The sequence below is a fragment of the Bacillus sp. FSL R5-0654 genome, assembly GCF_038008745.1.
Taxonomy (GTDB): domain Bacteria; phylum Bacillota; class Bacilli; order Bacillales; family Bacillaceae; genus Bacillus; species Bacillus safensis.
This window is the reverse complement of record NZ_JBBOZV010000001.1, coordinates 2,297,840-2,355,510: the sequence shown is the minus strand read 5'-3', so window position 1 is coordinate 2,355,510 and position 57,671 is coordinate 2,297,840. Positions and strand designations below refer to the sequence as shown.

General features: G+C 41.6%; 60 protein-coding genes (2 of these 60 running past the window's edge). 52 read left to right on the top strand and 8 right to left on the bottom strand.

Annotated elements, in window-relative coordinates; all coding sequences use genetic code 11:
* From gpr to mtaB, 12 genes are all read left to right on the top strand, one after another.
* Positions 1-248, top strand: partial view of a GPR endopeptidase gene (gpr, locus tag NSS76_RS11905; RefSeq protein WP_024423041.1) — the final stretch only. It extends 868 nt beyond the left edge of the window; only the last 248 of its 1,116 coding nucleotides appear in the window; the start codon falls outside the window, past its left edge; it ends in the stop codon at positions 246-248.
* A 66-nt stretch (positions 249-314) separates the two neighbouring features.
* Positions 315-1,523, top strand: a complete 1,209-nt coding sequence (locus NSS76_RS11900; RefSeq protein WP_206534443.1) for a stage II sporulation protein P — start codon at positions 315-317, stop codon at positions 1,521-1,523.
* A gap of 13 nt (positions 1,524-1,536) precedes the next feature.
* Positions 1,537-1,869, top strand: a complete 333-nt coding sequence (locus tag NSS76_RS11895; RefSeq protein ID WP_024423039.1) for a YqxA family protein — start codon at positions 1,537-1,539, stop codon at positions 1,867-1,869.
* A gap of 140 nt (positions 1,870-2,009) precedes the next feature.
* Complete coding sequence (lepA, locus tag NSS76_RS11890; RefSeq protein ID WP_151040085.1) at positions 2,010-3,848, top strand: translation elongation factor 4; 1,839 nt, start codon at positions 2,010-2,012, stop codon at positions 3,846-3,848.
* 114 nt (positions 3,849-3,962) lie between these two features.
* On the top strand, positions 3,963-5,102 hold the full coding sequence (gene hemW, locus NSS76_RS11885) for a radical SAM family heme chaperone HemW (RefSeq protein WP_024423037.1): 1,140 nt from the start codon (positions 3,963-3,965) through the stop codon (positions 5,100-5,102).
* A gap of 81 nt (positions 5,103-5,183) precedes the next feature.
* The gene (gene hrcA / locus NSS76_RS11880) at positions 5,184-6,215 is read left to right on the top strand and encodes a heat-inducible transcriptional repressor HrcA (RefSeq protein WP_003217350.1); all 1,032 of its coding nucleotides are present in this window, start codon (positions 5,184-5,186) and stop codon (positions 6,213-6,215) included.
* A gap of 63 nt (positions 6,216-6,278) precedes the next feature.
* Positions 6,279-6,836, top strand: coding sequence for a nucleotide exchange factor GrpE (gene grpE, locus NSS76_RS11875; RefSeq protein WP_024423035.1), 558 nt, complete (start codon positions 6,279-6,281; stop codon positions 6,834-6,836).
* 24 nt (positions 6,837-6,860) lie between these two features.
* Complete coding sequence (dnaK, locus tag NSS76_RS11870) at positions 6,861-8,699, top strand: molecular chaperone DnaK (RefSeq protein ID WP_024423034.1); 1,839 nt, start codon at positions 6,861-6,863, stop codon at positions 8,697-8,699.
* Positions 8,700-8,864: 165 nt separating this feature from the next.
* The gene (gene dnaJ / locus NSS76_RS11865) at positions 8,865-9,998 is read left to right on the top strand and encodes a molecular chaperone DnaJ (RefSeq protein ID WP_024423033.1); all 1,134 of its coding nucleotides are present in this window, start codon (positions 8,865-8,867) and stop codon (positions 9,996-9,998) included.
* A gap of 22 nt (positions 9,999-10,020) precedes the next feature.
* Positions 10,021-10,956 (top strand): 50S ribosomal protein L11 methyltransferase, encoded by a 936-nt coding sequence (prmA, locus tag NSS76_RS11860; RefSeq protein ID WP_247721558.1) that lies wholly within the window; start codon positions 10,021-10,023, stop codon positions 10,954-10,956.
* Between the two features lie 23 nt (positions 10,957-10,979).
* Positions 10,980-11,750 carry a 16S rRNA (uracil(1498)-N(3))-methyltransferase gene (locus NSS76_RS11855; protein ID WP_024427953.1) on the top strand — a complete coding sequence of 257 codons (771 nt, stop codon included), beginning with the start codon at positions 10,980-10,982 and terminating at the stop codon, positions 11,748-11,750.
* Complete coding sequence (gene mtaB / locus NSS76_RS11850) at positions 11,750-13,108, top strand: tRNA (N(6)-L-threonylcarbamoyladenosine(37)-C(2))-methylthiotransferase MtaB (RefSeq protein WP_024423030.1); 1,359 nt, start codon at positions 11,750-11,752, stop codon at positions 13,106-13,108. Before NSS76_RS11855 ends, mtaB begins: the two co-directional genes overlap by 1 nt.
* A 41-nt stretch (positions 13,109-13,149) precedes the next feature.
* Here mtaB and NSS76_RS11845 read toward each other — a convergent pair whose 3' ends face one another.
* Complete coding sequence (locus NSS76_RS11845) at positions 13,150-14,079, bottom strand: Na/Pi symporter (RefSeq protein ID WP_024423029.1); 930 nt, start codon at positions 14,077-14,079, stop codon at positions 13,150-13,152.
* 182 nt (positions 14,080-14,261) lie between these two features.
* On the opposite strand from NSS76_RS11845, the gene rpsU reads away from it, so the two are divergent.
* The 25 genes from rpsU (at position 14,262) to NSS76_RS11720 (ending at position 37,603) form a co-directional block, all read left to right on the top strand.
* A complete protein-coding gene (gene rpsU / locus NSS76_RS11840; RefSeq protein ID WP_003152957.1) occupies positions 14,262-14,435 on the top strand; it encodes a 30S ribosomal protein S21 in 174 nt (57 codons plus the stop codon).
* A 14-nt stretch (positions 14,436-14,449) separates the two neighbouring features.
* Complete coding sequence (locus NSS76_RS11835) at positions 14,450-14,899, top strand: GatB/YqeY domain-containing protein (RefSeq protein WP_024423028.1); 450 nt, start codon at positions 14,450-14,452, stop codon at positions 14,897-14,899.
* Positions 14,900-15,039: 140 nt separating this feature from the next.
* Positions 15,040-16,353 (top strand): NfeD family protein, encoded by a 1,314-nt coding sequence (locus tag NSS76_RS11830; protein WP_039180060.1) that lies wholly within the window; start codon positions 15,040-15,042, stop codon positions 16,351-16,353.
* A 27-nt stretch (positions 16,354-16,380) separates the two neighbouring features.
* Positions 16,381-17,373 (top strand): flotillin-like protein FloA, encoded by a 993-nt coding sequence (gene floA / locus NSS76_RS11825; protein ID WP_024423026.1) that lies wholly within the window; start codon positions 16,381-16,383, stop codon positions 17,371-17,373.
* Positions 17,374-17,404: 31 nt separating this feature from the next.
* The gene (locus NSS76_RS11820) at positions 17,405-17,893 is read left to right on the top strand and encodes a hypothetical protein (RefSeq protein ID WP_122631104.1); all 489 of its coding nucleotides are present in this window, start codon (positions 17,405-17,407) and stop codon (positions 17,891-17,893) included.
* A gap of 205 nt (positions 17,894-18,098) precedes the next feature.
* On the top strand, positions 18,099-18,380 hold the full coding sequence (gene yqfC / locus NSS76_RS11815) for a sporulation protein YqfC (RefSeq protein WP_012010618.1): 282 nt from the start codon (positions 18,099-18,101) through the stop codon (positions 18,378-18,380).
* 18 nt (positions 18,381-18,398) lie between these two features.
* A complete protein-coding gene (gene yqfD / locus NSS76_RS11810; protein ID WP_024427959.1) occupies positions 18,399-19,589 on the top strand; it encodes a sporulation protein YqfD in 1,191 nt (396 codons plus the stop codon).
* 3 nt (positions 19,590-19,592) lie between these two features.
* A complete protein-coding gene (locus NSS76_RS11805) occupies positions 19,593-20,552 on the top strand; it encodes a PhoH family protein (protein WP_024423023.1) in 960 nt (319 codons plus the stop codon).
* Positions 20,553-20,666: 114 nt separating this feature from the next.
* Positions 20,667-22,778 carry an HD family phosphohydrolase gene (locus tag NSS76_RS11800; protein WP_445662192.1) on the top strand — a complete coding sequence of 704 codons (2,112 nt, stop codon included), beginning with the start codon at positions 20,667-20,669 and terminating at the stop codon, positions 22,776-22,778.
* Positions 22,779-23,258 (top strand): rRNA maturation RNase YbeY, encoded by a 480-nt coding sequence (gene ybeY / locus NSS76_RS11795; protein ID WP_024423021.1) that lies wholly within the window; start codon positions 22,779-22,781, stop codon positions 23,256-23,258. It begins immediately after the preceding gene.
* Positions 23,236-23,622, top strand: a complete 387-nt coding sequence (locus NSS76_RS11790; protein WP_073206342.1) for a diacylglycerol kinase family protein — start codon at positions 23,236-23,238, stop codon at positions 23,620-23,622. Before ybeY ends, NSS76_RS11790 begins: the two co-directional genes overlap by 23 nt.
* A 113-nt stretch (positions 23,623-23,735) precedes the next feature.
* Positions 23,736-24,134 (top strand): cytidine deaminase, encoded by a 399-nt coding sequence (locus NSS76_RS11785; RefSeq protein WP_008356263.1) that lies wholly within the window; start codon positions 23,736-23,738, stop codon positions 24,132-24,134.
* On the top strand, positions 24,127-25,032 hold the full coding sequence (gene era / locus NSS76_RS11780; protein ID WP_007501305.1) for a GTPase Era: 906 nt from the start codon (positions 24,127-24,129) through the stop codon (positions 25,030-25,032). The genes NSS76_RS11785 and era overlap by 8 nt, the downstream gene beginning before the upstream one ends.
* A 148-nt stretch (positions 25,033-25,180) precedes the next feature.
* Positions 25,181-25,324: a YqzL family protein gene (locus NSS76_RS11775; protein ID WP_003217288.1), complete on the top strand. Its 144-nt coding sequence runs from the start codon at positions 25,181-25,183 to the stop codon at positions 25,322-25,324.
* 35 nt (positions 25,325-25,359) lie between these two features.
* A complete protein-coding gene (recO, locus tag NSS76_RS11770) occupies positions 25,360-26,130 on the top strand; it encodes a DNA repair protein RecO (protein ID WP_044332056.1) in 771 nt (256 codons plus the stop codon).
* 329 nt (positions 26,131-26,459) lie between these two features.
* A complete protein-coding gene (glyQ, locus tag NSS76_RS11765; protein ID WP_012010611.1) occupies positions 26,460-27,347 on the top strand; it encodes a glycine--tRNA ligase subunit alpha in 888 nt (295 codons plus the stop codon).
* Entirely contained in the window at positions 27,340-29,385 is a 2,046-nt protein-coding gene (gene glyS / locus NSS76_RS11760; RefSeq protein ID WP_073206336.1) for a glycine--tRNA ligase subunit beta, read from the top strand. Before glyQ ends, glyS begins: the two co-directional genes overlap by 8 nt.
* A 167-nt stretch (positions 29,386-29,552) precedes the next feature.
* The gene (locus tag NSS76_RS11755; protein ID WP_024423017.1) at positions 29,553-30,191 is read left to right on the top strand and encodes a helix-turn-helix transcriptional regulator; all 639 of its coding nucleotides are present in this window, start codon (positions 29,553-29,555) and stop codon (positions 30,189-30,191) included.
* Positions 30,192-30,216: 25 nt separating this feature from the next.
* Positions 30,217-31,038: a pyruvate, water dikinase regulatory protein gene (locus tag NSS76_RS11750; RefSeq protein ID WP_008342399.1), complete on the top strand. Its 822-nt coding sequence runs from the start codon at positions 30,217-30,219 to the stop codon at positions 31,036-31,038.
* A gap of 261 nt (positions 31,039-31,299) precedes the next feature.
* Complete coding sequence (locus NSS76_RS11745) at positions 31,300-31,800, top strand: YaiI/YqxD family protein (protein ID WP_024423016.1); 501 nt, start codon at positions 31,300-31,302, stop codon at positions 31,798-31,800.
* 33 nt (positions 31,801-31,833) lie between these two features.
* Positions 31,834-33,663 carry a DNA primase gene (gene dnaG, locus NSS76_RS11740; RefSeq protein ID WP_024423015.1) on the top strand — a complete coding sequence of 610 codons (1,830 nt, stop codon included), beginning with the start codon at positions 31,834-31,836 and terminating at the stop codon, positions 33,661-33,663.
* Positions 33,664-33,869: 206 nt separating this feature from the next.
* The gene (gene rpoD, locus NSS76_RS11735; protein WP_008342392.1) at positions 33,870-34,991 is read left to right on the top strand and encodes an RNA polymerase sigma factor RpoD; all 1,122 of its coding nucleotides are present in this window, start codon (positions 33,870-33,872) and stop codon (positions 34,989-34,991) included.
* 301 nt (positions 34,992-35,292) lie between these two features.
* A complete protein-coding gene (gene cccA, locus NSS76_RS11730; protein ID WP_024423014.1) occupies positions 35,293-35,652 on the top strand; it encodes a cytochrome c550 in 360 nt (119 codons plus the stop codon).
* Between the two features lie 120 nt (positions 35,653-35,772).
* On the top strand, positions 35,773-36,489 hold the full coding sequence (locus NSS76_RS11725) for a tRNA (adenine(22)-N(1))-methyltransferase (RefSeq protein WP_044332048.1): 717 nt from the start codon (positions 35,773-35,775) through the stop codon (positions 36,487-36,489).
* Positions 36,482-37,603 carry a Nif3-like dinuclear metal center hexameric protein gene (locus NSS76_RS11720; RefSeq protein WP_341082261.1) on the top strand — a complete coding sequence of 374 codons (1,122 nt, stop codon included), beginning with the start codon at positions 36,482-36,484 and terminating at the stop codon, positions 37,601-37,603. The genes NSS76_RS11725 and NSS76_RS11720 overlap by 8 nt, the downstream gene beginning before the upstream one ends.
* Before the next feature lie 37 nt (positions 37,604-37,640).
* Here NSS76_RS11720 and NSS76_RS11715 read toward each other — a convergent pair whose 3' ends face one another.
* Both NSS76_RS11715 and vrrA read right to left on the bottom strand, forming a co-directional pair.
* Positions 37,641-38,585, bottom strand: a complete 945-nt coding sequence (locus NSS76_RS11715) for a 4-hydroxy-3-methylbut-2-enyl diphosphate reductase (protein WP_073206330.1) — start codon at positions 38,583-38,585, stop codon at positions 37,641-37,643.
* Between the two features lie 157 nt (positions 38,586-38,742).
* Positions 38,743-39,447 (bottom strand): VrrA/YqfQ family protein, encoded by a 705-nt coding sequence (gene vrrA / locus NSS76_RS11710; RefSeq protein WP_073206327.1) that lies wholly within the window; start codon positions 39,445-39,447, stop codon positions 38,743-38,745.
* A 155-nt stretch (positions 39,448-39,602) separates the two neighbouring features.
* Here vrrA and NSS76_RS11705 point away from each other — a divergent pair, with 155 nt between their 5' ends.
* Both NSS76_RS11705 and NSS76_RS11700 read left to right on the top strand, forming a co-directional pair.
* Positions 39,603-40,922 (top strand): DEAD/DEAH box helicase, encoded by a 1,320-nt coding sequence (locus NSS76_RS11705; RefSeq protein WP_024423009.1) that lies wholly within the window; start codon positions 39,603-39,605, stop codon positions 40,920-40,922.
* Positions 40,923-40,931: 9 nt separating this feature from the next.
* Positions 40,932-41,825, top strand: coding sequence for a deoxyribonuclease IV (locus tag NSS76_RS11700; RefSeq protein WP_073206324.1), 894 nt, complete (start codon positions 40,932-40,934; stop codon positions 41,823-41,825).
* Between the two features lie 48 nt (positions 41,826-41,873).
* Here NSS76_RS11700 and NSS76_RS11695 read toward each other — a convergent pair whose 3' ends face one another.
* The gene (locus NSS76_RS11695) at positions 41,874-42,128 is read right to left on the bottom strand and encodes a DUF2624 domain-containing protein (protein WP_024423008.1); all 255 of its coding nucleotides are present in this window, start codon (positions 42,126-42,128) and stop codon (positions 41,874-41,876) included.
* Positions 42,129-42,268: 140 nt separating this feature from the next.
* Between NSS76_RS11695 and NSS76_RS11690 the strand changes: the two genes are divergently transcribed.
* The 5 genes from NSS76_RS11690 to NSS76_RS11670 all read left to right on the top strand — a co-directional run bounded on the left by NSS76_RS11690 (position 42,269) and on the right by NSS76_RS11670 (position 46,365).
* The gene (locus tag NSS76_RS11690) at positions 42,269-43,150 is read left to right on the top strand and encodes a YitT family protein (RefSeq protein WP_024427967.1); all 882 of its coding nucleotides are present in this window, start codon (positions 42,269-42,271) and stop codon (positions 43,148-43,150) included.
* A gap of 135 nt (positions 43,151-43,285) precedes the next feature.
* Positions 43,286-44,062, top strand: a complete 777-nt coding sequence (locus NSS76_RS11685) for a metal ABC transporter ATP-binding protein (protein ID WP_024423006.1) — start codon at positions 43,286-43,288, stop codon at positions 44,060-44,062.
* On the top strand, positions 44,062-44,922 hold the full coding sequence (locus NSS76_RS11680; protein WP_024423005.1) for a metal ABC transporter permease: 861 nt from the start codon (positions 44,062-44,064) through the stop codon (positions 44,920-44,922). Before NSS76_RS11685 ends, NSS76_RS11680 begins: the two co-directional genes overlap by 1 nt.
* Positions 44,900-45,328 (top strand): Fur family transcriptional regulator, encoded by a 429-nt coding sequence (locus NSS76_RS11675; RefSeq protein ID WP_003217433.1) that lies wholly within the window; start codon positions 44,900-44,902, stop codon positions 45,326-45,328. Before NSS76_RS11680 ends, NSS76_RS11675 begins: the two co-directional genes overlap by 23 nt.
* 119 nt (positions 45,329-45,447) lie before the next feature.
* Positions 45,448-46,365 carry an ROK family protein gene (locus NSS76_RS11670; protein ID WP_024423004.1) on the top strand — a complete coding sequence of 306 codons (918 nt, stop codon included), beginning with the start codon at positions 45,448-45,450 and terminating at the stop codon, positions 46,363-46,365.
* Between the two features lie 60 nt (positions 46,366-46,425).
* On the opposite strand, the gene NSS76_RS11665 is transcribed toward NSS76_RS11670, so the two are convergent.
* Positions 46,426-47,004, bottom strand: a complete 579-nt coding sequence (locus tag NSS76_RS11665) for a 5' nucleotidase, NT5C type (RefSeq protein WP_341082257.1) — start codon at positions 47,002-47,004, stop codon at positions 46,426-46,428.
* A 139-nt stretch (positions 47,005-47,143) separates the two neighbouring features.
* On the opposite strand from NSS76_RS11665, the gene NSS76_RS11660 reads away from it, so the two are divergent.
* Complete coding sequence (locus NSS76_RS11660) at positions 47,144-47,506, top strand: DUF308 domain-containing protein (RefSeq protein WP_024423002.1); 363 nt, start codon at positions 47,144-47,146, stop codon at positions 47,504-47,506.
* A gap of 43 nt (positions 47,507-47,549) precedes the next feature.
* Here NSS76_RS11660 and ispG read toward each other — a convergent pair whose 3' ends face one another.
* Positions 47,550-48,665 carry a flavodoxin-dependent (E)-4-hydroxy-3-methylbut-2-enyl-diphosphate synthase gene (ispG, locus tag NSS76_RS11655; RefSeq protein ID WP_024423001.1) on the bottom strand — a complete coding sequence of 372 codons (1,116 nt, stop codon included), beginning with the start codon at positions 48,663-48,665 and terminating at the stop codon, positions 47,550-47,552.
* 105 nt (positions 48,666-48,770) lie between these two features.
* The gene (locus tag NSS76_RS11650; RefSeq protein ID WP_341082256.1) at positions 48,771-49,073 is read right to left on the bottom strand and encodes a hypothetical protein; all 303 of its coding nucleotides are present in this window, start codon (positions 49,071-49,073) and stop codon (positions 48,771-48,773) included.
* Between the two features lie 198 nt (positions 49,074-49,271).
* Here NSS76_RS11650 and NSS76_RS11645 point away from each other — a divergent pair, with 198 nt between their 5' ends.
* Positions 49,272-49,817 carry a GNAT family N-acetyltransferase gene (locus NSS76_RS11645; protein WP_048238899.1) on the top strand — a complete coding sequence of 182 codons (546 nt, stop codon included), beginning with the start codon at positions 49,272-49,274 and terminating at the stop codon, positions 49,815-49,817.
* A 72-nt stretch (positions 49,818-49,889) separates the two neighbouring features.
* On the opposite strand, the gene NSS76_RS11640 is transcribed toward NSS76_RS11645, so the two are convergent.
* Positions 49,890-50,648: a DUF1189 domain-containing protein gene (locus NSS76_RS11640; protein WP_185853691.1), complete on the bottom strand. Its 759-nt coding sequence runs from the start codon at positions 50,646-50,648 to the stop codon at positions 49,890-49,892.
* A 144-nt stretch (positions 50,649-50,792) separates the two neighbouring features.
* Between NSS76_RS11640 and NSS76_RS11635 the strand changes: the two genes are divergently transcribed.
* From NSS76_RS11635 to pstC, 6 genes are all read left to right on the top strand, one after another.
* A complete protein-coding gene (locus NSS76_RS11635; protein ID WP_024427974.1) occupies positions 50,793-51,278 on the top strand; it encodes a DUF456 domain-containing protein in 486 nt (161 codons plus the stop codon).
* A gap of 181 nt (positions 51,279-51,459) precedes the next feature.
* On the top strand, positions 51,460-52,068 hold the full coding sequence (gene sodA / locus NSS76_RS11630) for a superoxide dismutase SodA (RefSeq protein ID WP_007501264.1): 609 nt from the start codon (positions 51,460-51,462) through the stop codon (positions 52,066-52,068).
* A 328-nt stretch (positions 52,069-52,396) separates the two neighbouring features.
* Positions 52,397-53,683: an MFS transporter gene (locus NSS76_RS11625; RefSeq protein ID WP_024422996.1), complete on the top strand. Its 1,287-nt coding sequence runs from the start codon at positions 52,397-52,399 to the stop codon at positions 53,681-53,683.
* Positions 53,684-53,805: 122 nt separating this feature from the next.
* Positions 53,806-55,941 carry a peptidoglycan D,D-transpeptidase FtsI family protein gene (locus NSS76_RS11620; RefSeq protein ID WP_041106887.1) on the top strand — a complete coding sequence of 712 codons (2,136 nt, stop codon included), beginning with the start codon at positions 53,806-53,808 and terminating at the stop codon, positions 55,939-55,941.
* A gap of 214 nt (positions 55,942-56,155) precedes the next feature.
* Positions 56,156-57,073, top strand: coding sequence for a phosphate ABC transporter substrate-binding protein (locus NSS76_RS11615; protein ID WP_024422995.1), 918 nt, complete (start codon positions 56,156-56,158; stop codon positions 57,071-57,073).
* A 79-nt stretch (positions 57,074-57,152) separates the two neighbouring features.
* A protein-coding gene (gene pstC, locus NSS76_RS11610) for a phosphate ABC transporter permease subunit PstC (protein ID WP_024422994.1) crosses the window boundary here: on the top strand, positions 57,153-57,671 show its 5' portion. 408 nt of this gene lie beyond the right edge of the window; 519 of the gene's 927 nt are visible here — the first part of the coding sequence; it begins with the start codon at positions 57,153-57,155; its stop codon lies off the right edge, out of view.

Below are 57,671 nucleotides of genomic sequence, written 5' to 3'. Positions count from 1 at the left end.
TTAACGAAGAAGACTTGCCAGATGAAGAAACGCGTCAGTCATTCTTAGGCATCGTAGGAACCCTTCCTGAAGAAGAAAAAAGGCAGTTGATCCACGAAGTGCTTGCGCCCCTGGGGCAAAATTTAATGGTCACGCCTAAGGAAGTCGATACATTCATTGATGATATGGCAAACGTACTTGCCAACGGATTGAACACAGCGCTTCATCAAAAAATCACGCAAGATAATATGGGTTCATATAATCATTAATCGGTTCTACTTTCTCTAGCTCGCTCATAGTGTAATTACTAGAAAGCGTGCTGGAGGGAGTAAATCATGAAAAAAAGACCCCGCCGTCCTCGACAGTTGGTCGTTGCGATTAATGGAACGAAAGTAGTAAAAAGCATCTTCTTATTTATTGCCTCTCTTGTTGTGGTATTTGTGATGTCAGGGGCTTTGACCTCTTTAAAACCCGAGCTGAGGCCGCAAGCCTCGTTATATGGTGTAGCAGATGAGCTCTCTGGCGCATTTTTTGCCACATTAATGGGCATGGAAAACCAATATTTCGCCTCAGCAGTTCCAGAAGCTCAAAAAGGATTTCATTTCTCTGGGCTGTCACTGAAGCTTGCAACCAGTATTAATTTAGAAGACCCGCGCAGTTTCCTAGGAAGAGAGCTCCCAGGCTTTGAACATTTTGATACAAAAATCATCTTAGCGGGTGAAGGAACAGACTATACCAATATGCCAATGGAATCGCCGCCGCCTAGTGAAGTGATCCAAGATGAAAAAGAAGCAAATTTGGCTGAGCTGGACAAGCTCGATGATGATGCGCCGAAAAAGCCTGCCAAAGAACCGGACCGGTCAACAGGAAAACGAAAAGCTGTGTACATTTATCACACACATAATACGGAATCATATTTACCATTTTTAAAAGGAGAAACGAATCCAAATAATGCACGGCACTCAAAAGTGAATGTCACCCTTGTTGGCGACATGTTTGGAAAGGCGCTTGATCAGCAAGGAATCGGCAATACAGTCGACAAAACGGAAATTGAAAAAAGACTGGTGAAAAAAGGATTAAAATATCCGCAGTCTTATAATGAATCAAGATTGGTCGTGAAAGAAGCCTTAGCGAAAAATGATGACCTCGATTATTTAATTGATATTCACCGGGACTCAAGAAGAAAGAAAGATACGACTGTCGAAATCAAAGGGAAGAAATATGCGAGAATTGCGTTTGTTGTTGGGAAGAAGAATCAAAGCTATGAGAAAAACTTAAAGCTTGCGACAGAGTTCCATCATTTGATGGAGAAAAAATATAAAGGTCTTAGTGTCGGTGTGTTTGCCAAAGGAGAAATTGGCGATAATGGAATCTATAATCAAGATTTATCCGACAAAGCCCTTCTTTTAGAATTTGGTGGAGTAGATAATAATATGGAAGAATTAAGAAATGCATCCAATGCTGCAGCTGATGTATTCAGCGACATTTTCTGGGACGCGGAAAAGGTGGACGGCAAAGCAAAGGATGAGAAAAAACGCTCTTAAGGTGGTGACGGGGATGGGCTCATTTATTGGAAAAACCATTATTTTAGGATTGGTCTTGCTGTTTGGTGTCTTTTTAGGAATGCAGCAAGCGAATAATGGCATGCTGCAAATGAAGGGCTACCATGATCCGCAATTAAAAGGAGCTTTCTCCATTCAAATGAACGACAATGAAGAGAAGGAAGCTTCTATCTTAGGAACGGCTGTTACAGAAAAGGATCTTGCCGAAAAACAAAAACAGCTGGAGGAAATAGAGGGCTTTAATGCCTTTTCCAAGGCAGGAAAAGCCCTGTCTGATGGCATGACACATGCAGCCCGTTCTCTTTATGATTGGGTGAATGGGAAATAAACGAATTCATGAGATATCACCCTTTTGATCAAAGCCGCTGACCGATAAGCGGCTTTTCTTGATTTCGATTGAATCTTTACAGCCCTATTGATATAATCTAACCTAGCGCAACCCGCGTTTTATAGTAGGAGTGATAGATTGTGACAGATAAAGAAAAACGATTAGAGCGGCAATCAAGAATTCGAAATTTCTCCATTATCGCCCATATTGACCATGGGAAATCCACATTGGCAGACCGTATTTTGGAAAAAACAGCGGCGATTACTCAACGGGAAATGAAAGAACAATTGCTTGATTCCATGGATTTAGAGCGTGAACGCGGCATAACGATTAAATTAAACTCTGTCCAGCTGAAGTATAAGGCGAAGGATGGGGAAGAATATATCATGCACCTGATTGATACACCAGGGCATGTCGACTTCACCTATGAGGTATCTCGAAGCCTAGCTGCCTGTGAGGGTGCGATTCTTGTAGTAGATGCAGCACAAGGAATTGAAGCACAGACACTTGCGAACGTTTATTTAGCTCTTGATAACAACTTAGAAGTTCTTCCGATTATCAACAAAATTGATCTGCCAAGTGCAGAGCCTGAGCGTGTAAGAGAAGAAATTGAAGATGTCATCGGGTTGGATGCGTCTGAAGCTGTTCTCACCTCTGCTAAGGCGGGTATTGGAATCGAGGATATTTTAGAACAAATCGTTGAAAAGGTGCCGGCTCCCGCTGGAGATCCAGAAGCACCACTTCAAGCCCTTATTTTTGATTCTCTTTACGATGCGTATCGCGGCGTTATTGCGTACATACGAATTGTCGAAGGAACCGTCAGACCTGGTCAGAAAATTAAAATGATGGCGACGGGGAAAGAATTTGAAGTACTTGAAGTTGGCGTTTTCACACCAAAAGCCATGCCAACAGACGAACTCACCGTTGGAGATGTTGGCTACTTAACCGCTGCGATTAAAAATGTCGGTGATACACGTGTAGGGGATACGATCACAAGCGCGGAAAACCCTGCGAAAGAAGCACTTCCAGGATACAGAAAGCTAAACCCAATGGTATACTGCGGACTTTATCCAATTGATACTGCGAAATACAACGACTTACGTGAAGCGTTAGAAAAGCTTGAATTAAATGATTCTTCACTTCAATATGAGGCAGAGACATCCCAAGCACTTGGCTTCGGTTTCCGCTGCGGCTTCCTTGGAATGCTTCATATGGAAATCATCCAAGAACGGATTGAACGTGAATTTAAAATTGATCTGATTACGACAGCGCCAAGTGTTATTTATGATGTATATATGACAGATGGAGAAAAAATCGTCGTAGATAACCCATCCAATCTGCCTGATCCGCAAAAGATTGAGCGAATTGAAGAACCGTATGTAAAAGCAACAATGATGGTGCCGAATGACTATGTAGGCTCTGTGATGGAGCTTTGCCAAGGAAAGCGCGGGAATTTCATTGATATGCAGTATCTTGATGCGAACCGCGTGAGCATTGTGTACGAAATTCCTTTGGCAGAGATCGTATACGAATTCTTTGATCAGCTAAAATCCAACACAAAAGGCTATGCGTCCTTTGATTATGAGCTGATTGGCTATCGTCCTTCGACGCTGGTGAAGATGGATATCATGCTGAATGGCGAAAAAATCGATGCTCTTTCCTTTATTGTTCACCGCGATTATGCATATGAACGAGGCAAGATCATCGTAGAAAAGCTAAAAGAATTGATTCCACGCCAGCACTTTGAAGTGCCGGTTCAAGCAGCGATCGGTCAAAAAATCGTTGCTCGTTCCACCATTAAAGCGATGCGTAAAAACGTACTTGCTAAATGTTATGGTGGAGACATTTCCCGGAAAAGAAAGCTTCTTGAGAAGCAAAAAGAAGGGAAAAAGCGAATGAAGCAAGTGGGCTCTGTTGAAGTCCCGCAAGAAGCATTTATGGCTGTGCTGAAGATGGACGACAGCACACCAAAAAAATAACATCCTCAAGGCTACCTGCTTTACAATGTCTGCCTTGACGTTTATAGTCGATAACAAACAAAGACGCCGCAGCGATAAACTGCGGCTCTTTACCTGTAAAGAAGGTGTCATCAAATGAAAGCAGCATACATTCACATTCCATTTTGTGAGCATATTTGCCACTATTGTGATTTCAATAAATTTTTCATCAAAACGCAGCCAGTCGACGAATACTTAGCGGCTCTTGAGAAAGAGATGCAGCACACGATCGAGCAAAAAGGCGAGCAGGAACTAAAGACAATTTTTATTGGCGGGGGAACCCCGACATCACTGACTGTCAGTCAGCTAGACAAGCTCATGAACAGCATTCACAGCGTATTAAAGCCGACAAAAAATCTGATTGAATTTGCAGTAGAAGCAAACCCAGATGAATTATCACTCGAGAAGTTGCATGTGCTTAAAGCAGCCGGCGTGAATCGGCTGAGCTTTGGCGTTCAAACCTTTGAAGACGATTTGCTCAAGAAAATTGGACGAGTTCATCAAAAGAAGGATGTCCTTACCTCCTTTGAGCGAGCTAGAGCGGTTGGATTTGACAATATTAGCCTCGATCTCATGTTTGGCTTGCCGCATCAAGAAAAGCATCATGTGATGAATTCACTTGAGACGGCTTTCTCGCTGGGGGCAGAGCATTATTCGGTTTACTCACTCATCGTCGAGCCGAAAACCGTTTTTTACAACTTAATGCAAAAAGGAAAACTTCATTTACCGCCGCAAGAACGTGAGGCTGAAATGTATGAGCTTGTGATGGATGAAATGGAGCGCCATGGGTTAAAGCAGTACGAAATTAGCAATTACGCCAAACCTGGCTTTGAAAGCCAGCATAACCTGACCTATTGGAGCAATGAAGATTACTTCGGTTTTGGTGCAGGCGCACACGGGTATGTAGATGGCATCCGAAATGTGAACGCAGGGCCGGTGAAACATTATTTGGAGCTGATTGACCAAACAGGTTTCCCGTATAAGGAAACACATCAGGTCACAAAAGCAGAGCAAATAGAAGAAGAAATGTTTTTAGGTCTTCGAAAAATCGAAGGGGTGAAAAGCGCTGATTTCCAAGCAAAATATGGTGCTGCACCAGAAGCACTTTTTTCCACTGTTCTTGAAGATTTAGAAGAAAAAGGCCTCATTGTAAAAGATGACAAGGGGATACGTTTAACAAGAAAAGGAAAATTGTTAGGCAATGAAGTATTTCAAGCGTTTCTCGGTGAGTTATAATTGACATTTTAATTTGAGTTTGGTAATTTTGTTTATACAATTAGCACTCGTTGAAAGAGAGTGCTAACAGGGGTGATGATGATGTTAACAAATCGTCAGCTTTTGATTCTGCAAGTCATCATTAATGACTTTATTCGTTCGGCGCAGCCAGTTGGATCAAGGACTCTTTCTAAAAAAGAAGACATTACATTCAGCTCTGCGACGATTAGAAACGAAATGGCTGATTTGGAGGAACTTGGTTTTATTGAAAAGACCCATTCTTCATCAGGAAGAATTCCTTCCGAAAAAGGATATCGTTATTATGTAGATCATTTGCTCTCTCCGCGAAAACTGTCGTCTAAAGAGCTTGTGCTCATCCAGTCGGCCTTTCAGGAGAAAATTTTTGAGCTGGAAAAGACAGTTCAAAAATCGGCGGAAATTTTATCAGATCTCACAAACTATACATCGATTGTGCTTGGTCCGAAGCTAAGTGAAAATCGATTAAAGCAAATTCAGCTTGTCCCTGTTCAGCCAAACAAAGCAGTGGCGATCATGATTACAGACAGCGGACATGTTGAAAACAAAACCATTACCTTCTCTGAGCATCTCGATGTCTCCGATATTGAGAAGCTGATGAATATTTTAAACAGCCGCCTAGCCGGAGTCCCGATGGATCAGCTGAAGGACAGAATGTATAAAGAAGTTGTGATGCTTCTTCGTACGCATTTAAAAGATTATGATCATATTTTAGATGCGCTCGGCAATACATTTACATCGACTCAAAATGAATCAAAACTTTTCTTTGGCGGGAAGATTAATATGTTGAATCAGCCGGAGTTTCATGACATTGACCGCATCCGTTCACTCATGATGCTTATTGAGCAAAAGAATGATGTCATGCAGCTGTTTCATCCAAATCAGCAAGGAATCACCATTAAAATCGGTTCAGAAAACAATTTGGAAGCGATGGAGAACTGCAGTTTAATCACAGCTACTTATTCGATTGATCAAAAATCACTCGGCTCCATTGCCGTCATTGGTCCAACCCGTATGGATTATGGCAGGGTTGTCAGTCTCTTGCATCATGTATCAAAAGACTTGTCAAACGCACTTTCCAATTTGTATGATGAGTAGGGTGATAAAAGATAGGGGCACAGCCCCTTCGTATTTTTGAATCTTTTGAGGGAGGTGAACACAATGTCAGAAGAAAAACAGACACCTGAGCAAGAAGCAGAGGTTGAAGCACAAGAAGAAGCAGTTCAAGCAGATACTGAGGAAGTAACAAATGATGAACAGTCTGCCTTCCAAGAAAAAATCGATGAATTGCAGCAGCTTCTAGATGAAAAAGAAAACAAAATTCTGCGTGTTCAAGCGGATTTTGAAAACTATAAACGCCGTGCTCGAACTGAAGTGGAGACCGTGCAAAAATATCGTTCTCAACATGTTGTCAGTGATCTTCTCCCAGCTCTTGATAACTTTGAAAGAGCGCTTGGAATTGATCCAGACAATGAGCAGACGAAAAGTTTGTTAGAAGGAATGCAAATGGTTTACCGCCAGCTGGTAGAAGCGTTGAAAAATGAAGGCGTTGAACCAATTGAAGCTGTCGGCAAAGAGTTCGATCCAAACCTTCATCAAGCCGTCATGCAAGTTGAAGATGAAAACTACGATTCAAATATCGTTGTAGAAGAATTGCAAAAGGGCTATAAACTCAAAGACCGAGTTATTCGTCCATCAATGGTAAAAGTAAATCAATAACTACATAATGGGAGGTCATCGAATATGAGTAAAATCATTGGGATTGACTTAGGAACAACAAACTCATGTGTTGCAGTACTTGAAGGCGGCGAGCCAAAAGTCATTGCTAACGCTGAAGGAGCACGTACAACACCATCTGTTGTCGCTTTTAAAAACGGAGAGCGCCAAGTGGGTGAAGTAGCAAAACGTCAATCAATTACAAACCCGAACACGATCATGTCTGTTAAAAGACATATGGGTACTGATTATAAAGTAGAAGTTGAAGGCAAGAACTATACACCGCAGGAAATCTCTGCGATTATTCTTCAGCACCTTAAATCTTACGCTGAAGGCTATCTTGGCGAAGAAGTAACAAAAGCTGTTATCACAGTTCCTGCTTACTTCAACGATGCAGAACGTCAAGCAACGAAAGATGCTGGTAAAATTGCTGGTCTTGAAGTAGAACGTATCATCAACGAACCAACAGCAGCTGCACTTGCGTATGGTTTAGATAAAACAGAAGAAGATCAAACGATTCTTGTATACGACCTTGGCGGCGGTACATTTGACGTATCGATCCTTGAGCTTGGAGACGGCGTCTTTGAAGTGCGCTCAACTGCTGGGGACAACCGTCTAGGTGGAGACGATTTTGACCAAGTCATCATTGATCACCTAGTGGCTGAATTCAAAAAAGAAAATGGCATTGATCTTTCTAAAGATAAAATGGCGCTTCAGCGTTTAAAAGATGCTGCTGAAAAAGCGAAAAAAGATCTTTCTGGTGTATCTTCTACACAAATCTCACTGCCATTTATCACAGCTGGAGAAGCAGGACCTCTTCACCTTGAATTAACGTTAACACGTGCTAAATTCGAAGAGCTTTCTGCAGATCTTGTAGAGCGTACAATGACACCTGTACGTCAAGCACTGAAAGATGCTGGTTTATCTGCTAGCGAGATTGATAAAGTCATCCTTGTAGGTGGCTCAACTCGTATTCCTGCAGTACAAGAAGCAATCAAAAAAGAAACAGGCAAAGAGCCTCATAAAGGTGTAAACCCTGATGAAGTAGTTGCACTTGGTGCAGCGATCCAAGGTGGAGTGATCACAGGGGATGTCAAAGACGTTGTTCTTCTTGACGTAACACCACTTTCTTTAGGAATTGAAACAATGGGCGGCGTATTCACGAAGCTGATTGAACGCAATACAACAATTCCAACAAGTAAATCTCAAGTATTCTCAACAGCTGCTGACAACCAAACAGCTGTAGATATCCATGTCCTGCAAGGTGAGCGCCCAATGGCTGCAGATAACAAAACATTAGGCCGCTTCCAATTGACTGATATCCCGCCAGCACCACGCGGCGTACCGCAAATCGAAGTATCTTTTGATATCGATAAAAACGGTATTGTCAACGTACGTGCGAAAGATATGGGTACAGGCAAAGAGCAAAACATCACAATCAAATCTTCTTCAGGTCTTTCTGATGATGAGATCGAAAAAATGGTCAAAGAAGCAGAAGAAAATGCTGAAGCAGATGCGAAGAAAAAAGAAGAAATCGAAGTGCGCAACGAAGCAGATCAATTAGTGTTTACAACTGAAAAAACATTAAAAGATCTAGAAGGCAAAATCGATGAAGAGCAAGTGAAAAAAGCAAATGACGCGAAAGATGCGCTAAAAGCTGCGATCGAAAAAGGCGAGTTTGAAGACATCAAAGCGAAAAAAGATGAGCTGCAAACAATCGTTCAAGAATTAACGACAAAGCTCTATGAAGAAGCTGCAAAACAAGCACAAGCTCAGCAAGAAGGCGCTGAAGGTGCTCAAAAAGCAGATGACAATGTAGTGGATGCAGAATACGAAGAAGTAAACGACGATCAAGAGAAAAAATAATCACCTTTACTTTTGAAAAAGACTGCTGAAACGTACTCGTCAGAAAGTCAAAGTCAGGATCTCTTGGCTTTGACTTTTTTTCTTTTCAACGATGAAAGGAATTGAAAAAGGTTAAATCAAAATGATACAATCGTATTTATGTGAGAAAATCGGGAGTGTGAAGAGATGAGTAAGCGTGATTACTATGAAGTGCTTGGCGTAAGTAAGAGCGCCTCAAAGGACGAAATCAAAAAGGCATACCGCAAGCTTTCAAAAAAGTATCACCCTGATATTAATAAAGAAGCTGGCTCAGATGAGAAATTCAAAGAAGTAAAAGAAGCCTATGAAACCCTTTCTGATGATCAAAAACGTTCGCATTATGACCAGTTCGGTCATACCGATCCAAACCAAGGCTTTGGCGGCGGCGGTTTTGGCGGAGGAGGAGACTTTGGCGGCTTCGGCGGCTTTGATGACATCTTCTCTAGTATTTTTGGCGGCGGAGCCAGAAGAAGAGATCCAAATGCACCGCGCCAAGGAGCGGACCTGCAATATACAATGACGCTTTCGTTTGAAGAAGCGGCATTTGGAAAAGAAGCAACCATTGAAATCCCTCGTGAAGAAACTTGTGAAACATGTCATGGATCAGGTGCAAAGCCTGGTACGCAGGCAAAAACCTGTTCACATTGCGGCGGTTCTGGTCAATTAAATGTTGAGCAATCCACTCCGTTTGGTAAAGTGGTCAACCGCAGAGTATGTAACTACTGCAGCGGAACAGGGAAACAAATCGACCATAAATGTTCAACATGCGGCGGCTCTGGCAAAGTGCGTAAGCGTAAGAAAATTAACGTGACGATTCCTGCAGGCGTTGATGATGGCCAGCAGCTTAGAGTGTCTGGCCAAGGTGAACCAGGTGTAAATGGCGGACCTCCAGGCGATCTATTTGTTGTGTTCCATGTGCGTGCGCATGAATTCTTCGAACGTGATGGAGATGACATTTACTGCGAGATGCCGCTCACCTTTGCCCAAGCTGCACTAGGTGACGAAATTGAAGTGCCGACATTACACGGAAAAGTAAAATTAAAAGTTCCTGCTGGCACTCAAACTGGCACGAAGTTTAGACTCAAAGGAAAAGGTGTGAAAAATGTACGCGGCTACGGCCAAGGCGATCAGCATATCGTTGTACGTGTTGTCACACCGACAAATTTAACAGACAATCAAAAAGATATCATTAGAAAATTTGCTGAAGTGAGCGGAAATAAACCAGACGAACAAGAAATGAGCTTCTTCGATAAGGTAAAACGCGCATTTAAAGGCGAGTAAGACGGATAAGGAGTTGGTAGTATTGAAGTGGTCAGAAATTAGCGTCCATACAACAAATGAAGCGGTGGAACCGATCACCAATATTTTGCATGAAGCAGGTGCAAGTGGTGTCGTGATTGAGGACCCGCTTGATTTAATCAAGGAACGTGAAAATGTATACGGTGAGATCTACCAGCTCGATCCGAATGACTATCCGGATGAAGGTGTCATTGTGAAAGCCTATCTTCCAATGAACAGCTTTTTGATGGAAACGGTAGATGAGATCAAAGAAGCCATCAACAATCTTCTTCTATACGATATTGACCTTGGACGCAATACACTGTCAATTTGTGAAGTAAATGAAGAAGAATGGGCCACCGCCTGGAAGAAATACTATCATCCTGTGAAAATCTCTGAAAAATTCACCATCGTTCCAACGTGGGAAGAATATACACCGGTTCATTCTGATGAACTGATTATTGAAATGGATCCTGGAATGGCATTTGGAACAGGTACGCATCCAACAACCGTCCTTTGCATTCAGGCGCTTGAGCGCTACGTGAAGGAAAACGATACGGTGATTGATGTTGGAACAGGCTCTGGAATTTTAAGTGTGGCAGCAGCGATGCTTGGTGCAAAGGACATTCAAGCCTTTGATCTCGACACCGTTGCGGTAGAAAGTGCGAAGCAAAACATCAAACTAAATGGTGTAAGTGACCAAGTGACGGTCAAACAAAACAATTTGCTTGATGGAATTTCAGGTGAGCGTGATGTGATTGTCGCCAACATTCTGGCAGAAGTGATTTTGCGCTTTACAGATCAAGCCTATGACCTATTGAAGAAAGATGGCTATTTCATTACATCAGGCATCATTGGACAAAAGAAATTACAGGTCAAAACAGCATTAGAAGAAGCAGGTTTTGACATTGTTGAAGTGCTGTCAATGGAAGATTGGGTCAGCATTATAGCGAAAAAATAAAGCGAGTAGGTGTCAGGACACGTATGCAACGATATTTTATCGACCTCACGAAAGAAGAAGTGACGTTAAAGGGAGCCATCGTTATAAAAGGTGAAGATGTACATCATCTTTCCAATGTCATGCGGATGAAAGCAGGGCAGGAAATCCTTTGTTTAACGACAGACGGCTTTGAAGCGCTCAGTAAAATTGATACAATAACAAAGGAAGAAGTGATTTGCCACCTTGAAAGCTGGACAAATCAGGACAGAGAACTTCCGATTAGGGTGACGATTGCAAGCGGTCTTCCAAAAGGAGATAAGCTTGAGCTCATTATCCAAAAAGGCACAGAGCTTGGCGCAAGTGCTTTTATTCCGTTTCAAGCGGCTCGTTCTATTACAAAGCTTGACCAAAAAAAGTCACATAAAAAACGAGAGCGCTGGGAGAAAATCGCGAAAGAAGCAGCCGAGCAGTCCTACCGGAATATCATTCCACGTGTTTATTCAGTATCAACGTTTAAAGAGCTGACGCAATTAGCTGGTGAATTCGATAAATGTGTCGTTGCATACGAAGAATCATCGAAAGAAGGAGAGCAAAGCCGTTTTCAAACTGTGCTTCAACAGATGAAAGGCGGACAAACCTTGCTAGTGGTTTTTGGCCCTGAAGGCGGTTTGGCAGAAAAGGAGATTGAAGAGCTTGAAACGCTTGGTGCAGTCATTTGCGGGCTTGGACCACGCATTTTAAGAACAGAAACTGCTCCTTTATATGCGCTTTCTGCTATATCTTATCAAACAGAGTTATTAAGAGGTGAATCATGATGGGAACAGTAGCGTTCCATACACTTGGCTGTAAGGTCAACCACTATGAAACAGAGGCGATCTGGCAGCTGTTTAAAGAAGCTGGCTATGAAAGAAAAGAGTATGAATCAAAAGCAGACGTATATGTCATTAATACATGTACGGTCACGAATACAGGCGATAAGAAAAGCCGCCAAGTCATTAGAAGAGCCATTCGTCATAACCCAGATGGTGTCATTTGTGTAACAGGCTGCTATGCGCAAACATCACCAGCAGAAATCATGGCGATTCCTGGTGTTGATATTGTGGTTGGAACACAGGACCGACATAAATTACTAGGCTATATTGAAGAATACCGCAGAGAAAGACAGCCGATCAACGGGGTTGGCAATATCATGAAAGCACGTGTGTTTGAAGAACTTGATGTTCCTGCCTTCACAGACAGAACGCGCGCTTCATTAAAAATCCAAGAAGGCTGTAACAATTTCTGTACATTCTGCATTATTCCTTGGGCGCGCGGCCTTCTTCGTTCTCGTGATCCAGAAGAGGTCATCAATCAAGCGCAGCAGCTTGTTGATGCGGGCTATAAAGAAATTGTGCTTACAGGTATTCACACAGGCGGATACGGAGAAGACTTAAAGGATTATAACTTTGCAAAGCTTCTGAGAGAATTAGATGAACGTGTTATTGGCTTGAAACGAATCCGTATTTCATCTATTGAAGCAAGTCAAATTACAGATGAAGTGATTGAAGTGCTTGATCAGTCAGATAAAATTGTCAGACACTTACACATCCCGCTTCAATCAGGCTCAAATACTGTGCTGAAAAGAATGCGCCGTAAATATACGATGGAATTCTTTGCAGAGCGTTTAACAAAGCTGAAAAAAGCATTGCCAGGACTTGCTGTCACCTCTGATGTAATCGTGGGATTCCCTGGGGAAACAGAAGAAGAGTTCTTGGAAACGTACAATTTTGTCAAAGACCATCAATTCTCTGAGCTGCACGTATTCCCTTACAGCAAACGTACAGGTACCCCGGCTGCAAGAATGGAAGATCAAGTGGATGAAAATGTGAAAAACGAACGTGTCCACCGTTTGATCGCTCTTTCTGACCAGCTTGCGAAAGAGTATGCATCAGCATACGAAGGCGATGTGCTAGAAATTATTCCGGAAGAATCCTTCAAAGAACAAGAAGGAAACCACAATCTTTATGTTGGTTATACCGATAACTACATGAAAGTTGTTTTTGAAGGGACAGAGGACATGATCGGCCGTCTGGTCAAAGTGAAAATTACGAAAGCGGGCTATCCTTATAACGAAGGACAATTCGTTCGCATCAGCGATGATGTGCAGCCAGACAAAGTGAGAATGACATCATAATAGATAAAAAACCGGCAGCCAAAAGGGCAAGCCGGTTTCTTTTATTTTGACTGATTCGGCATGAGACACAAGATCAATCCGTGAAAAGGGCGAATGAACGGAAAGAAGAGGAGAGAGCTTGCCACATTAAACAGCAGGCTGAAATGCGCAATCTGCTGGGCAGGAGAGCTTGCGAGAAGGGCGACAACCTCTGTGATCAGGGCGAGAAACGGCAGGCATAAAAGAACCCCAAGCACATTAAACACGACGTGTGCATAAGCCGTTTGACGTGCTGCGTAGCCGCCGGATATCGCAGCCATCACAGCCGTAATACATGTCCCAATATTGGACCCCAACACAAAGCTGATACCTTCCTGAAGTGCCACAGTTCCCTCATTCATAAATCCCATTAAAATACCGATACAGACTGAGCTCGAATGAACAATTGCTGTGAAAATGGTACCCGAAAGCAGCGCTGTCCAGTCTGAATGCTGCATCATTTCAAGAAAACGCAATGTCTCAGGCTGGCTTGTCATCATCCCTGCAATTTTCGAAAAGCCTTGTATGCAAAAAAAGATCATCCCGAGCCCAAATAAACTTTTACCTGCATGTCTAAAAGATGTCCTGCCAAAAAGAATAAATACAAGACCGGCTATGATCAAAACCCACATGAACACGTCCATTTTAATGGCGATAAATTCTGTCGTAAACGTGGAGCCGATATTGGTTCCAAGAATCATTGGGATCGATTTTTTAAAAGAGAGAATGCCAGTACTGACAAAGCCAATGACGATAACCATAAACGCCGAACTGCTTTGTAGAACCCCTGTAAACACAATGCTGACCAAGAATGCTTTGACCGGGTGATCTGTAAAGAGAAGAAGTGATTTCTCAATACGAGACGAAGCAAGCGCCATTAATCCTTTTCTCAGCAAGCCCATTGACCATAAAAAAATGAAAATAAGTGCACAAAAATAAATGATCGCCATCATAGAAAAGTCCTCCTCTTACCAATGAATATATGGACTTGTCTACCTGCTCATGACGAAAATATATTTCCAAATCACTTAGTTGACCTCACACTGGGCTTATATTATAATGTCTAGGTACATGTTTTGCATGTATATCTTTTTTTAATGCAGTCGATTGGTGTATTCGGAGGGAGGGAAAGAGAATGTCAAAAACGGTCGTTAGAAAAAACGAATCGCTTGAAGATGCTCTTCGTCGCTTTAAACGCAGTGTATCCAAAACTGGAACATTGCAAGAAGCAAGAAAGCGTGAATTTTATGAAAAGCCTAGCGTAAAGCGCAAGAAAAAGTCTGAAGCTGCTAGAAAACGTAAATTCTAAAGAGGGTGGATTTTATGAGTCTTCTTGAGCAATTAAATTCTGATATGAAGCTTATGATGAAAAACCGTGAGAAAGACAAGCTTGTTGTCATTCGTATGGTAAAGGCTTCGCTGCAAAATGAAGCAATTAAGCTTAAGAAAGACAGTTTGACCGGCGATGAGGAACTAACCGTCCTTTCCCGCGAGATTAAGCAACGTAAAGACTCCCTCCATGAATTTTCGAAAGCTAATCGCTTAGATTTAGTAGATAAAGTTCAAAAAGAGATTGACATATTAGACGTTTATTTACCTGAACAGCTTTCTGAAGAAGAACTGCAAACGATCGTGAAAGAAACGATTACTGAAACAGGTGCTTCCTCGAAGGCTGATATGGGTAAAGTCATGAGCGCTATTATGCCAAAAGTAAAAGGTAAAGCTGATGGAGCTGTCATTAACAGACTTGTCAGCGAGCAGCTGTCTCAATAAAAAAGTATCCTTCTATTGTTAGAAGGGTACTTTTTTATGCCCTCGTGATTCTGTCATATAAAAATGAAACCTATGATACATTTGTAACGTATGTAAAGGAACAGTAAAATGGAAGAAAGAGAGGAGGGATCACCAAATAGATGAAAAAAATAAAAATTTCTATTGCTCTCTTCAGTTGTTTTATAATATGCTTGTTATTAGGGGTTCAATTGACCGCGAAATCAGCAGATCAGAAAGTTCATGTTATCCCAATTGAAGATACAGTAGAAAAAGGACTTTCTAAATTCATTGAACGATCGTTTGAGCAGGCAAAGTCGGAGCGGGCGAAGCATATTATTCTCGACATCAATACACCAGGTGGTGCAGTCGATGCAGCGCTTGAGATCGCAGATACGATTCGTGCTTCCGATATCCCAGTGACAGCGTTTGTCAATCATAGAGCGCTTTCAGCCGGGGCCTTCATCGCGCTAAATGCCGATCAAATTTATATGACCCCGAATGGAAAGATGGGGGCTGCTGCGATCATCGATGGAGAAGGCAATGCTGCCGATCAAAAATCTGAATCTCTATGGCTTGCTGAAATGAGTGATGCTGCCGAAAAGCAGGGGCGTGATCCAAAGTATGCTCTTGCCATGGCGGATATAGATATAGACGCAAAAGAAGCCGGTGCACCAAAAGGAGAATTGCTCACCTTCAACACAGACCGGGCGCTTAAATTCGGTTATGCAGAAGGAGAAGCAAAAAATATGGATGACTTGCTTCAGAAGCTGAAATTAAAAGATGCTTCTGTTCAATACGATGAAGTGAGCTTTGCTGAAAAGGTTGCGCGTTTTCTTACGCACCCAATTGTCATTCCAATCCTTTTATCCATTGCAAGTTTAGGGTTAGTTGTTGAGCTCTATTCTCCTGGCTTTGGGGTCCCGGGCACCATGGGAGTGACAGCGCTTCTTCTATTCTTTTATGGTCATCTCGTGGCAGGTTTTGCAGGATATGAGACGTTGTTCCTGTTTTTAGCAGGGATTGCACTCATCATTCTGGAATTGTTTTTGCCAGGGGGAATCGTAGGTGTCATTGGACTGATCTGTGTCGTTGTCAGCTTATTTTTAGCAGCTGGAAGCTTTACAGAAATGGCGATTTCCATCTTGATTGCCACTGCTGTTTCAATCATAGCAGTTATTTTATTGACAAAGGTGTTGGGGAAACGTATGAAATTCTTTAAAAAGTTCATTTTAACCGATTCAACCAATAAGGAAAGCGGTTATGTCTCAAATGAAACAAGAGAGGATCTTGTTGGACAAATCGCAGTGACAGCTACTGCACTTCGTCCATCTGGTACGATCGTACTCGGAGATGAGCGCATTGATGTGGTGTCAGAAGGTGCCTTTATCGATAAAGATGAACAAGTAAAAATTGTGAAAGCGGAAGGCTCACGCATTGTCGTGAGGAAAGTATAGATATACTGATTTTAGAGGAGGAATAAAATGGATCCATCTACTTTACTATTATTTGTGATTATCGCAGCAGGTTTGATTGTTCTATCGATCTTTTTCACCTTTGTACCGGTGATGCTGTGGATTTCTGCCCTAGCGGCTGGCGTAAAAGTGAGCATTTTTACACTTGTCGGAATGAGACTGCGCCGAGTGATTCCAAACCGAGTGGTCAACCCGCTCATCAAAGCACATAAAGCAGGTCTTGATGTGACGATTAACCAGCTGGAGAGCCACTATCTTGCAGGTGGTAACGTGGACCGAGTTGTGAACGCATTAATTGCAGCTCAACGCGCGAATATCGAATTGAACTTTGCCCGCTGTGCAGCCATCGACCTAGCAGGCCGTGACGTACTAGAAGCAGTTCAAATGAGTGTAAATCCTAAAGTCATTGAAACACCATTTATCTCTGGTGTTGCGATGGACGGGATTGAAGTCAAAGCAAAAGCACGTATTACCGTTCGTGCAAACATCGACCGACTTGTCGGTGGTGCAGGGGAAGAAACAATTATTGCCCGTGTAGGTGAAGGGATTGTCTCTACAATCGGTTCATCAGATAATCATAAAAAGGTTCTTGAGAATCCTGATATGATTTCTCAAACGGTTCTTGGTAAAGGATTAGATTCAGGTACTGCATTTGAAATTCTCTCGATTGATATCGCAGATGTTGATATCGGTAAGAACATCGGGGCAATTCTGCAAACAGACCAAGCAGAAGCAGACAAAAACATTGCACAGGCGAAAGCAGAAGAACGCCGCGCAATGGCTGTTGCACAAGAACAAGAGATGCGTGCGAAAGTTGAAGAAATGCGCGCGAAAGTCGTAGAAGCAGAGGCTGAAGTACCACTTGCAATGGCTGAAGCATTACGTGAAGGCAATATTGGTGTCATGGACTACATGAACATTAAGAATATCGATGCTGATACGGATATGAGAGATTCATTTGGCAAAATGACAAAAGGTCCATCTGATAATGAAAACAAATAAGCATCCTCTCACGCTTTAAGGAGGGAGCCCATTGGACATTCTATTTGAAAATCCGCTACTAATTGCGATTATCATCGGTATCATCTCTGCCGTCTTTGGGAAGATCGGTAAACAAGAGGAGAACGAAGAGCAGAATCAGCAAAAGAAGCCCGCTCCTCAGCGTAAGCAGGTGCCCCAAAAGCAAACAAGTCCAGATCCAGTCGTGACTGATCAGCTGGACGATTTCGGCGATGTACATGATCATGGCGGGATGAAGAAAAAAATTTCTCAGTCCTTACAAGATCGCTATACGGCTACACTTGCCGAAATGGAAGAAAGAAAAAACGAGCTGAACAAAGAGTTCCAATCGCTTGAAAGAGAGCTGACAAGGCCAAAGGCTGCATCTGCTGAAATGAGGCCAAAATTCATTGAGAAGGTGAACCAAGATACAATTGTTCAAGGAATGATCCTTGGAGAAGTATTTGGAGAGCCGCGCGCGAAAAAGCCGCACAGAACGATGAAACGGCCATATAAAAGATAAAGAAGAAAGCCCCCTTTTTCATAAAGGGGGCTTTTTTTGCCTGAGGACGATTTTACTTAAGGAAAATCCTTAAAAGGCTATTTTACGGGATTCATTAGCATGATATGAACTCCTGAGGAATAGGATGATACAGAGGCTTTCTCATCAGTCTCACCATCTTTCAGTTTGATCTCATACACATGAGGTGGGAAGGGGTTCTTATTGAATGGGAAAAAGAAAAAATCGACTTAAAGCATGGCTGACAAGAACACTTGAAATCCCTCCAGACGTGATGATGGATCTTCCCCGTATTACGATGGTTGGCAGACTCCACATTTACATAGAGAACCATAAAGGGCTTTTGCTTTTCAGTGATCAAGAGGTAAGGCTGATGCTCAAACAGGGACAATGCATTATTTCAGGGAAAGATTTTGTGATTAAAACGATTTTGCCAGAAGAGATTTTATTGGAAGGGAAAATCGATGAGGTCCGTTATATTGATTCTTAACTGACGGAGGGGAGAAGCGTGAAGAATAAATGGTTCGCCTATTTTATTGGCAGAGTGGAAGTGGAGATCAAAGGAAATGGCATTGAGCGGCTTATTAATGAGTGCACGAGGCAGGGGATCACAATGTTTCAAGTGAGCCGCCGTCAAGACAGCGTGCGCTTATTTATTCGCTTATCAGATGTACATGCCTTCAGAAAGGTACGTAGACATCATGACGTGACATGTTCATTTCATCAAAAAAAGGGCTTTCCATTTCTACTTCTATGGTCAAGGAAGAATATCGGATTTACCCTTGGGATTGTATGCTTTCTAGTGACGATATTGGCGCTTTCAAACATGGTATGGAAAATTGATATTAAAGGAGCCAATCCAGAAACTGAACATCAAATGAGAAAGCATTTAGACGACATCGGGGTGCAAAAAGGACGTTTTCAGTTTCTAATGGGAACACCTGAAAAAATTCAAAAATCCCTGACAACCAATATTCCAAGCATCACATGGGTCGGTGTAGAACTAAACGGCACAACCTTTCAAATGAAAGTTGTGGAAAAAAATGAACCCGAAAAAGAAAAATACACGAGTCCTCAGCATATCGTTGCCAAGAAAAAGGCTGTCATCACGAGAATGTATGTAGAAAAAGGAGAGCCGCTCGCCGCGGTTGATGAACATGTAAAGAAAGGACAGATGCTTGTCTCTGGACTTATTGGCAGCGAAGATCAGCAAAAAACGGTAGGAGCCAAAGCGAAAATCTATGGTGAAACGTGGTATCGGTCTGAAGTTTCTGTCCCTCTTCGAACATCTTTTGACGTCTTTACGGGTAAAATGAAGACAAAGCACAAGCTCTCCGCATTTGGAGGCTCACTGCCATTTTGGGGCTTTTCTTTTAAAAAGGATGATTTTAAGCAGCCAAAAACAGAAACAGAAGTTCATCCGCTTCATTTCTTAAACATGCAGCTCCCGTTCTCTTATGAAAAGGAAATCACACGCGAAAGTGAGAAAATAAATCGAGAATACACAAATAAAGAAGCGGTTCAAGCAGGGATTAAAATGGGTAAAAAAGAATTAGAAGAGAAGCTAGGTCAAACAGGAGAGGTGAAAAGTGAAAAAGTTTTGCACGAGACAACAGGGAATGGTAAAGTTAAGTTAATCATCCTTTACCAAGTAATAGAAGATATTGTTCAACCAACACCTATTGTTCAGGGAGACTAGAGAATGACAGAACATTTACTTGAGATTCAACAAAAATTGGATAGCCCAAACGAAGCGATTGCTTTATTTGGCAATCAAGATGCTTATCTGAAACTAATGGAAAACGAGCTGAACGTCTCCATTATTACGCGTGGAGAAAAAGTGTATGTTTCTGGTGAGGAAGCATCAAGAGATACAGTAAGCCGTTTGATCACATCTCTTTTACATCTCATCCGTAAAGGAATCGAGATATCTGAACGGGATGTCGTTTATGCCATTAAAATGGCGCAAAAAAACAAGCTGAATTATTTTGAAAATATGTATGAAGATGAAATTACGAAAAATGCCAAAGGAAAATCGATCAGGGTGAAAACAATCGGCCAGCGGGAATATGCTGCGGCGATGAAAAAAGATGACCTGGTCTTTGGAATTGGACCCGCTGGTACAGGGAAGACGTATTTGGCAGTTGTCAATGCGGTCCATTCACTGAAAAATGGACATGTAAAACGGATTATCCTGACAAGACCAGCTGTTGAAGCAGGAGAGAGTCTTGGTTTTTTACCAGGTGATCTAAAGGAAAAAGTAGATCCTTATTTAAGACCACTATATGATGCCCTGCATGATGTGCTTGGCAGTGATCATACGGAACGTTTAATCGAGCGCGGCGTGATTGAAATAGCGCCCCTTGCCTATATGAGAGGCCGGACGCTTGATGATGCATTTGTGATTTTAGATGAAGCGCAGAATACAACACCTGCCCAAATGAAAATGTTTTTGACGAGACTTGGGTTTGGCTCTAAAATGGTCATTACAGGAGATATTACACAGATCGATCTGCCAAAGGGCATGCAGTCAGGTCTTGCGGCTGCAAAGGACATGCTTGCAGAGATCAAGGGCATCTCATTTATTGAATTAGACCAGACAGATGTGGTCAGACACCCGCTTGTGGCGAAGATCATTGGCGCATACGAAAAGCAAAAATGAACTGAGTGACCCGATCGTCTTCATCGGGTCATTTTGTTTCGATCGTGGTTTAAAGTAAAAAAGGAGGTACTTTCCTTGAGAAAGAATCAAAAAGGCAGTAAGCGCAAAAGACTGCTGTCTAAAAAAGAACCTCAGAAAATGGAGCGCTCACGTTATTTAAATGTTTTGCTGTACGCTGGTTTAGCAGCCATTTTATTCGTGGTGCTCTTCTTCCATGTAAAGCCTGAATCGCTCGACTTAGATTTATTTTCAGTGAGCGAACAGACCATCTATTCTCCGTCAACCGTTGATGATCAAGAAGCGACAGAAGAAAAGAAACAAGAAGCAACAGATCAGGTAGAAGATCAATATACGCTCAAAAAAGCGTATTCTGATAATCGCGTAGACCTCATCTCATCCCTCTTTGAAGCCATTAAAGAAGAGAAGAAAGCAGCTGATGATAAAGAGAACGCGCCATCAGATCAAGAAATGGTCAAGCGTGTCAAAGAAAAGCTCACAACAGATATGCAGGAGGCTGTTTCGGATCAATCCATCAAAGCACTGCTCCAGGCAAGTGATGAAAATCTCTCATTTACTAAGAATTCCATCATCACAGTGGTGAATTCACTGATGAGTAAAGAAATCACAGCAGCGAAATTACAAGATGAGAAAAAACAAGTCAAAACAGAGCTTAAAAACAATTCAATTCCATCAAAATACTTAAATGCAGCGACAGAAATCGGTGAATTTGCGATCATTCCAAACTATGTATTTGACCCAGTGGCAACAGAAAAGAAAAGACAGGAAGCGGCTGACAATATTCAGCCTGTGCAAATTAAGCAGGGGCAAATCTTAGTTGAAGAAGGAGAGCTCATCGACCGGGAAGTTTATCGCAAATTAGAACTGACGGGTCTGTTAAACAGCTCAAATTTATTTAAGCCTGTAAGTGGTCTTCTCATATTAATTGGACTTTTCTTAGCAGCGATTATTCATTCCCTTGAATCGAGGAAAAAATCGCTTGTCCATAAGAATAAGTCATTACTGCTTTACTCGCTTATTTTCACGATTATATTAATTATCATGGAAGTGTTCAGCCTCTTCCAAGAAACGAAGTATACGACGATAGGCTATGTCGTGCCAGTGGCTCTTGGCACGATGCTGATCAAGCTGCTCATTAATGAGCGGTTAGCGATCTTCTCCGGTCTTGTATTTGCTCTTTGCGGCAGTATGATGTTTAATCAAGGAGTAACCGGCGTCTTTAACTATGTGATCTGCGCTTATTATCTTGTGAGCGGGATGGCTGGTATTTTATTTTTAAGAAAACATAATGCAAGATCAAAAATATTGCAGGCCGGACTTTTGGTGGCTTTGGTGAATGTACTTGTGGTTTTATCCATTACACTGATCCAAAACTCTTCACCATCAGGGCTTGAAATCGGTGTGAACCTCATGATGGCAATTGTGTCAGGGTTTGCATCATCTATCTTGGTCATTGGGTTAATGCCTGTTTTTGAGAGCATGTTTGGTATTCTTTCCACAATGAAACTGATTGAATTATCCAATCCAAATCATCCGCTGCTCAAAAAGATTTTAACCGAGACACCAGGTACATATCATCATAGTGTCATGGTGGCGAATTTAGCGGATGCTGCATGTGAAGCAGTCGGCGCAAATGGTCTTTTAGCAAGGGTCGGCGCTTATTATCATGACATTGGGAAAACGAAAAGACCGCAATACTTTATCGAAAACCAAATGAACATTGATAATCCGCATGACAAGCTTTCTCCTCAGCTGAGTAAAAATATTATTATTGCCCATACGACAGATGGCGCTGATATGCTGAGAGAAAAGAAGTTTCCTGAAGAACTTGTCGACATTGCCGAACAGCATCACGGGAAGTCTCTTTTAAAGTTCTTTTACTATAAGGCGAAAGAGCGTGATGATCAGGTGACAGAAGAAGAATTCCGTTACCCTGGTCCAAAGCCGCAGTCAAAAGAAGCAGCGATTATTTCTGTGGCTGACAGCGTTGAAGCGGCGGTTCGTTCCATGCATAATCCAAATCCAGAGCGGATTGAAAAGCTTGTCAAAGGCATTATTTCAGATAAAATGCAGGACGGGCAATTTAGTGAGTGTGACCTCACATTTAAAGAATTAAATATTATCAGCCAAACGATTTGTACAACATTAAAGGGGATTTTCCATTCTCGGATTGAATATCCAGATGCCCCGAAGCAGAAGGTGAAGTAAATGACATTGTTAATCGATTTAATAGATGAAACAGGACAAGTATCAAAAGAGCAGCTTGAAGAAGTGGAAAAGCTTCTTCAGTTTGCTGCGGACGAACTTGAGGTCAAGGATCAAGCGGAAGTATCAGTGACGATCGTTTCGAATGAAGAGATTCATCAAATCAATAAAGAATACCGCGGAAAAGACGCACCAACGGATGTGATCTCCTTTGCACTTGAGGAAGAAGGAGAAGGGGAGATTGAAATCATAGGAGCGGATGATATCCCGCCTGTACTTGGTGACATTATCATTAGTGTGGATCGAACGAAAGAGCAGGCAGAGGAATATGGACATTCCTTTATGAGAGAGCTTGGATTCTTAACGATTCATGGCTTCCTCCATTTGCTCGGGTACGATCATATGACAGAGGAAGATGAAAAAGAAATGTTCGCCAAACAGACAAAAATCTTGGATGATTATGGCCTTTCGAGATCATCGTAAGAAAAGAAGGCCGCTCGCCCGTTTTTTTTGGAGTTTTTACTATGCATTTAGAGGAATATGGCGAACTTTCTTGAATGAACGGAATTTTCGATTTCACACAGTCGCAGCCATCATCGTGGTGATCTGCGGCTTTTGGTTCCGCATTGACCCATTTGAATGGCTGATCGTTCTTCTTCTTTGCGGGGGGATGTTTGCGCTTGAACTTGTCAATACAGCCATTGAACATACAGTGGATCTGATGACAGAAGAAAGGCACCCGCTTGCAGAGAGAGCGAAGGACGCTGCGGCAGGCGCTGTTTGCGTTTACGCCGCGATTTCGGTTATGATTGGGTTGATCATCTTCTTACCGAAGATCATGCAATAGAACAATATTACTATTTATTAACATTTTTAGAAATGGGCGTGAAAATGTCACGTGAATTATGTAAAATATAAATGTGACAGTGGTACCATTTCTTCTGAAAGTGGGAACTAGGAATGAACAAACAAGAGTTGATTTCAGAAGCAATCAAAGCAAGAGATTTTGCATATGTACCCTATTCTAAATTCAAAGTCGGTGCAGCATTACTGTCGAATGATGGAAAAGTGTATGGCGGCTGCAACATTGAAAATGCAGCATATGGTATGTGTAATTGTGCGGAAAGAACAGCACTTTTTAAAGCCTATTCAGAAGGCATTACATCTTTTCAAATGTTAGCAGTGGTGGCTGATACAGACCGGCCTGTTTCGCCGTGCGGCGCATGCAGACAGGTCATTTCAGAGCTATGTGCACCTGATATGCCAGTGATTCTAACGAACTTAAAAGGACATATATACGAAACAACAGTAAACGAACTATTGCCAGGCGCATTTTCACCGGAGGATTTAAATGACTAACGAAAGCTTCAAATCAGGATTTGTATCAATTATTGGAAGACCAAATGTAGGGAAATCAACTTTTCTTAATCGTGTCATTGGACAAAAGATCGCCATCATGAGCGATAAGCCCCAAACGACGAGAAACAAAGTGCAAGGTGTTCTGACAACAAACACATCACAAACGATATTTATCGATACACCGGGGATTCATAAACCTAAGCATAAGCTTGGTGATTTTATGATGAGGGTGGCTCAAAATACACTGAAGGAAGTCGACCTGATCTTGTTTATGATCAACGCACAGGAAGGCTATGGCAAAGGGGATGAATTCATCATTGAACGACTAAAGCAAACATCTACACCGGTGTTCCTAGTCGTCAATAAAATTGACCAAATTCATCCAGATGAACTGTTCCTTTTAATTGATGAATACCGCACACGTTATCCATTCAAGGAAATTGTGCCCATTTCAGCTCTTGAAGGAAACAATATCGACACGCTTCTTCAGCAGATTGAAGGTTATCTTCCAGAGGGCCCTCAATTTTATCCGGCAGATCAAGTAACAGATCATCCAGAACGGTTTATTATTTCTGAATTAATTCGTGAAAAAGTGCTGCATTTAACGAGAGAAGAGATTCCGCATAGTATTGCGGTTGCGATTGAATCGATTAAGCCAGATGAAAATGGCAAGATCCATGTCGCGGCGACCATTGTCGTAGAACGAGATTCGCAAAAAGGGATCGTCATTGGTAAACGAGGCAGCTTGTTAAAAGAAGTGGGACAAAAAGCGCGCAGAGACATTGAAGCACTTCTAGGCTCAAAAGTGTATTTAGAGCTTTGGGTCAAAGTTCAGAAGGACTGGCGTAATAAATCCACTCACCTGCGTGACTTCGGATTTAGAGAAGACGAATATTAAAAAATCGCTGCATTTGTCAGCAAATCTGACAATGGTGCGGTTCGATTAGTAAAAATTGTTTATCATGAAATGGAGGTAGCCTGGTCAAGATAAAATTAATATGTTGGATGTAGCGTTGCTGCTTCTAATAAAGAAAGGTGGGGTTTTTATGTTGAATTTTACATGGAACGTATTTTCACAAACAGGAAGCGTTGACACGTATCTGCTTTTCAAAGAGTTAGAAAAGGAGAACCTGGAAAGACCCGATGTACTTGAAGAAGAAATAGCACGATTTGATTTTCCAATCTTATAATTCTTGACCCCCTCCAGCGCTCGGAGTGTAGACAAATGCTCATTAAAAGTGAAGGAATCGTCCTTAGAACAACAGATTATGGCGAAACAAACAAAATTGTCACGCTGCTCACTAGAGAACATGGAAAAATTGGCGTGATGGCCAGAGGCGCTAAAAAATCAAACAGCCGCCTGTCAGCCATAAGCCAGCCGTTTTTATACGGCACCTTTCTCATCCAATCATCAACAGGACTTGGAACGCTCCAGCAAGGCGAAATGATTGAAAGTATGCGGACCATTCGGGAAGACTTATTTCTGACCGCATATGCCGCATATATGACGGAATTAATGGATAAAGGGACAGAAGAAAAAAAGCCAAACCCTTATTTGTTTGAGCTTCTGCTTCAATCTCTGCGTCATCTCAACGAAGGCACAGATGCTGATATTATTTTATTTATCGTAGAGGTCAAAATGTTATCAGTGATGGGGATGAAGCCTGAACTTGATCAATGTGTCCACTGTGGTCAAAAAGAAGGGCAGTTCCATTTCTCGATAAGAGATAACGGCTTCATTTGCCAAAATTGTTTTTCGAAAGATCCATATAAACTGCCCTTATCCCCCGCAGCTGCAAGGCTACTCCGTTTGTTTCATTATTTTGATTTATCAAGGCTTGGTCAGGTTGATGTGAAACAGCAGACGAAACAAGAAATTCGTCAAGTGCTTGATCACTACTATGACGAATATTCCGGCCTCTATTTAAAATCAAAAAAATTCATGAATCAGATGGAATCCATGAAAAAGCTAATGGGTGACGAAAACAAAAGTTGACATCTCCCATGACTTTTTGTAAGATCATCTAAGATAAAATATGTTGCATTGACAGAAAGAAGTACTTACGTAAAATCCATAAAAGCGACCTTAGGGCGGTGTGAGCTAAGGATGGAGGCGTAACGAAAGGCATTCTTGAGCAACGTAAAACAAAGCGGCTGGGTGCTACGACACCAGCAAATAGGGTGGAACCGCGGGAAAAAACTCTCGTCCCTATGTTTGCAAGAACCTTGCGAGCATAGAGACGGGAGTTTTTGTGTTCTCTTACAAGGTTCTAATCCCACCCGCCATACATAGCGGTTGGTCTAGAAAAGATGGAGGTGCGATCATTGAATATTCAAGACATGATTTTGACGCTGCAAAAGCATTGGTCAAACGAAGGCTGCGTATTAATGCAGGCGTATGACACAGAAAAAGGTGCCGGAACGATGAGTCCATACACGTTCCTCAGAAGCATTGGCCCAGAGCCGTGGAAGGTAGCATATGTAGAGCCTTCAAGACGCCCGGCTGATGGCAGATATGGAGAAAACCCAAATAGATTGTATCAGCATCACCAATTTCAAGTGATCATTAAGCCATCACCTGACAATATTCAAGAGCTATATCTTGAATCATTGAAGGCACTTGGCATTGACCCGCTGAAACATGATATTCGTTTTGTGGAAGACAACTGGGAAAATCCATCTCTTGGCTGTGCAGGACTTGGCTGGGAAGTATGGCTTGATGGGATGGAAATTACGCAGTTCACTTATTTCCAACAAGTCGGCGGCTTAGAATGTAAGCCCGTTTCTGTTGAAATCACATACGGTATTGAACGTCTTGCTTCTTACATCCAGGACAAAGAAAATGTCTTCGATCTTGAATGGACAGACGGATTTACGGTCAGAGATTTATTCTTAATGGCTGAATACGAGCACTCTGTTTATACATTTGAAACATCTAATACTGACATGCTGTTCGAGCTATTTACAACCTATGAGAAAGAAGCACATAGCCAAATGGACAAAGGGCTTGTTCACCCGGCATACGATTATGTCCTCAAATGCTCTCATACGTTTAACCTGCTCGATGCAAAGGGTGCTATTTCTGTGACTGAGCGAACTGGTTATATCGGAAGAGTGCGTCAGTTAGCAAGAAAAGTAGCCAAAACCTATTATGAAGAACGCGAAAAACTGGGATTCCCTATGCTAAAAGAGGAGGCGGCTTCTCATGAATAAACAAGATGTATTACTTGAAATCGGCTTAGAAGAGATGCCGGCTCGTTTCATGCCAGAGAGCACAAAACAGCTGGGTGAGAAAGTAAAAGCATGGTTTGAAACGCAAAATATTTCATTCGAAGAGACTGCTTTATTTAACTCACCTAGACGTCTTGCTGTACTTGTGAAAGGTGTCGCAGAAAAACAAGAAGACATCAAAGAAGAAGCAAAAGGCCCGGCTAAAAAGATTGCCCAAGATGCTGAAGGCAATTGGACAAAAGCAGCTGAAGGCTTTGCCAGAGGACAAGGTGCTTCAACAGATGATCTCTATTTCAAAGAGATTAAAGGAGTGGATTATGTCCATGTCCAAAAATTTCAAGAAGGAAAGAGGGTCAAAGACCTTCTGCCAGCGTTAGGTGAGATCGCCGCTTCATTAAGCTTTCCAAAGAACATGAGATGGGGAAGCGAGGATTTACGCTATATCCGTCCGATTAAATGGATTGTTTGTTTATTTGGAAAAGAGATTGTACCTGTTGAAATTGCTGGGGTGAAAAGCGGCCGTGAGACTAGAGGACACCGTTTCCTTGGAACGACAGCCAGCATTGACACACCTGCTTCCTATGAACAAACATTGCGCGATCAATTTGTGATTGCAGACTCAGAGAAAAGAAAACAATTCATTACTGAACAGCTAGATGCGCTATCTACAGAAAAAGGCTGGGTCATTCCTGTTGATCCTGAACTTTTAGAAGAAGTGAACGACCTTGTAGAATATCCAACTGTGCTGTCTGGTTCCTTTGAAGAAGAGTTTCTTGCATTGCCGGAAGAAGTATTGGTGACGACAATGAAAGAGCATCAGCGCTACTTCCCTGTGAAAAATGAGCAAGGGGATTTATTGCCGCACTTTATTACAGTCAGAAATGGAAACAGTGAGGCGCTGGCAAATGTCGCAAGAGGGAATGAAAAAGTACTTCGTGCGCGTTTATCAGATGCTGCATTCTTCTATAAAGAAGACGAAAAACTAGTGATTGAAGACAATATTAAAAAGCTTGATAAAGTGGTATTCCATGAGAAACTTGGAACAATCGGCGACAAGCTGAAGAGAGTGACAGACATTGCAACTCGTCTAGCGGCGCATGTCGGAGCAGATGACGAAACAACAAAACGTGTGGCGAGAGCAGCAAGTATTTCGAAGTTTGACCTTGTGACTCAAATGGTCTATGAATTCCCAGAATTACAAGGAATCATGGGTGAGAAATATGCAAGAGCTCTTGGTGAACATGAAGAAGTAGCAAGAAGCATCAACGAGCACTATATGCCGCGCTTTGCTGGTGACGAGGCGCCATCCACTTTGATTGGTGCGATTGTGGCAGTAGCAGATAAGCTTGATTCTATTTGTTCATTCTTCTCAATTGATGTGATCCCAACGGGTTCTCAAGACCCTTATGGACTTAGAAGACAAGCGAGCGGTATCGTTCAAATCCTGCTCGACCGTCATTGGAATATTTCATTTAAAGAGCTGTTAGCACTTGCTCAAGTAAAGGCAGAACATGAAGCTGCTCTGATTGAATTTTTAACGCATCGTTTAAAATATGTTCTTCAAGCAGAGCATATCCGCCATGATGTTGTTGATGCAGTGCTGGATGTTAAAAATATTGAGCCATATGCAGTCGTCAAAAAAGCAGCTGTTCTTGAAGAGAGTGTGAAACAAGAAAGCTTCAAAGAAACGGCTGAAGCATTGGGTCGCGTCATTTCAATCAGTAAAAAAGGGGAAGACGCAGAGATTCAGCCTGAACTGTTTGAAAATGAACATGAGCAAAAGCTGTTTGAGGCGTATCAGCAAGTAGAGAAAGCTGTAAAGGAACATGTAGCAGCAGGACAATACAGCTTGGCACTTGACGCGCTGGATACGTTAAAAACACCGATTGTTCATTATTTCGATCATACAATGGTTCATGCGGATGATGAAAAACTGAAGCGAAATCGTTTGGCACAAATGGTCAAACTAGCCAAAGTCATTCAATCATTTGCGAATATGAACAATTTAATTGTAAAATAAATACCTAAGAACGGTTGCCTTTTCCGAAGGGCAATCGTTTTTTACTCATTTAATTCACGGTTTTTGAGTGGATTTTTGTTTCATTCGGACAAAGATGCGCTATAATATGATGAGTTATGAAAATGATATACATAAAATAAAGATTTCGCTCTCTCTATTTAAAGGTGGTGAGTACAATCGAGTTAAATAAACGGCAAGAGCAGATTTTACAGATTGTCAAAGAGAATGGTCCGATCACTGGAGAGCATATCGCCGATCGGCTGAACTTAACAAGAGCGACCCTCAGACCGGATTTAGCCATTTTAACAATGTCAGGCTTTTTAGAAGCAAGACCAAGGGTCGGCTACTTTTTCACAGGAAAAACAGGCACGCAGCTTCTCGCAGATAAGCTGAAAAAACTTCAAGTGAAAGACTTTCAATCCATTCCAGTGGTGATACATGAGAATGTTTCGGTTTATGATGCGATTTGTACGATGTTTTTAGAGGATGTGGGCACATTATTCGTTGTGGACGATCACTCTATTTTAACAGGCGTGTTATCAAGAAAAGACCTCCTCCGTGCAAGTATAGGGAAACAGGAGCTTCCATCTATCCCTGTCCATATTATTATGACAAGAATGCCGAACATTACCGTTTGCCGCAAGGAAGATTTCATTATGGATGTGGCGAAGCACTTGATTGAAAAGCAAATAGATGCACTTCCTGTGATAAAAGATACGGATAAAGGTTTTGAAGTGGTCGGAAGAATTACGAAAACAAACATGACGAAAATACTTGTCAGCTTATCGGAGAACGAAATAATCTAATGACAGAAGACTGCGAGGGGATGTTATGAGTAATCGCGTAATTTTTGTGGTATCAGATTCAGTTGGAGAAACGGCAGAGCTCGTGGTCAAAGCGGCACTTAGCCAATTTGATGGCGGCTCATCAGACCATTCAAATATTAGAAGAATCCCGTATGTAGAGGATGTTGGTACGATTAAAGAAGTCATTTCACTGGCGAAAGCAGATAATGGGATCGTCTGCTTTACTCTTGTTGTGCCAGAAATGCGCCAATTCTTAATCGAGGAAGCAGAAGCAAACGGTGTCGTTTATTATGACATCATCGGTCCGCTCATTGATAAAATGGAGACGGCATATGGAAATGAAGCGAAACATGAGCCGGGTCGTGTACGTCAATTAGATGAGGACTATTTTAAAAAGGTAGAAGCCATTGAGTTCGCTGTGAAATACGATGACGGCAGAGACCCTAGAGGTATTCTAAAGGCTGATATTGTACTCATTGGTGTATCACGCACGTCTAAGACACCATTATCTCAATATTTGGCACATAAACGGCTGAAGGTAGCGAACGTTCCAATTGTACCTGAAGTTGATCCGCCAGAAGAGTTATTTTCAGTTGATCCGAAGAAATGTATCGGTTTGAAAATTAGTCCAGACAAACTAAATCATATTCGCAAAGAGCGTTTAAAATCTCTTGGTTTAAATGATCGCGCTATTTATGCGAACATTGAGCGGATTAAAGAGGAACTAGAGTATTTTGAAAAAGTGGTTGACCGCATTAACTGTCAAGTCGTTGATGTATCGAATAAAGCAGTTGAGGAAACGGCAAATGTCATTCATCAAATGCTGACCAAAAGAGGTTCCGAATAAACTCAGGATGCTCCTCCTGGGTTTTTCCTATGGTGGGAAACGGGTAAACAAAAACAATGGCATATTTGCTGCATTTGTATTATAATAAAAAATTGTGATAAAATGATTGATTTTAGGTTTAAGTTAAGTCAAGAACGAATAAACTAATATTGGCAGAAGTCAAGTGATTCTGAACATAACTTTTCGACAAAATGAGTTTTACTGTTGATTGCTTTATAGGGGAAAAGTATGGTCTTTTTGCTTCTCTAAAGCAGGAATAAGGTGGAGGGATGGAGAATTAGTCACCTGAATGAACGTAAAAAAGAGAGGACGATTTATGTCGATGCAGATGCTTGTCCTGTAAAAGACGAAATCCTTTCTGTCGCATCTCAATTTCAAGTACCAGTGACGTTCATTGCTTCATATGAGCATTTTCAAACCAAAAGATCTCCACTAGAAGATTGGCGGTTTGTAGATACACATAAGGAAGCAGCGGATTTAGTCATTGCAAACTCAGCTGCCGCACATGATATTGTCGTCACCCAAGATATTGGTCTTGCCTCCTTACTGCTTCCGAGACAGGTCATTGTTCTGTCTGAAAGAGGACGAATGTACACAAACGAAACAATTGATTTTGATTTGGAACGCAGGCATGTTTCCAGCAAACAGCGAAGAAAAGGTGTATACGGAAAAGGTCCCAAAAAGCTTTTAGAAGAGGATAAGAAGCGATTTATGGCGCAACTACAAAAAATCCTGTCGAATCATGAAGGATTTTTAAATTAAAAGGCGAATAATGTACGACGGAGTGTTATTAGGATGAGCAAACGTATACCAGATGAACTTTTGGAGCAGATCCAAAAAAACGCAGACATTGTCGAAGTGATTGGAGAATACGTACAGCTTAGAAAGCAAGGTCGAAATTACTTCGGTCTTTGTCCATTCCATGGTGAAAATACTCCTTCATTCTCTGTTTCAGCAGATAAGCAAATCTTCCATTGTTTTGGCTGTGGTGCAGGAGGCAACGTGTTTTCGTTCCTCAGACAAATGGAAGGCTACTCATTTATTGAAGCCGTTTCACATGTGGCTGATAAGTACCATATTGATCTGCCTGATCAGGTGGCGAATGCTCAGATGAGTTCCTCTCAGCAAGAGGACACTGCAGATCATAAAATGATTGAGGCACATGAGCTTCTTAAGAAATTTTACCACCATTTGCTGGTAAATACAAAGGAAGGTCAAAACGCACTCGATTATTTACGGTCCAGAGGCTTTACGGATGAAACAATTGCCAAGTTTGAGATCGGGTATGCTCTTGATTCTTGGGATTTCGTGACCAAGTTTTTAGAAAAACGAGGATTTGATCCTGTGATGATGGAGAAGGCTGGTCTTTTGATTCAACGTGAAAACGGCACAGGCTTTTTTGACCGCTTTAGAGATCGTGTCATGTTTCCCATTCATGATCATCATGGAACGGTCATCGCTTTTTCCGGAAGATCGCTTGGTGATCAGCAGCCTAAATATATGAATAGTCCTGAAACGCCGCTTTTTCATAAAAGTAAGCTGCTTTATCACTTTCATGACGCACGTATGCATATTCGTAAACGCGAACGGGCGGTTCTTTTTGAAGGATTTGCAGACGTCATCTCAGCTGTTACATCAGGTGTCGGTGAAAGTGTTGCAACAATGGGTACGTCTCTTACAGAAGAGCACGTAAAGCTTCTCAGGCGGAACGTAGAAGAGATCATCCTTTGCTATGACTCTGATACGGCCGGATACGAAGCGACCATGAAAGCATCAGATTTGCTTGGAAAAAGAGGATGTAAAGTTCGCGTTGCCATGATACCAGATGGACTTGATCCAGATGATTACATTCGTAAATATGGCGGCGAGAAATTTAGGAATGACATCATAGATGCAAGTGTGACATTAATGACGTTTAAGATGAATTTTTTCCGAAGAGGAAAAAACTTATCAGACGAAGGAGACCGTCTTACTTATATGAAGCAGGTTCTCCGAGAAATCAGCCGGTTAAACGGCTCTTTGGAGCAAGAGATTTACATGAAACAGCTTGCTGGGGAGTTTTCGATCTCACTTGATTCATTAAAAGAACAACTGGAGCTGTTTGAAAAACAGCAGCGGCAAGAAACCAAAAGCACGCAGGAAGAAAACGGGCTTGAAAAACGTCGTGCACATCTGTCAACACAAGTGAGAAGAAAGCGTCTGCGGCCGGCATATGAAAATGCAGAGCGAATGCTGCTTGCTCATATGTTAAAAAGCGATGACGTGATCCGCAAAGTACTTGACAGAATCGGGATTGAATTTAATATAGATTCGCACAGGGCGCTGGCAACGTACATTTATGCCTTGTATGAAGAAGGCAAAGAACCAACGCCGCAGCACCTGATGAACCGGATAGAAGATGATGTCATGAATCAGCTGTTGACGGATATATTGATGATTCAAGTCGGAGACGAACTAAGTGAAGCTGAATTAAGTGATTATGTAAAAAAAGTGTTGAATCATCGGAATTTGTCAATGATAAAGGAAAAAGAACTAGAACGTGCAGAAGCGGAGAGGCAAAAAGATTTCTTCAAAGCGGCAACACTTGCAAAAGAAATTATTCAGTTGAACCGTTCGCTGAAGTAATACGTCTATTATTAATGACAGGACTTACGGCTGGCAATGAATCCTTTACGGGAGGAGCATAAGACCGCAAGCATCTTGCCTTCATCATTATTTATTTTATTTCCTATTTGCTTCGTCAGCTGTTTGATAGAGAGAGAAAAGCAGGACGGAAGTAAATCGCAAGTTACTTTAGAATTCGTTGCAAGCTTTGGAAGGAGGGATCCATAATGGCTGATAAACAAGCCCACGAAACCGAAACTGAATTAACCTTTGAACAGGTGAGAGATAAGCTCACTGAAACGGGTAAAAAACGGGGCGTTTTAACATACGAAGAAATTGCAGAGCGTATGTCTAGCTTTGAAATTGAATCAGACCAAATGGATGAATACTATGAATACTTAGGCGAACAGGGTGTAGAGCTCATTAGTGAAAACGAAGAGACAGAGGACCCAAATGTTCAGCAGCTGGCTAAAGCAGAAGAAGAATTTGACCTGAATGATTTAAGCGTACCACCAGGTGTCAAAATCAATGATCCTGTTCGTATGTACTTAAAAGAAATCGGACGCGTCAATTTGTTATCTGCTAAAGAAGAAATTACGTATGCTCAAAAGATCGAAGAGGGCGATGAGGAATCAAAAAGAAGATTAGCGGAAGCGAACCTTCGTCTCGTTGTCAGCATTGCGAAACGCTATGTCGGTCGTGGTATGCTGTTCCTTGACTTGATTCAAGAAGGAAACATGGGTCTGATGAAGGCGGTTGAGAAGTTTGATTACCGCAAAGGATATAAATTCTCAACATATGCGACTTGGTGGATTAGACAGGCGATCACACGTGCGATTGCCGATCAGGCGAGAACAATCCGGATCCCGGTTCATATGGTGGAAACGATTAATAAATTGATCCGTGTTCAAAGACAGCTTCTGCAAGACCTAGGCAGAGAACCAACGCCTGAGGAAATTGCTGAAGACATGGATTTAACTCCAGAAAAGGTAAGAGAGATCCTTAAAATTGCGCAAGAGCCTGTATCTTTAGAAACACCTATTGGTGAAGAAGATGACTCGCATCTTGGTGATTTTATCGAAGACCAAGAGGCGACATCTCCATCTGACCACGCTGCGTACGAACTCTTAAAAGAGCAGCTTGAAGATGTATTAGACACGCTGACGGACCGTGAAGAAAATGTGCTAAGACTACGTTTCGGACTAGACGACGGAAGAACTCGCACGTTAGAAGAGGTTGGAAAGGTGTTCGGCGTAACAAGAGAGCGTATCAGACAAATTGAAGCGAAAGCTCTTCGTAAATTAAGACACCCAAGCAGAAGTAAACGATTAAAAGACTTCTTAGAGTAGAAACCGGACGGATCTTGAAAGAGATCCGTTCTTTCTTATCAAAAATGAAAACGCTTTTTTCAATCTGATTATATTTTACTGAATAACAAATGAATTTGCAACGTTCTTAGAGAAAAGATGTATAAAAAATACATCTAAATGTGCTGAAGACTTCATTTCTCATCTAGAATCATTTTTGTCTAATCTGTGAACTTGACCAAAGTTTTGTATCATAATTCGTTTACTTTTTGTAAAATTAAAGTAGAATTAGAATTGTTTGCATAGTCTCAAAGGGGTTTTCACAAAGGGGAGGATGAAAGAAATGAAACGGAATCCACTTATACCATTTTTATTGATTGCCATTTTAGGTATTGGACTCACTTTTTTCTTATCAATGAAGGGGCTGAAAGATGAAGAAAAAATTGCCTCTGGGGGCAAAGAGCAAAAGCAAGAAGAGACAGCAAATGCAACGCCGGAAGAATTGTATAAGCAGAACTGCATAAGCTGTCACGGGGAAAACTATGAAGGCGGCGCAGGTCCTGCATTAAAAGGTGTTGGAGACAAGCTTGAAGTAGCTGACATCAAGAAGAAAATTCAAGAAGGCGGCAACGGGATGCCAGGCGGGCTGATTCCAAATGAAAAGCTCGATGAAATGGCGGAATGGGTGTCTAAAATTAAATAATCTTACACAAAAAGCTCTTTTTCAAAAGAAGAGCTTTTTTCATTTGAAAACGACTTTTAAAAAGTCCATAATTTATATAAGATAGACAAGTATGAACATTAAAGAAAAGTAGTGATACGTATGAATGAAATGAATTTATCGAAACGATTAAAAAAAGTCGCGGACTTTTTACCAGATGAGGCAGTCTTCGCTGATATCGGCTCAGACCATGCCTATTTGCCATGCTATGCGATTCTGCATCAAAAAGCAGTGAAAGCCATTGCTGGTGAAATTACTGATGGACCGCTTCAATCGGCGCAGCAGCAAGTACATAGACTTGAATTAGATGAACAGATATCGGTCAGAAAAGGAAATGGCCTTGAAGTCATTGAAAAAGGCGAAGTGAATGCAGTGACGATTGCAGGTATGGGCGGGGCACTCATCGCAAGCATTCTAAATGAAGGAAGACATAAGCTCGCCGGCCATGAGCGGCTCATTCTTCAGCCGAATATCCATGCCCACCATATTCGTTTATGGCTTTATCAAGAGGGGTATGAATTGATAGATGAAGTCATTTTAGAAGAGGACGGCAAAATATACGAAATCATCATCGCAGAAAAAGGCGATAAAGATAAAGCCTATAAAGGAATGTCACTTGAAGCAGGCATACTGGTAGGTCCGTTTCTTGCGAAAGAGCAAAATGACGTTTTCCAGCGCAAGTGGATGCAAGAGCTTCAGCATATGGAGAAGATAGAAAGTCAAATTCAGCAGGCGGCGCGGACAGAAGAAAATAAAGAACGCCTTGAAGAGCTGAATGAGAAAATAAAGATGCTAAAGGAGGTTTTGACTGTTGGCTAAAACAGTAAATGGGCATGAAATCATCCAATTGTTTGAACAATTCTCACCAAAGGCGTACGCCATGGAAGGGGATAAAATTGGTCTTCAGATTGGGACTTTAAATAAAAAAGTAACCAATGTGATGATCACCTTGGATGTATTAGAGAATGTAGTAGATGAGGCGATCGAGCGAAAAGTGGATCTTATTATTGCTCACCATCCGCCGATTTTTCGACCATTAAAACATGTAGCGACGGATCAGCCGGCTGGACGGATCATTGAAAAATGCATCAAACATGATATAGCGGTATATGTGGCACATACGAATTTAGACGTAGCTGATGGCGGAGTCAATGACCTGCTTGCTGAGGCCTTAGAGCTTGAAGAAACAAGTGTGTTAGTGCCGACATACGAAGATCCAATCAAACAGCTTGCTCTGTATGTCCCAGAGGAATTTGAAGAGGCCATCCGGACAGCTTTAGGAAATGCGGGCGCCGGCCATATCGGCAACTACAGCCATTGTGCGTTTTCAAATGAAGGGACAGGCAGCTTTCTGCCATCAGAAGAAGCTGAGCCGTTTATTGGTGAGTCGGGTCAATTAGAATTTGTGAAAGAAGTGCGGATTGAAACCATTTTCCCAGCAAGTATAGAAAAACAAGTGATTCGCGAAATGATCAAAGCACATCCTTATGAAGAAGTCGCCTATAGTGTACACACGACAGATCTTACTCCTATTCAAAAAGGTCTTGGCCGTATTGGAGAGCTAAATGAGCCAATGACACTGAGAGATTTCACACAATTTGTGAAAACGAAGCTAGATGTGAATGGTGCTCGTTTTGTAGGAGACCAAAACGCTGTTGTGAAAAAAGTGGCGGTGCTTGGCGGAGACGGAAATAAATACATCCATCAAGCGAAAAGAATGGGTGCCGATGTGTATGTGACGGGAGATCTTTATTTCCATGTTGCGCACGATGCCATGATGCTAGGGCTGAACGTTGTGGACCCAGGACATTATGCTGAAAAGATTATGAAAGAGGGCGTAAAGGCGAAGCTTCAATCGCTATGTGCGGATAAAAAATATGACGTACAGCTCTTTGTTTCTGAATCAAACACAAACCCTTTTCAATTTATGTAATCAAAAAACGTCAGAGCATATCCGCTCTGACGTTTTCTTATTTCTTTGTTTTGACGCGAGGTAAAATTTTAGAAAGAGGAACGCTTCGTTCAATCTTCCAAGTTGTTTCATCATCTGGTTCATAGTTTTCTAAGAAACGAATGACTTCCTTTGTAATAGGTGTTGGTGTTGAAGCACCAGCAGTAACGGCAACGGTTTTGACGCCCTGCAGCCATTCCAGCTTGAGTTCACTTAAGTCGCCAATACGGTAAGCCTGCGTTCCGGCAATCTCCATTGACACTTGTGCGAGACGGTTAGAGTTATTACTTTTTGGATCGCCGACAACAATGGTTAAATCGGCTTGGCCAGCTTGCTGCGATACAGCTTCCTGACGCACCTGTGTCGCAAGGCAAATTTCTTGATGATACTCGACGTGAGGGTATTTCTCTTTAATCAGCTCCATCAGGTCGTGGACATCCCATTGAGACATCGTCGTTTGGTTCGTGATGAGCAGTTTTTCTGATGTTAAATCGAGTGCCTCAATGTCAGCTTCTGTTTCGACAAGATGTACCTTGTCAGGGGCTACTCCGACAGCTCCTTCTGGCTCAGGATGACCCTTTTTCCCAATATAAATAATGTCATAGCCATCGGCTGTTTTCTCTGAAATGAGTTCGTGTGTTTTCGTTACATCGGGACAGGTCGCATCAATGGCGACAAGGCCTTTTTCTTCTGCGATTTGACGAACCTCAGGAGAAACGCCGTGAGCTGTGAAAATGACTGTTCCACTTTCAACCTGCTTTAAAATGTCTAAGCGGTTTGGTCCGTCCAGTGTGTAAATGCCATCTTCTTCGAAGGCATCAGTGACATGTTTGTTGTGCACAATCATACCTAATATATAAATTGGGCGTGGCAAGTTCTTATCAAGTGCGGCATTTTTAGCAATGACCATTGCATCCACAACGCCATAGCAATAGCCACGCGGCGATATTTTAATTACATTCATTTATTCGTCCTCCTGTAGGGAAGTGCTGCTAGAGAAGAACAATATAAAAAGCCGTAAAAAACGGCTTTTTATCATTCTCTTGCTTCCATTATAGCCAAAGTAAGCGTATATATCAAAGATTGTTATACGCAGTGAACACTTCGCCGTTAAAAGATCACTAGACATATAGTTTTGGAACAGAGCTGCCAGATCTTTTTTTCGGTTTTGCTTCAGGAACAGATGATGTGTGAGGTGCTGTTTTTTTGACGAGGATGTCTTCTGGTTCTTTATTTTTTTCTATTTTGTCAGTTTGTGCTTCTTCCTCGTGCACTTCTGTTTCCGCGCTGGTCTCCGTTGATTCTACATCAGCATCATTTGCACTTTCTTCATCATCATCCGCACTGCCAAGCTGGCTGTACAGTTTAATCATCGCCGGCAAATTTCTCACTAAAGGACCGTATTGCTGAATCATTGGCGTAAATTGCTGCGCCATCCCGAGCACTTTTTGAACATTTCCTAACATGCTTGAGAGGGTCGCAGGATTTGTGAAGCTCTGGATTCCTTGTAATCCCGCACCACCTCCAGAGACTCCAGCTCCTCCTGCGCCAGGAAGAAATTTAGAGAGCATGCCTTTAATTCCTGCTCCGCCGCCTAGTGCACGGCTCTCACCTCCTGGAATTCCGCCCATCCCGGGTAAACCGCCTCCCTGTACAGACGGGGAGCGAGGCATCATTTGCTGAAATGGATTGCCTTGCCCTTGAAAAGGCTGTTGGATAGGAGGCTGCTGCCCTCTTTGAAATATTCCGGGCTGTCCGCCATTTCCAAGGTGCCGGCGTGAAGGACGGCGCGGCTGAAAATCGCCCATAGGCCTTTGCCCTAACATACTTGTACCTCCCTTACTGCATTCTCTTTCTCTTCATAGGTTATGCAAGGAAGCACCAATTGGTTTCCTGTAGGAAAAGCGGACATGGTTTTTTTACTGAAAATCAGCTATAATGAGGAGATGAGCAAAAAGGCATTGCCTTAAGGAGTGAAAACATGAAAGAAACGAAATTTACGACATATGAATTAAAGCCTTTTATTATAGATGCTATTCATGAACTAGGCTTTTATGAGCCGACTGATATTCAAAAAAGAATCATCCCTGCTGTTTTAAAAGGAGAAAGCGTGATTGGCCAGTCACAAACCGGAACAGGAAAAACTCATGCGTACTTACTGCCGCTGATTCATTCAATTGATCCAAGCAAAGAACAGGTACAAGTGGTGATTACTGCACCTACAAGAGAATTAGCCAATCAAATTTTCAAAGAAGCTCAAACGATTTTAAAGAATGCTTCTCCAGAAGAAGAGATCAAAGCAAAGCTTTACATTGGCGGAACGGACAAGCAGAAATCAATTCAAAAGCTAAAAAACCAGCCGCATTTGGTGGTCGGTACACCTGGACGTATTGCTGACCTCATTCATGAGCAGGCGCTGAATGTTTACAAAGCGACCTCTCTTGTTATTGATGAGGCTGATTTAATGTTGGATATGGGATTTTTAGAAGATGTGGACCGTATCGGTGCACAAATGCCAGAACAGCTGCAAATGCTTGTGTTCTCTGCAACCATCCCAGAAAAACTAAAGCCTTTCCTGAAAAAATATATGGACAATCCAAAGTATGCACATGTTGAACCAAGACGGATTACAGCTGAAAACATTCAGCATATTTTAGTTCCGTCTAAACAGCGTGATAAATTAAAATTGCTCCATGAAATGGTGACGAATGTACAGCCATATTTAGGGATCATTTTTGCCAATACAAAAACAACTGTTGATGAAATCGCATCGTTCCTACAAGAAAAAGGAATGAAAATCGGTGTGCTCCATGGCGGATTGACGCCGCGGGAACGTAAAAAAGTCATGAAACAAATTGAAGATTTGGAGTTCACTTATATTGTGGCATCTGATCTTGCAGCTCGCGGGATTGACATTAAAGGCGTCAGCCACGTGATTAACTATGAACTTCCATCTGATCTTGATTTTTATGTGCACCGCGTTGGAAGAACAGCTCGTGCGGGTTCATCTGGAATTGCCATGACCATTTATGAGCTGGCTGATGAGGATGCACTCATTCAAATTGAGAAAATGGGCGTTGTGTTTGAAAACAAAACCATTGTTCATGGTGAATGGCGAGATGCAGATGACCGTCTGAAGCGTCAAAGACGTAAAAAAGCCCCAAATGAAATTGAAGAAAAAGCAAAACGTCTTGTGAGAAAACCGAAAGCCGTCAAACCTGGATATAAAAAGAAAATGACACGTGAGATGGATAAAATCAAAAGACAGGAACGTAGAAAGTCAAAGCGTAATGGAAAGTAGGGGGAAACATTGTTAAAGATTGGTTCACATGTATCCATGAGCGGAAAACATATGCTTCTTGCAGCGAGTGAGGAAGCTGCCTCTTATGGTTCGAATACGTTTATGATTTATACAGGTGCACCGCAAAATACGCGCCGTAAGAAAATTGAAGACCTCAATATTGAAGTTGGACAAGCGCATATGAAAGAGCATGGCATGACGGATATCGTCGTGCATGCTCCGTATATTATCAATATTGGAAATACAGTGAATCCAGCGACATTTGAGCTTGGTGTAGACTTCCTTCGCTCTGAGATTGAGCGTACGGAAGCGCTGGGAGCAAGACAAATTGTTCTCCACCCGGGTGCGCATGTCGGAGCAGGGGCAGAGGCAGGGATTCAAAAAATCATTGAAGGTTTAAACGAAGTCATTGTGAAAGGTCAAGAGGTTCAAATTGCACTTGAAACAATGGCGGGAAAAGGATCAGAGTGCGGAAGAAGCTTTGAAGAGCTTGCCCAAATTATCGACGGAGTGACACATAACGAAGCTCTTTCTGTCTGCTTTGATACGTGTCACACGCACGATGCTGGTTATCCGATTGTGAGTGACTTTGATGGTGTGTTAGAAGAATTTGATCGAATTGTTGGTATTGACCGAATCAAAGTTCTTCACATTAATGACAGTAAAAACGTGCAAGGCGCAAGAAAAGACCGACATGAAAATATCGGTTTTGGTGAAATTGGTTTCGATGCACTGAGCTATATTGTGCATCATCCGCAGCTTCAAGATGTGCCGAAAATTCTAGAAACGCCTTATGTAGGTGAAGATAAAAAGAACAAAAAACCACCTTACAAATTCGAAATTGCCATGCTGAAAGAAAAGCAATTTGATGAAGGCTTACTAGATAAAATTACGGGTCAGTAAAAAAGGATGCAACATGTTGAGGTGCCGCTAAATGCGGCCCTTTTTTGCTTAACTTGTAAACTGGTTAAATAAATCATTCACAGTCTGTGCTGTCTGTTTAGAAGTAATCGCTTCCACTTGCTTAAGAAGCCGGTTACGCTCTGAGTCATTAAAAATATTGATGTTTTTCCCGTTCATGAGTTTGGCCACCTCAGCAGCTTGATGAGACGTTAAACTGACGCCATACTGTTTCGCATACCTTAACAGATCATTTGCTGTGATCTGATTGAGCCGCTGCAGGACAATTTTTTGAATTAAAATCAATTCCATTCCTCCCCTCTGTAACAATGTATGGGCGAAAACGGAAAATGTGCAAAAAATTTTATTTTATTCTGTGAAATGATAAAATAGTAAAGTGGATAAAATGTTCATTGAAAATTTAACTTGTGTAGAAGGGAGAACGTATGGCAAATAGTAAACAGCATAGAAAGGAATCAGTGCCTCATTTTATTTTGAGAATTTTTCTGATTCTAGTAGGAGCTGCATGTGCAGCAGTCAGCATTGAATTATTTTTAGTGCCAAACAATATTATTGATGGGGGCATCATCGGCATTTCGCTTATTTTGGATTATCTCTTTACAGATAACCCGTTTATTAATTTTGCGACGATTGTTGTCATTTTAAATATTCCATTTATGATATCAGGATACAAGCATATAGGGAAAACCTTTCTGATTTCCACTGTGATTGGGATTGTCAGCTTAGCCGTGATTGAATCTTCACTTCATCATGTGGAGGCATTTACAACACAGCCGATCTTAGCCACTGTATTTGGCGGACTATTACTTGGATTTGGTGTTGGACTTGTCATCCGTAATGGAGGTTCAATGGATGGAACAGAGATCTTGGGAATTCTTCTGACGAAAAAAATTCCTTTCTCCGTCGGTGAGTTTGTCATGATCGTCAATGTGTTCATTTTTATTTGGGCGGGCTTTGTTTTTGGACCAGAGCAGGCTATGTATTCTGTCATGACATATTATTTGGCAATGAAAACAATTGATGCTGTCATTCAAGGGCTTGATGAAACAAAAGCTGTCATTATCGTCTCAGACTATTATGATGAAATTTCAGATGCGATTCTGCATCGACTCGGCAGGGGAACGACAAAGCTGAGAGGAAAAGGCGGCTATACAGATGAAGAAAAAGATGTCATCTACGCCGTTGTCACAAGGCTTGAAATTACAAAGCTGAAATCCATTGTATTTGAAATTGATGACCAAGCATTTATCACGATTATGGATACGCATGAAACAAAAGGCGGTAAGTTCAAAACAGCCATTCATTAGCTTTTATTTTACTTTTTTATCTTTCTTTTATATAATGAAATGTATGTATGGACAGAGAAAATGGCAAAAGCCATTTTCTTTTTGTTGTATAAATCGTAATCATTCTTTTTATATTGATTAAAGGTGGAAAGATTCATGGCAAAGCCAATTATTGAAATGAAGGACATTTCGTACTCGTATGGACAGCGAAATGTCATTGATCACATTCATTTAACAGTAGAGGAAGGAAACTTTCTAGCACTTGTTGGACCGAATGGTTCTGGTAAAACAACCTTATTAAAATGCCTGCTTGGGCTCATTAAACCGCAGCAGGGTGAATTAAAGCTATTTGGCACGCCTGTCTCAAAATTTAGAGACTGGGATCAAATTGGATTTGTTTCTCAAAAGGCGAATAGCTTTAATACAGGTTTCCCTGCTTCTGTATATGAAGTCGTCGCAAGCGGACTGACCGCAAAAATTGGTTTGTTTAAACGAATGAGCAAACAGGATAAATGGCAAGTGGAAGATGCCATTCGCTCAGTTGGCATACAGGATTTAAAGCATCAAAACATCGGTGAGCTTTCTGGCGGGCAGCAGCAGCGTGCATTTATTGCCCGTGCGCTTGTCAGTCAGCCGAAGCTGCTCATTTTGGATGAGCCCACGGTTGGAGTAGACCAGCGGACAGTAGAAGGCTTTTATCAGCTGCTCGAAACATTAAACAAAGAAAAAGGAATGTCTTTAATTCTCGTCACACACGACGTTGGCACCGTTTCTGATAAAGTCACCCATGTGGCTTGTTTAAATCAGACACTGCATTTTCACGGGGATGCAGAAGCGTTTGATTCAATGGATGATCAGGCGCTATCCCAATTTTACGGGCATGACATTCAAGTGATTCATCACGATCATCACCATCATGGGGGACATGAATAATGCTATTTCCATTTTTTCATTATGAATTTTTACAAAATGCGTTTATCGCAGGGTTACTGATTGGTTTTATTGCGCCCTTACTTGGTGTATTTATTGTCGTAAGAAGGCTTTCGCTTATTGCAGATGCCCTCAGTCACGTATCACTTGCCGGTATTGCCGCAAGTCTATTTCTTGATAAAAAGTTTGGCCTTTTGACAGGGGTAAGCCCGCTCTACTTAGGGATGGCTTTTTCTGTTGCAGGTTCATTGTTTATTGAACGCCTGCGCTCCGTGTATAAGCATTATCAGGAGCTTGCCATTCCCATCATCTTATCAGGTGGTATTGGGATTTCCGTCATCTTCATTTCACTAGCGAATGGCTTTAATACAGATTTGTTTAGTTATTTATTCGGAAGTGTCAGTGCGGTTTCAAGACTTGATCTTTGGATTATTGTAGGGATCTCACTCGTTGTTGTGTTAGTTGTTGTGCTTTTATATAAAGAATTGTTTCTGCTTTCTTTTGATGAAGAGCATGCAAAGGCTTCTGGTATTTCAGCAAAATGGATTCATTTTATTTTTATCTTAGTTGTTGCACTTGTCATTGCGGCATCGATGCGTATCGTCGGTACACTGCTTGTGTCGGCGCTCATGACGCTTCCTGTTGCAGCAAGTATCCGCATTGCCAAAGGATTCAAACAGGCGATTTTCCTTTCGATCTTGTTTGGTGAATTGTCTGTATTGGCCGGATTGATTTTAAGCTATTATCTTGATTTAGCGCCAGGCGGAACCATTGTGATGCTGTCCATCTTGATTTTAATCGGGTGTATTAGTATTGGGAAATTCAGAAGGGGGAATCAACATGAACGTACAAGAAGCGCTTGATTTATTAAAGGAAAAAGGCTACAAATATACAAGCAAACGTGAAGACATGCTTCAATTGTTTTCTGATTCTGATAAATACTTGACCGCTAAAAATGTGCTGACAGCACTAAGTGAAGACTACCCGGGTCTCAGCTTTGATACGATTTATCGAAACTTGTCACTATATGAAGACCTTGGAATATTAGAAACAACGGAATTGTCAGGGGAGAAACTATTCCGTTTTAAATGTTCTTTTTCCCATCATCACCATCACTTTATTTGTCTTACATGCGGGAAAACAAAAGAGATCGATGCCTGCCCTATGGACAAGCTCGACGCCGATTTAGAGGATTATCATATTAGTGGACATAAATTTGAAATATATGGAACATGTCCTTCTTGCGAACCGAAGGAAGTTCACTCATGAAAAAGCCAGCCATGGAGCTGGCTTTTTTGTTTTGTCTTTTGAAAACGTTTTACAAAGAGAGGCTGTTTCATTAAAATGAGATCAAGGTACTACTTTTTAAAGTAAAAGGAGGGGTAAAAGTGGCCTATTACGTCGTGTTTGATGTAGGCGGGACGAGAACAAAACATGGATTAATGGATCAGGATGGGGAGCTTGTCACAAGTGGTGACTATGAAACGAACTGCCGGCAGCTTGAACCGTTTTTAGAAGCCATGGCGGATGTGGTCAGGCAATATCAAAGGATGCAGGATGTCAGCGGTATCGCCATCAGTCTTCCAGGTTTTGTGGACAGTGAATCAGGTTATACAGAATTTGCAGGCGCCATCATCGCCTTAAATGGTCAAAATGTAAAAACACTTTTAGAAGAGAAAACGTCTCTTCGTGTAGAAGTGGAAAATGATGCGAACTGTGCAGCTCTCGCAGAAAAATACAGCGGTCATGCGAAAGATTGTGATAGCTTTATTTGTATGACAATTGGCACGGGTGTCGGCGGGGGTATTTTTGCTAATGGTCAGCTTGTGCGCGGTGCATCCTTCCGCGGTGGTGAATTTGGCATGATGCTGACAGAGACGGAAAATGGCCAGTTTACAACTCTTAACAGCAGCGCTTCAACGGCTGGATTAATTCGGAGCTATAAAGAAAAGCAAGGAATTCCGCAAAGTGCTCAAATAGACGGTCAAGAAATTTTTGAAAAGGCGAAGCATGATCCGGCCATTGAGAAGCTGTTGGATCAATGGTACAAGCGAATAGCCATTGGCGTTTACAATGTAGCGACTGTTCTTAACCCAGAGAAAATCCTCATTGGCGGAGGCGTAAGTGCAAGACCAGATTTATTACAAAACATTGAAAAACATTTACATACACTGCATGCGTGGAAGAACATTCAGGTGAAGCTGGAAACTTGCTACTACTTGAATCAGGCAGGCATGAAGGGGGCACTGTACCATTTCCTCATGAAAGAAGGGCAGCTTGCTCCATCAAAAAAGCCGATACATTAAATGTATCGGCTTCAGCGTGTAGACTCGCGTTTAATCCGCTTCGGTGCTCGCTCAGTTACATTAATAAGCAGTTTGCAGACGCTGTTCGTATTGTTTGATCCATTGAGACGCTTCCTGCCAGTTGTTCACGCGAATAATTCTGTCGTCAATTGGCATTTGATTATAAGGGGAGTTAAAAAGAATAACCGGAATGTCAGCTTCTTTTGCAATCATTGTGGCATTGCCATGATGGTCTTCAAAAAATACATCAATTTTATGCTTTTGAACGGCTTCCAGCTTATGATGACCGCCAACCAGCTCAATAGCATCATAGTGCACATCATGTTCTTGAAACCACTTGTAGGTGATATCCGAATGCTGCTGCCTTCTTGCGGTAATATAAATCAGTCTGTGCTGCAGCTTCATTTTGTCGAGGATCTCTTTTGCACCCTCAGCAGGCTTTGCCTGTTTATAAATAAGAGGCTCGTGCTGATCCATCCAGCCCCAAAATTCTTCTTGAGAAATCTTTAAAAGCTTCGTCAAATCATACTCTGTCATATCATCTAGTGTCATGGCACATTGGAACGACTCATTTAAGTAGGGGACAAAGGTGTCCTGTGCCGTCACTGTACCATCAATATCAATTCCTAAACGTAACATGCCCACACTCCTCATTTTTATACTCTTAAAGTGTAACATAATCAATTCACAATTCCAGCAAGTTTTAGCAATCATGAAACAGACATTTTGGCTCATACTAAAAAAGCTCCTTTCTATTAACCAAAAGGGGGAATTGATCATGGAAAGAGACGAGGATTTCAGAAGAAATGATCGTGAAATCGACACACACTTTAGTAATGATGATGGCTATTTAGAGGAAACAGCTGCTGAAATTGCAGAGCCATATCAAGCTTCAAGAGATCGAGAAGATAGACGAGGACGTGACCAAGCAGGTGACGATTCAGGCAGTAAAGGGATAGGCTATACAGCACTCGCGATTGCGATTATCTCATTATTTGTCTTGCCGGTGCTATTAGGGGTAGCGGCAATCGTCGTTGGTTATATTGCAAGAAGAAAAGGAGCACATGCGCTTGGCGCGTGGTCAATTGGGATCGGAATTGTTTCCGTTATCCTAGGCATATTTATCACCCCGTTCTTTTAACAAGAACAGAAAAACGCCTGACTATGACGTCAGGCGTTTTTTGTTAGGCATTCGCTTGTTTTTCTTTTTCAGCTTCCATTTTCGCATAATGTTCTTCAGCGATTTTATCGATTTCTTTTTTCAGTTCTTCGACCATTGTTTCTTCTGGTACTTTACGAACAATTTCACCTTTACGGAACAATAAGCCTTCGCCTCTAGCGCCTGCGATACCGATATCCGCTTCACGTGCTTCACCTGGACCGTTAACAGCGCAGCCGAGAACAGCTACTTTAATCGGTGCTTTGATTTTAGAAATATATTCTTCGACTTCATTTGCGATGCTGATGAGGTCAATTTCAATTCGTCCACAAGTTGGGCAGGAGATCAGTGTTGCTGCATTTGATGCAAGACCAAATGATTTCAACAATTCACGTGCTACTTTTACTTCCTCAACTGGGTCAGCACTTAATGAAATACGGAGGGTGTTCCCAATCCCCATATTCAAAATAGCGCCAAGTCCAGCTGCACTTTTGACTGTACCTGCAAATAACGTACCTGATTCTGTAATCCCAAGGTGAAGAGGATAATCAAAGGCTTTAGCCGCTTTTTCGTATGCTTCAATTGCAAGGTTTACATCAGATGCTTTCATACTGACGATGATGTCATGAAAGTCTAGGTCTTCTAGAATTTTAATGTGATGCAATGCACTTTCGACCATACCATCTGCTGTTGGATAGCCGTATTTATCAAGAATCTTTTTCTCTAATGAACCAGCGTTTACGCCAATACGGATTGGAATGCCTTTTTCTTTTGCTGCTTTGACAACCGCTTCGACTTTTTCTCTTCTTCCGATGTTTCCTGGATTGATTCGGATTTTGTCTGCGCCTGCTTCGATTGCTTTCAGTGCAAGCTTGTAGTCAAAATGAATATCCACAACAAGCGGGATGTTAATTTGTTTTTTAATGTCCGCAATTGCATTTGCTGCACGCTCATCCGGACATGCGACACGCACGATTTGACAGCCTGCCTCTTCTAAACGTTTAATTTCAGCGACTGTCGCTTCGACATCATGTGTTTTGGTTGTTGCCATACTTTGAATGACAACCTCATTATTTCCACCTATAGTTAAAGGTCCCACTTTGACGGGACGCGTTTTAGTACGATGTGTGACTTCACTCACTTGTCAATCGCTCCTTAGTGTACAAGCAATCCTTTGCCGTGTACGTCGTGTTTTACAGTTCATATTGTAACAGTCTCTTTGTATGAATGACAAGGAATTAACGTTTTATCTCTTGTAGACAGGAAACTTATATGTGCTGCCTGCCCTGATTTCGTTCGCCTTAACACCTTGATTCAGCTCCTCGAAATCTTTAATGACATCATCAAGTGGCTTGCTTGTATGTACGATGGAGAGGACCGTTTCACCTTGTTTAACAGTGACATTCTTATAAGTCTTTTTCTCAGCTGTTTGAAACGCACTTGCTGGGACAGCTGTGTTTTCCTCAACAGGGATGGTTCCATTTTTCAAATCAAAAAAGATAATAAAGAGGACAAACAAACTGATTAGTAAAAAAAGAATTCGCCGCATTTTACTCACCGCTTTTAAGAGTTTACTTCAGTCTATGCATGTTCTGAAATGATAGAACCAAAAAGAGGAGAAAAGCTGGAAAGGATGGTTCTAGTTCGTTCTAGTATGTCTCTTGTAATAAAACTGCTTGGGTCGTTGGTGTAAATAGGAGGGCAAGCTCATATGACGATTATGATAAAATAAGAAAGGGGGGATTTTATGAAGAAGGTTAGTCAGCATATATATGTGAGAACACTAACAGAAAATGATGCACAATCACTGTTAACATTAGAGCTTGAGAATCGCTCATATTTTCAGGAATTTACACCTTTGGTCAAAGATGATTTCTTCACGTTACCTCGTCAAATTGAACGGATTCAGCGCGGTGTGCAAAGAAGTGCACAAGATGAATCTTACATGCATGGTATTTTCTTAAATGAAACAGGTGCCTTAATTGGGACGATCTCATTAAGTTCTGTCGTAAGAGGTCCAATAGAAGGAGCATGGCTTGGGTATGTACTCGATCAAAGGCAGGGCGGAAATGGATATATGACAGAAGCCATTCGTTTAATCATTGACTATGCCTTTTTTGAACTGAATCTCCATCGTATTGAGGCTGGAGTAAAGCCGAGTAATAAGGGTTCCATTCGTGTACTTGAAAAGACAGGTTTTGAAAATGAGGGACTAAATCGTAAAAAAGTAAAGATTAATGGAGTGTGGGAGGATCACTATTTGTTTGCGATCATCCATCCAGATGAGTCCTAGCATGAATATACATAAAAAGCTCCCCCGAGCCGGAGGAGCTTTTATTGTGTAGACAAATCCACGTTGAATGGATCATTTGCTTTTTTTTGCAGGAATTTCTTTCACAACAAGATATAAAAAGATAAAGTTGATGACCCAATTTAATAAAAATGAGTTTGCAACAGGCGTGTTTAATGCACTCATGATGGCGAAAAAGACCGTTGTTAATGTGAGTGAATAAGCGGAGAGCTTCCAAAGCATTTGGAAGGACAGCTCTTTTTGCTGCATTCGTTTAATAAATGTACCAAGCATCGCAAGGAATGTTGCGCTGATAAACATGAGAGCCGCAGTTGATAGATATAGCAGTACACAGATGACAGGGATGATAATCGCTTGGTTCTGATTTGTGACGCGGGCGAGTTCATCTTTTGTCAGCGTTCCACCAAGGAGCTGGTATGGAATATCTGTCATTTGTCCATCAATGGCAATCACTGCTTTTTCCTTTAACAAAGCGATGGCCGTTTGCTTTGATTCAAGCTCACTTGCTTTTATTTTTTCAGCAGGATCAAAGATAATCGTGATGCCGTTTTCTTCTTTTTCTATTGGTTCACTTTGATCCGCTTGAAGCTTTCCTTTTTCGATTGAAAAGTCGGGTAAATCTTTTTTGATCACATGCTGAAATCCTGACATCGCATTCGAGATCTCTTGGCTCATATGATACCCCTGAGGAATTGCTGCGATAATTGAGAGGATAAAAATGAATAAAATCGCTTTACCGATCCCTGTAAACCGTGCTTTAGCAATATCTTTTGGTGAATAAATTCCTTTTAACAATAGATTAAATACGTTCAATACCCATTCACTTCCTACATTCTTTTCTATTTCTCATATTGTATCAATGTCTATCCATCGAGTACAAGTATGGCCTTCATCACTGGTTAAGATAGAGGGAATGAGGCATAATGTATACAGCATATAAAAAGGAGGGGCACGGTCTTGGACATTCTGTATTGGATACTGATTGGCTGTGCATTTATCATTGCGTTTGTTGGACTGGTTTATCCAATTATCCCGAGTGTGGTCTTTATGGTTCTCGGATTTATTCTATATGGCTTCTTCTTTAGCTTCGAGCCGCTTACCCTGACGTTCTGGCTCATTCAAGCCATGTTTACTGCTGTCTTATTTGCGGCAGATTATGTCTCAAACCTTATTGGGGTAAAGCGCTTTGGCGGCAGCAAGGCAGCTATTTGGGGAAGCACCATTGGGTTATTAGCTGGTCCTTTTGTGATACCCATTGCAGGAATTATTATTGGTCCATTTCTTGGGAGTGTCATTGCAGAGCTCCTTGTTCATCAAAAAGATCTGAAGACGAGTGTGAAAGTCGGATTAGGCTCATTAATTGGATTTGTATCAGGTGTTTTTGCAAAAGGATTGATTCAAGCGCTGATGCTAGGGATCTTTTTATTTTATGTCCTTCGCTAAGTAAAAAAGGGTGTTTAAAACTTTTTCAAAAGGGCTAAATACAAAATAAACACTGAAATGTTTCAGAACATGAGCAATAACGTTGAAACAAGCTGTTTCTTTTGATACTCTTTGAGTAGGGTGAATTGCTGACTTACAGAGGAAGCATTTCAGTACATATATTTTAAGGAGGAATTTAACCATGGCTTTTAAACTTCCAGAATTACCATATGCTTACGATGCATTAGAACCACATATCGACAAGGAAACAATGACGATTCACCACACAAAACACCACAACACATATGTAACAAACTTAAACAAAGCAATCGAAGGTGTATCAGCTCTTGAAGATCAATCAATTGAAGAGCTAGTGGCTAACTTAAACTCAGTGCCTGAAAACATTCGTACAGCTGTACGTAACAATGGCGGAGGACATGCGAACCACTCATTATTCTGGACGCTTCTTTCACCAAACGGTGGCGGCGCACCAACTGGTGAACTTGCAGATGCAATCGAAAAAGAACTAGGTGGATTTGAAAAATTCAAATCTGATTTCGCTGCAGCAGCTGCAGGACGCTTTGGTTCTGGTTGGGCATGGCTTGTTGTGAACAATGGAAAACTTGAAATCACAAGCACGCCAAACCAAGATTCTCCTTTAACTGAAGGAAAAACGCCAATTCTAGGATTAGACGTTTGGGAGCATGCTTACTACCTAAACTACCAAAACCGTCGTCCTGATTACATTTCAGCATTCTGGAATGTTGTGAACTGGGATGAAGTAGCTCGCCTTTACAGCGAAGCAAAATAATGATTTGATTTGAAAAGACCTGCTTTCAAGAGAAGCAGGTCTTAGATTATTGACAAAGGGCTAAAATGATCTTTATTTTAGCCCTTTGTCTTCTTTCATCTTCAGCGTGATAGAAAACCTTTGAAGTCTAGGAAGGACGGCTACTTTTGCGGAGCGAATTGAACATTCGTGAGCACCAGCGCACAGACCTGACAACGAATGCAAGGGATTGTCTACACGCTGAGACCTGCTTTCAAGAGAAGCAGGTCTTTTTATATTTTCCCTCCTTTTTTTACATATCTGCCTTTTGATGAGACAGACTATTGTGTAGAAAAGGAGAATGAATGGTATGAGCAGATTAAAGAAAATGTTCGGGGACATGGATGTTACAAAAGATTTATTGCTCCTCCTCACGATTGGCGGGTTATATGCACTTGCCATTGCGCTTTCAAATACGTTTGTAAATGTGTACTTATGGAAACAGTCTGGAAAATTCACGGATCTTGCGATTTATAACTTGGCCATTGTGGTGCTTCAGCCCATTACGTTTTTATTCGCTGGCCGGCTCGCAAAAAAAATAGACCGGGCGTTTGTCCTTCGTTTCGGTGTCATCTTTTTAGCCGCTTTTTATTTAATTGTCTTAATGGCAGGAGAACAAGCGGCCGCACGGCTAGTTTTATTGGGAAGTGTCCTTGGGATCGGCTATGGCTTTTACTGGCTTGCTTTTAATGTACTCACCTTTGAGATCACCGAGCCTGAAACAAGAGACTTCTTTAATGGATTTCTCGGTGTGCTTTCCTCAACTGCCGGCATGATCGGTCCTCTCATTGCGGGGATTGTCATTTCTCAGTTAACGGATGATACAGGCTACACAGTCATTTTCACATTATCGCTTTTTTTGTTTTCACTAGCGGTTGTGATGAGCTTTTTCCTCAAAAGAAGGCAGTCTAAAGGCAAATTTATGATCAAACAAATTTGGAAAGAACGTCATGCAGACGAGAATTGGCGTAGGATTACAACAGCTCACTTTTTTCAAGGGCTTCGTGAAGGGGTCTTTGTCTTCTTAATCAGTGTCTTTGTGTTTATTGCAACAAACAGTGAGCTTGCTCTCGGGACGTTTGGTTTAGTGAATTCAGGTGTTGCCTTTTTTGCTTATTTCTTCGCTACCCGTTTGATTAAGAAAAAGTGGCGTAAGAAGGCCATCATGCTTGGTGGGCTGATTTTATACGGCGCCTTGTTTTTAATCGTTTTCCACTTGTCCTATGTATCACTTCTGATGTATGCGGTAGCCATTGCAATAGGATATCCGCTCCTGCTTGTTCCTTATGTATCCTTAACATATGATGTCATTGGTCATGCAAGGTATGCCAGAAAGGCCCGAATTGAATATATTGTGGTCAGAGAGCTATTTTTAAATGCCGGCCGTATTTGTTCGATTGTTTTGTTCCTGCTGTCTGTCACCTTACTAGGTGATGAGCTCGGAATCCCTGCATCACTTGTTGTGCTTGGAGCGGGGCACACCCTCATTTATTACTTTGTAAAAGATATTCATTTGAAAGAAAAAACAGCTGATATGAAAGAGGCTGACGGTCAAAAGCCAGTTTCTCAAACGAACCTTATTAAGGGAGAAAGGTAAAATTTCTTACCTATGGAACATCAAATTTCTAGATAAATGATAGAAAAACCGCTAAAATGATGATGGCACCTTTTATACACAAAAAGGGGTGCCATTTCTTTCTTGATAGAAAAGGTGATGTGATGAGAAACAAGAAAAACAAAAAAGACGCGAAGGAAGGGCGCAAAACACTTCCGATCCGGCTGAATTTATTATTTTTAGCTGCCTTTATTATTTTTACCGGTGTTGTCGTTAGACTCGGATTTGTGCAAATTGTCAATGGAGAAGATTATAAAAAGCAGGCAGAAAAACAAGAGGATGTGAATGTCAGCTCATCTGCTCCGCGCGGAAAAATTTATGATCGAAACTACAATACGATTGTCAGCAATAAAGCGCTGAATGCCATTACATATACGAGAACCTCGACGACTTCACAAGAAGAGCGGCTCAAAGTGGCATCAAAATTAGCGGATATGATTCATGTGAGTACGAAAAAAATCACAGATCGTGACAAAAAAGATTTCTGGATCTTAACGCATCCAAATGAAGCGAAAAAGCTTGTTCAAAAGGAATCAGAATTAAAGGGTGACGATAAGGTCTCTGATGATAAACTATATGAGCTTCAGCTAAAACGCATCACAGACAAGGAATTAAATCAACTGACGAAAAAAGATTTACAAGTGCTTGCCATTAAAAGGCAGATGGATGGAGGCTATGCACTTACGCCTCAATTTATTAAAAATGAAGATGTAAAGCCAAGCGAAATTGCTTACGTCTCTGAGCATTTGGACGAGCTGCCAGGTGTTGATGTGACGACAGACTGGTCACGCAGCTATCCGTATAAAGGACTGCTCCGCAGTATGCTCGGCAGTGTTTCTTCGAGTGATGAAGGTCTTCCGCAGTCACTTCTTGAGCATTATCTATCACTCGGCTACAGCCGAAATGACCGTGTAGGAAAAAGCTATCTCGAATATCAATATGAAGATGTCCTGCAGGGCCAAAAGGAAAAAGAACAGAGTACAACTGATAAACAGGGCAATGTCACAAGCTCTAAAGTGTTAACAGAAGGTAAGAGCGGGAAAGACCTTGTGCTTACCATTGATATTCAGCTGCAAAAAGCGGTTGAAAAAATTATTGAAAAGAACTTGAAAAGTGCGAAACAAAGAGGGGGAACTGAGCTTCTTGACCGCGCATTTGTTGTCATGATGGACCCGAGAAATGGAGAGGTTCTCTCTGTTGCGGGTAAGCAGATTTCAAACAAAAACGGAAAATACAAATTCGATGACTACGCATTAGGAACGATGACCTCCTCATATGCGATGGGATCAGCCGTAAAAGGGGCAACGGTACTGACTGGATATAAAACAGGCGCTATTCATATTGGAAGTACCCAATACGATGAACCTCTCTATATCGCCAATTCACCGCCGAAGAAATCCTATCAAAATATGGGACTTATTAATGATTTAACAGCACTAGAGCGTTCATCAAACGTATATATGTTCAAAACAGCGATCGCCATTGGGAAAAGCGAATATCGTAAAAAGCAGCCGCTCCCAATTGATCCGAAAGCATTTGATACGTTCCGCTACAATTTCAGTAAATTTGGCCTTGGCGTCAAAACCGGTATTGACCTGCCAAACGAAGCAACGGGCTACAGAGGAACGTCTACACAATCGGGTCTCTTACTTGACTATGCGATTGGACAGTATGATACGTTTACACCGCTGCAAATGGCGCAATACGTTTCAACCATTGCAAATGGCGGGTATCGTTTACGTCCGCAGCTTGTCAAAGAAGTGAGAGAGTCAGACCCGCAGCGAGGCATTGGAGCTGTGACGGAATCCGTCAAACCGGATGTATTGAATAAGCTAGACATGACAAGTGATGAGATCAAACGCGTTCAGCAAGGCTTCAAGCTTGTCATGCAGAACCCAAGAGGGACAGCCTATTCAAACTTTGGCAACAAAAAGTATAATCCAGCCGGCAAAACAGGAACCGCTCAATCATTCTATGACGGTCCAATTAAAAGCAAGCGCGGTACATCGACGTATAATACAACTCTTGTTGCGTATGCGCCAGCTGATAATCCAGAAGTGGCTATTTCCGTTGTCGTGCCATGGGTGTATCAAGACTACAACCAGCGCTATCCAATTACAAATGATATTGGTGAACAAGTATTAGATAAGTATTTTGAACTGAAATCAAAACAGGAAAGCAATGATACACAGGCGAAAAACAAAAACAAAATTGAAAATGAAGCAGAAACAAATAACTAGACCTTTCATAGGTAAAAACGCTCACTTTTTGTGGGCGTTTTTTTACGTTTTCTTCAAAAATTCCGATATAAATTGACAAAATTCATAAAAAACGCCGCAATTTCTCTACAAAACTTCGACATTTACAAAACCTTAACATTCCATTTAAACGAAATTAATAAAGAACCTTTAATGTATTACTCGTAGGACAAATTATTCAGGGGGTATTCTTGAAATGAAAAAGAACAAATTATGGCTGCTTACTTTCCTTACTATCGCATTGTTAGCATTCGTCACAGCATGCGGAAACAGCAGCTCAAGCGGAGATTCAAAAGACAGTAAAGGAAATGCTTCAAACAAAGATGAGGCATCAGGTTCCATTACCATCTCAGGATCATCTGCGATGCAGCCTTTAGTTCTTGCGGCAGCAGAAAAATTCATGGATAAACATCCAAAAGCCGATATTCAAGTACAAGCCGGCGGTTCAGGAACAGGACTTTCTCAAGTTTCAGAAGGATCTGTACAAATTGGTAACTCAGATGTATTCGCTGAAGAGAAAGACGGAGTCGACGCAAAAGCTTTAAAAGACCACAAAGTAGCAGTTGTTGGAATGGCCGCAGCTGTAAACCCTGAAGTGGGTGTCAAAGACATCACAAAGGACGAATTGAAAAAAATCTTCACTGGTAAAATCAAAAACTGGAAAGAGCTTGGCGGGAAAGACCAAAAAATCACGCTTGTTAACAGACCTGATTCTTCAGGAACACGTGCAACATTTGTGAAATATGCACTTGATGGTGCAACACCTGCAGAAGGAATCACAGAAGATTCTTCAAACACAGTGAAAAAGCTGATTGCAGAAACACCAGGTGCGATTGGATACCTAGCATTCTCTTATTTAACAGATGACAAAATTACACCGCTTAGCATTGATGGTGTGAAACCAGAAGAAAGCAATGTAGAAAGCGGTAAATATACAATTTGGGCATACGAGCACTCTTATACAAAAGGTGAGCCGGAAGGTCTAGCAAAACAATTCTTAGATTACCTTATGAGTGACGAAGTACAAAAAGAAATCGTCAAAGACCAAGGCTACATCTCAGTCTCTAATATGAAAGTAGAAAGAGACGCAACAGGCAAACAATCGGATAAGTAAGAGGTCTTGAATTGCTGATGAAGGAAAAGTGGAGCATTTCACTTTTCCTTTTATGACATTCATAGGAGTGTAGAAAAAGATGAAGCAGATAGAACATACAGAAGCGAGCGATCGGCTGATCAGCTCGAAGAAAAATAGGCAAATGGATGAAGTAAGAGGAAGTATTTTGGTGAAATTCTGCGCATTCTTAATGATTGCAGTATCCATCGCCATCACAATATTCCTTGGCATTAAGGGTTTACAATCTTTCATCGTAAATGGTGTAAGCCCAATTGAGTTCTTAACCAGTATCAATTGGAACCCAACAGCAGAAAACCCGGAGTACGGCGCATTTCCTTTTATCTTTGGATCGATCGCCGTCACGCTTCTATCGGCACTTATTGCAGCGCCGCTAGGCATCGCAGGAGCGATCTTTATGACAGAAATTGCACCTGCATGGGGCCGGAAAATTCTCCAGCCAGTCATTGAATTGCTTGTAGGGATTCCATCCGTTGTTTACGGATTCATAGGTCTTACAGTATTGGTGCCGTTTATCGGACATTTCAAGTCAAGTGGCTCAGGGCATAGCGTGTTAGCAGGAACGATTGTCCTGTCTATT

Excerpts from the sequence above, each read along its gene's own strand:
- NSS76_RS11615 (WP_024422995.1), top strand. The coding sequence starts at position 56,156 with ATGAAAAAGAACAAATTATGGCTGCTTACTTTCCTTACTATCGCATTG.
- NSS76_RS11660 (WP_024423002.1), top strand. The coding sequence starts at position 47,144 with ATGGAAAGAGACGAGGATTTCAGAAGAAATGATCGTGAAATCGACACA.
- dnaK (WP_024423034.1), top strand. The coding sequence starts at position 6,861 with ATGAGTAAAATCATTGGGATTGACTTAGGAACAACAAACTCATGTGTT.
- NSS76_RS11715 (WP_073206330.1), bottom strand. The coding sequence starts at position 38,585 with ATGAATGTAATTAAAATATCGCCGCGTGGCTATTGCTATGGCGTTGTG.
- NSS76_RS11900 (WP_206534443.1), top strand. The coding sequence starts at position 315 with ATGAAAAAAAGACCCCGCCGTCCTCGACAGTTGGTCGTTGCGATTAAT.
- NSS76_RS11835 (WP_024423028.1), top strand. The coding sequence starts at position 14,450 with ATGAGTCTTCTTGAGCAATTAAATTCTGATATGAAGCTTATGATGAAA.
- NSS76_RS11620 (WP_041106887.1), top strand. The coding sequence starts at position 53,806 with ATGAGAAACAAGAAAAACAAAAAAGACGCGAAGGAAGGGCGCAAAACA.
- NSS76_RS11830 (WP_039180060.1), top strand. The coding sequence starts at position 15,040 with ATGAAAAAAATAAAAATTTCTATTGCTCTCTTCAGTTGTTTTATAATA.
- NSS76_RS11645 (WP_048238899.1), top strand. The coding sequence starts at position 49,272 with ATGAAGAAGGTTAGTCAGCATATATATGTGAGAACACTAACAGAAAAT.
- ybeY (WP_024423021.1), top strand. The coding sequence starts at position 22,779 with ATGACATTGTTAATCGATTTAATAGATGAAACAGGACAAGTATCAAAA.
- era (WP_007501305.1), top strand. The coding sequence starts at position 24,127 with ATGACTAACGAAAGCTTCAAATCAGGATTTGTATCAATTATTGGAAGA.
- recO (WP_044332056.1), top strand. The coding sequence starts at position 25,360 with ATGCTCATTAAAAGTGAAGGAATCGTCCTTAGAACAACAGATTATGGC.
- yqfC (WP_012010618.1), top strand. The coding sequence starts at position 18,099 with ATGGGAAAAAGAAAAAATCGACTTAAAGCATGGCTGACAAGAACACTT.
- grpE (WP_024423035.1), top strand. The coding sequence starts at position 6,279 with ATGTCAGAAGAAAAACAGACACCTGAGCAAGAAGCAGAGGTTGAAGCA.
- NSS76_RS11790 (WP_073206342.1), top strand. The coding sequence starts at position 23,236 with ATGGCCTTTCGAGATCATCGTAAGAAAAGAAGGCCGCTCGCCCGTTTT.
- floA (WP_024423026.1), top strand. The coding sequence starts at position 16,381 with ATGGATCCATCTACTTTACTATTATTTGTGATTATCGCAGCAGGTTTG.
- NSS76_RS11775 (WP_003217288.1), top strand. The coding sequence starts at position 25,181 with ATGTTGAATTTTACATGGAACGTATTTTCACAAACAGGAAGCGTTGAC.
- cccA (WP_024423014.1), top strand. The coding sequence starts at position 35,293 with ATGAAACGGAATCCACTTATACCATTTTTATTGATTGCCATTTTAGGT.
- NSS76_RS11725 (WP_044332048.1), top strand. The coding sequence starts at position 35,773 with ATGAATGAAATGAATTTATCGAAACGATTAAAAAAAGTCGCGGACTTT.
- NSS76_RS11705 (WP_024423009.1), top strand. The coding sequence starts at position 39,603 with ATGAAAGAAACGAAATTTACGACATATGAATTAAAGCCTTTTATTATA.
- sodA (WP_007501264.1), top strand. The coding sequence starts at position 51,460 with ATGGCTTTTAAACTTCCAGAATTACCATATGCTTACGATGCATTAGAA.
- NSS76_RS11625 (WP_024422996.1), top strand. The coding sequence starts at position 52,397 with ATGAGCAGATTAAAGAAAATGTTCGGGGACATGGATGTTACAAAAGAT.
- rpoD (WP_008342392.1), top strand. The coding sequence starts at position 33,870 with ATGGCTGATAAACAAGCCCACGAAACCGAAACTGAATTAACCTTTGAA.
- rpsU (WP_003152957.1), top strand. The coding sequence starts at position 14,262 with ATGTCAAAAACGGTCGTTAGAAAAAACGAATCGCTTGAAGATGCTCTT.
- NSS76_RS11895 (WP_024423039.1), top strand. The coding sequence starts at position 1,537 with ATGGGCTCATTTATTGGAAAAACCATTATTTTAGGATTGGTCTTGCTG.
- NSS76_RS11785 (WP_008356263.1), top strand. The coding sequence starts at position 23,736 with ATGAACAAACAAGAGTTGATTTCAGAAGCAATCAAAGCAAGAGATTTT.
- dnaJ (WP_024423033.1), top strand. The coding sequence starts at position 8,865 with ATGAGTAAGCGTGATTACTATGAAGTGCTTGGCGTAAGTAAGAGCGCC.
- NSS76_RS11675 (WP_003217433.1), top strand. The coding sequence starts at position 44,900 with ATGAACGTACAAGAAGCGCTTGATTTATTAAAGGAAAAAGGCTACAAA.
- NSS76_RS11855 (WP_024427953.1), top strand. The coding sequence starts at position 10,980 with ATGCAACGATATTTTATCGACCTCACGAAAGAAGAAGTGACGTTAAAG.
- NSS76_RS11665 (WP_341082257.1), bottom strand. The coding sequence starts at position 47,004 with ATGTTACGTTTAGGAATTGATATTGATGGTACAGTGACGGCACAGGAC.
- NSS76_RS11845 (WP_024423029.1), bottom strand. The coding sequence starts at position 14,079 with ATGATGGCGATCATTTATTTTTGTGCACTTATTTTCATTTTTTTATGG.
- NSS76_RS11805 (WP_024423023.1), top strand. The coding sequence starts at position 19,593 with ATGACAGAACATTTACTTGAGATTCAACAAAAATTGGATAGCCCAAAC.
- vrrA (WP_073206327.1), bottom strand. The coding sequence starts at position 39,447 with ATGTTAGGGCAAAGGCCTATGGGCGATTTTCAGCCGCGCCGTCCTTCA.
- glyS (WP_073206336.1), top strand. The coding sequence starts at position 27,340 with ATGAATAAACAAGATGTATTACTTGAAATCGGCTTAGAAGAGATGCCG.
- hemW (WP_024423037.1), top strand. The coding sequence starts at position 3,963 with ATGAAAGCAGCATACATTCACATTCCATTTTGTGAGCATATTTGCCAC.
- NSS76_RS11650 (WP_341082256.1), bottom strand. The coding sequence starts at position 49,073 with ATGCGGCGAATTCTTTTTTTACTAATCAGTTTGTTTGTCCTCTTTATT.
- mtaB (WP_024423030.1), top strand. The coding sequence starts at position 11,750 with ATGGGAACAGTAGCGTTCCATACACTTGGCTGTAAGGTCAACCACTAT.
- NSS76_RS11690 (WP_024427967.1), top strand. The coding sequence starts at position 42,269 with ATGGCAAATAGTAAACAGCATAGAAAGGAATCAGTGCCTCATTTTATT.
- dnaG (WP_024423015.1), top strand. The coding sequence starts at position 31,834 with ATGAGCAAACGTATACCAGATGAACTTTTGGAGCAGATCCAAAAAAAC.
- NSS76_RS11680 (WP_024423005.1), top strand. The coding sequence starts at position 44,062 with ATGCTATTTCCATTTTTTCATTATGAATTTTTACAAAATGCGTTTATC.
- hrcA (WP_003217350.1), top strand. The coding sequence starts at position 5,184 with ATGTTAACAAATCGTCAGCTTTTGATTCTGCAAGTCATCATTAATGAC.
- NSS76_RS11750 (WP_008342399.1), top strand. The coding sequence starts at position 30,217 with ATGAGTAATCGCGTAATTTTTGTGGTATCAGATTCAGTTGGAGAAACG.
- NSS76_RS11685 (WP_024423006.1), top strand. The coding sequence starts at position 43,286 with ATGGCAAAGCCAATTATTGAAATGAAGGACATTTCGTACTCGTATGGA.